This window comes from Staphylococcus sp. GDH8C109P, assembly GCF_017893405.1.
In the GTDB taxonomy this organism is placed as follows: Bacteria; Bacillota; Bacilli; order Staphylococcales; family Staphylococcaceae; genus Staphylococcus; species Staphylococcus cohnii.
Genome location: NZ_JAESMX010000001.1, coordinates 217,684 through 274,356, shown reverse-complemented (window position 1 = coordinate 274,356; position 56,673 = coordinate 217,684). Strand labels below are relative to the sequence as shown.

Annotated in this window: 77 protein-coding genes, 1 other RNA gene and 2 pseudogenes (1 of these 80 only partly in view); 28 read left to right on the top strand and 52 right to left on the bottom strand. The window is 29.3% G+C overall.

Features of this window, described 5'->3' with window-relative positions; translation table 11 throughout:
• On the bottom strand, positions 1-348 hold the 5' portion of the coding sequence (locus tag KA867_RS01445; protein ID WP_210136838.1) for an arsenate reductase family protein. Its footprint begins 6 nt before the window's first position; 348 of the gene's 354 nt are visible here — the first part of the coding sequence; its start codon is at positions 346-348; its stop codon lies beyond the left edge, outside the window.
• A gap of 143 nt (positions 349-491) precedes the next feature.
• Here KA867_RS01445 and KA867_RS01440 point away from each other — a divergent pair, with 143 nt between their 5' ends.
• Both KA867_RS01440 and KA867_RS01435 read left to right on the top strand, forming a co-directional pair.
• On the top strand, positions 492-812 hold the full coding sequence (locus KA867_RS01440; protein ID WP_210136837.1) for a thioredoxin family protein: 321 nt from the start codon (positions 492-494) through the stop codon (positions 810-812).
• Positions 813-1,403: 591 nt separating this feature from the next.
• Positions 1,404-1,880 (top strand): annotated as a pseudogene (locus KA867_RS01435) (transposase); the annotation flags it as partial.
• On the opposite strand, the gene KA867_RS01430 reads toward KA867_RS01435, so the two are convergent.
• Complete coding sequence (locus KA867_RS01430) at positions 1,824-2,369, bottom strand: nitroreductase family protein (RefSeq protein ID WP_210136836.1); 546 nt, start codon at positions 2,367-2,369, stop codon at positions 1,824-1,826. The pseudogene KA867_RS01435 and the gene KA867_RS01430 sit on opposite strands and share 57 nt — an antisense overlap.
• Positions 2,370-2,435: 66 nt before the next feature.
• A complete protein-coding gene (gene aroD / locus KA867_RS01425; RefSeq protein WP_210136835.1) occupies positions 2,436-3,155 on the bottom strand; it encodes a type I 3-dehydroquinate dehydratase in 720 nt (239 codons plus the stop codon).
• A gap of 175 nt (positions 3,156-3,330) precedes the next feature.
• Between aroD and KA867_RS01420 the strand changes: the two genes are divergently transcribed.
• The 5 genes from KA867_RS01420 to KA867_RS01400 all read left to right on the top strand — a co-directional run bounded on the left by KA867_RS01420 (position 3,331) and on the right by KA867_RS01400 (position 7,360).
• Positions 3,331-3,756 (top strand): organic hydroperoxide resistance protein, encoded by a 426-nt coding sequence (locus KA867_RS01420; RefSeq protein ID WP_040030180.1) that lies wholly within the window; start codon positions 3,331-3,333, stop codon positions 3,754-3,756.
• Positions 3,757-4,243: 487 nt separating this feature from the next.
• The gene (locus KA867_RS01415) at positions 4,244-4,780 is read left to right on the top strand and encodes a GNAT family N-acetyltransferase (RefSeq protein WP_019467658.1); all 537 of its coding nucleotides are present in this window, start codon (positions 4,244-4,246) and stop codon (positions 4,778-4,780) included.
• A 204-nt stretch (positions 4,781-4,984) separates the two neighbouring features.
• Complete coding sequence (locus KA867_RS01410; RefSeq protein WP_210136834.1) at positions 4,985-5,251, top strand: hypothetical protein; 267 nt, start codon at positions 4,985-4,987, stop codon at positions 5,249-5,251.
• A 177-nt stretch (positions 5,252-5,428) separates the two neighbouring features.
• Positions 5,429-6,724 (top strand): CitMHS family transporter, encoded by a 1,296-nt coding sequence (locus KA867_RS01405; RefSeq protein ID WP_210136833.1) that lies wholly within the window; start codon positions 5,429-5,431, stop codon positions 6,722-6,724.
• 399 nt (positions 6,725-7,123) lie between these two features.
• Positions 7,124-7,360, top strand: a complete 237-nt coding sequence (locus KA867_RS01400) for a hypothetical protein (protein WP_019467655.1) — start codon at positions 7,124-7,126, stop codon at positions 7,358-7,360.
• Positions 7,361-7,369: 9 nt separating this feature from the next.
• Here the strand turns inward: KA867_RS01400 and KA867_RS01395 are convergent, their stop codons facing one another.
• The 3 genes from KA867_RS01395 to KA867_RS01385 form a co-directional block, all read right to left on the bottom strand.
• A complete protein-coding gene (locus KA867_RS01395) occupies positions 7,370-7,585 on the bottom strand; it encodes a sterile alpha motif-like domain-containing protein (RefSeq protein ID WP_210136832.1) in 216 nt (71 codons plus the stop codon).
• Between the two features lie 583 nt (positions 7,586-8,168).
• Positions 8,169-8,375 carry a TM2 domain-containing protein gene (locus KA867_RS01390; protein ID WP_210136831.1) on the bottom strand — a complete coding sequence of 69 codons (207 nt, stop codon included), beginning with the start codon at positions 8,373-8,375 and terminating at the stop codon, positions 8,169-8,171.
• Between the two features lie 70 nt (positions 8,376-8,445).
• The gene (locus KA867_RS01385; RefSeq protein ID WP_210136830.1) at positions 8,446-8,637 is read right to left on the bottom strand and encodes a hypothetical protein; all 192 of its coding nucleotides are present in this window, start codon (positions 8,635-8,637) and stop codon (positions 8,446-8,448) included.
• Positions 8,638-9,022: 385 nt separating this feature from the next.
• Between KA867_RS01385 and tsaT the strand changes: the two genes are divergently transcribed.
• The 5 genes from tsaT to KA867_RS01370 all read left to right on the top strand — a co-directional run bounded on the left by tsaT (position 9,023) and on the right by KA867_RS01370 (position 11,794).
• Positions 9,023-9,232 (top strand): type II toxin-antitoxin system toxin TsaT, encoded by a 210-nt coding sequence (gene tsaT, locus KA867_RS13555; protein WP_457314068.1) that lies wholly within the window; start codon positions 9,023-9,025, stop codon positions 9,230-9,232.
• 587 nt (positions 9,233-9,819) lie between these two features.
• The gene (locus tag KA867_RS01380) at positions 9,820-10,068 is read left to right on the top strand and encodes a hypothetical protein (RefSeq protein ID WP_210136829.1); all 249 of its coding nucleotides are present in this window, start codon (positions 9,820-9,822) and stop codon (positions 10,066-10,068) included.
• 128 nt (positions 10,069-10,196) lie between these two features.
• Positions 10,197-10,331: a hypothetical protein gene (locus KA867_RS13500; protein ID WP_281060315.1), complete on the top strand. Its 135-nt coding sequence runs from the start codon at positions 10,197-10,199 to the stop codon at positions 10,329-10,331.
• A 149-nt stretch (positions 10,332-10,480) separates the two neighbouring features.
• Positions 10,481-11,443 carry an arsenic resistance protein gene (locus tag KA867_RS01375; RefSeq protein WP_210136828.1) on the top strand — a complete coding sequence of 321 codons (963 nt, stop codon included), beginning with the start codon at positions 10,481-10,483 and terminating at the stop codon, positions 11,441-11,443.
• A 162-nt stretch (positions 11,444-11,605) separates the two neighbouring features.
• The gene (locus tag KA867_RS01370) at positions 11,606-11,794 is read left to right on the top strand and encodes a hypothetical protein (RefSeq protein ID WP_210136827.1); all 189 of its coding nucleotides are present in this window, start codon (positions 11,606-11,608) and stop codon (positions 11,792-11,794) included.
• Positions 11,795-11,874: 80 nt separating this feature from the next.
• Here the strand turns inward: KA867_RS01370 and KA867_RS01365 are convergent, their stop codons facing one another.
• Positions 11,875-12,114 carry a hypothetical protein gene (locus KA867_RS01365; RefSeq protein ID WP_245355887.1) on the bottom strand — a complete coding sequence of 80 codons (240 nt, stop codon included), beginning with the start codon at positions 12,112-12,114 and terminating at the stop codon, positions 11,875-11,877.
• Between the two features lie 411 nt (positions 12,115-12,525).
• Between KA867_RS01365 and vraX the strand changes: the two genes are divergently transcribed.
• Entirely contained in the window at positions 12,526-12,690 is a 165-nt protein-coding gene (gene vraX, locus KA867_RS01360; RefSeq protein WP_210136825.1) for a C1q-binding complement inhibitor VraX, read from the top strand.
• A gap of 369 nt (positions 12,691-13,059) precedes the next feature.
• Here the strand turns inward: vraX and KA867_RS01355 are convergent, their stop codons facing one another.
• A complete protein-coding gene (locus KA867_RS01355) occupies positions 13,060-13,446 on the bottom strand; it encodes a VOC family protein (RefSeq protein WP_210136824.1) in 387 nt (128 codons plus the stop codon).
• Between the two features lie 237 nt (positions 13,447-13,683).
• Between KA867_RS01355 and KA867_RS01350 the strand changes: the two genes are divergently transcribed.
• Positions 13,684-13,884, top strand: coding sequence for a helix-turn-helix domain-containing protein (locus KA867_RS01350; RefSeq protein ID WP_019467907.1), 201 nt, complete (start codon positions 13,684-13,686; stop codon positions 13,882-13,884).
• Positions 13,885-14,025: 141 nt separating this feature from the next.
• Here KA867_RS01350 and KA867_RS01345 read toward each other — a convergent pair whose 3' ends face one another.
• Positions 14,026-14,208 carry a hypothetical protein gene (locus tag KA867_RS01345; protein ID WP_107505408.1) on the bottom strand — a complete coding sequence of 61 codons (183 nt, stop codon included), beginning with the start codon at positions 14,206-14,208 and terminating at the stop codon, positions 14,026-14,028.
• 136 nt (positions 14,209-14,344) lie between these two features.
• The gene (locus KA867_RS01340; RefSeq protein WP_210136823.1) at positions 14,345-15,151 is read right to left on the bottom strand and encodes an alpha/beta hydrolase; all 807 of its coding nucleotides are present in this window, start codon (positions 15,149-15,151) and stop codon (positions 14,345-14,347) included.
• 182 nt (positions 15,152-15,333) lie between these two features.
• Between KA867_RS01340 and KA867_RS01335 the strand changes: the two genes are divergently transcribed.
• From KA867_RS01335 to KA867_RS01325, 3 genes are all read left to right on the top strand, one after another.
• The gene (locus KA867_RS01335; RefSeq protein WP_210136822.1) at positions 15,334-15,606 is read left to right on the top strand and encodes a hypothetical protein; all 273 of its coding nucleotides are present in this window, start codon (positions 15,334-15,336) and stop codon (positions 15,604-15,606) included.
• 197 nt (positions 15,607-15,803) lie between these two features.
• A complete protein-coding gene (locus KA867_RS01330; RefSeq protein WP_171027039.1) occupies positions 15,804-15,965 on the top strand; it encodes a hypothetical protein in 162 nt (53 codons plus the stop codon).
• 285 nt (positions 15,966-16,250) lie between these two features.
• A complete protein-coding gene (locus tag KA867_RS01325; protein ID WP_210136821.1) occupies positions 16,251-17,681 on the top strand; it encodes a YfcC family protein in 1,431 nt (476 codons plus the stop codon).
• Positions 17,682-18,024: 343 nt separating this feature from the next.
• Here the strand turns inward: KA867_RS01325 and KA867_RS01320 are convergent, their stop codons facing one another.
• From KA867_RS01320 to isaB, 4 genes are all read right to left on the bottom strand, one after another.
• Positions 18,025-18,507: a GNAT family N-acetyltransferase gene (locus tag KA867_RS01320; RefSeq protein WP_210136820.1), complete on the bottom strand. Its 483-nt coding sequence runs from the start codon at positions 18,505-18,507 to the stop codon at positions 18,025-18,027.
• 157 nt (positions 18,508-18,664) lie between these two features.
• Positions 18,665-20,731, bottom strand: a complete 2,067-nt coding sequence (locus KA867_RS01315) for a heavy metal translocating P-type ATPase (RefSeq protein ID WP_210136819.1) — start codon at positions 20,729-20,731, stop codon at positions 18,665-18,667.
• Between the two features lie 181 nt (positions 20,732-20,912).
• Complete coding sequence (locus tag KA867_RS01310; protein WP_210136818.1) at positions 20,913-21,284, bottom strand: VOC family protein; 372 nt, start codon at positions 21,282-21,284, stop codon at positions 20,913-20,915.
• Between the two features lie 806 nt (positions 21,285-22,090).
• Positions 22,091-22,570 (bottom strand): immunodominant staphylococcal antigen IsaB family protein, encoded by a 480-nt coding sequence (isaB, locus tag KA867_RS01305; protein WP_210136817.1) that lies wholly within the window; start codon positions 22,568-22,570, stop codon positions 22,091-22,093.
• A 217-nt stretch (positions 22,571-22,787) separates the two neighbouring features.
• Here isaB and qac point away from each other — a divergent pair, with 217 nt between their 5' ends.
• Positions 22,788-23,111, top strand: a complete 324-nt coding sequence (qac, locus tag KA867_RS01300) for a QacCGHJ group quaternary ammonium compound efflux SMR transporter (RefSeq protein WP_210136816.1) — start codon at positions 22,788-22,790, stop codon at positions 23,109-23,111.
• Positions 23,112-23,504: 393 nt separating this feature from the next.
• On the opposite strand, the gene KA867_RS01295 is transcribed toward qac, so the two are convergent.
• Complete coding sequence (locus KA867_RS01295) at positions 23,505-23,888, bottom strand: YxeA family protein (protein WP_019467893.1); 384 nt, start codon at positions 23,886-23,888, stop codon at positions 23,505-23,507.
• 365 nt (positions 23,889-24,253) lie between these two features.
• Here KA867_RS01295 and KA867_RS01290 point away from each other — a divergent pair, with 365 nt between their 5' ends.
• The gene (locus tag KA867_RS01290) at positions 24,254-25,393 is read left to right on the top strand and encodes an MFS transporter (RefSeq protein ID WP_210136815.1); all 1,140 of its coding nucleotides are present in this window, start codon (positions 24,254-24,256) and stop codon (positions 25,391-25,393) included.
• A 102-nt stretch (positions 25,394-25,495) separates the two neighbouring features.
• Here KA867_RS01290 and KA867_RS01285 read toward each other — a convergent pair whose 3' ends face one another.
• Positions 25,496-26,251, bottom strand: coding sequence for an SGNH/GDSL hydrolase family protein (locus KA867_RS01285; RefSeq protein WP_210136814.1), 756 nt, complete (start codon positions 26,249-26,251; stop codon positions 25,496-25,498).
• Positions 26,252-26,470: 219 nt separating this feature from the next.
• Positions 26,471-26,680: a hypothetical protein gene (locus KA867_RS01280; protein WP_210136813.1), complete on the bottom strand. Its 210-nt coding sequence runs from the start codon at positions 26,678-26,680 to the stop codon at positions 26,471-26,473.
• A gap of 477 nt (positions 26,681-27,157) precedes the next feature.
• On the opposite strand from KA867_RS01280, the gene KA867_RS01275 reads away from it, so the two are divergent.
• Positions 27,158-27,742: a hypothetical protein gene (locus KA867_RS01275; protein ID WP_210136812.1), complete on the top strand. Its 585-nt coding sequence runs from the start codon at positions 27,158-27,160 to the stop codon at positions 27,740-27,742.
• 235 nt (positions 27,743-27,977) lie between these two features.
• Here KA867_RS01275 and KA867_RS13360 read toward each other — a convergent pair whose 3' ends face one another.
• On the bottom strand, positions 27,978-28,184 hold the full coding sequence (locus tag KA867_RS13360; protein WP_245355886.1) for a hypothetical protein: 207 nt from the start codon (positions 28,182-28,184) through the stop codon (positions 27,978-27,980).
• Between the two features lie 237 nt (positions 28,185-28,421).
• Entirely contained in the window at positions 28,422-28,715 is a 294-nt protein-coding gene (locus tag KA867_RS01270; RefSeq protein ID WP_210136811.1) for an antibiotic biosynthesis monooxygenase family protein, read from the bottom strand.
• A gap of 714 nt (positions 28,716-29,429) precedes the next feature.
• Here KA867_RS01270 and KA867_RS01265 point away from each other — a divergent pair.
• From KA867_RS01265 to KA867_RS01255, 3 genes are all read left to right on the top strand, one after another.
• Positions 29,430-29,846, top strand: a complete 417-nt coding sequence (locus KA867_RS01265) for a cytidine deaminase (RefSeq protein ID WP_210136810.1) — start codon at positions 29,430-29,432, stop codon at positions 29,844-29,846.
• Positions 29,847-30,129: 283 nt separating this feature from the next.
• Positions 30,130-30,603, top strand: a complete 474-nt coding sequence (locus KA867_RS01260; protein ID WP_210136809.1) for a DUF6978 family protein — start codon at positions 30,130-30,132, stop codon at positions 30,601-30,603.
• Positions 30,604-30,607: 4 nt separating this feature from the next.
• Positions 30,608-31,399, top strand: coding sequence for a DUF1828 domain-containing protein (locus KA867_RS01255; RefSeq protein WP_103161659.1), 792 nt, complete (start codon positions 30,608-30,610; stop codon positions 31,397-31,399).
• A 119-nt stretch (positions 31,400-31,518) separates the two neighbouring features.
• On the opposite strand, the gene KA867_RS01250 is transcribed toward KA867_RS01255, so the two are convergent.
• From KA867_RS01250 to KA867_RS01210, 9 genes are all read right to left on the bottom strand, one after another.
• On the bottom strand, positions 31,519-32,364 hold the full coding sequence (locus KA867_RS01250) for a hypothetical protein (RefSeq protein WP_210136808.1): 846 nt from the start codon (positions 32,362-32,364) through the stop codon (positions 31,519-31,521).
• 39 nt (positions 32,365-32,403) lie between these two features.
• Positions 32,404-32,805, bottom strand: a complete 402-nt coding sequence (locus KA867_RS01245) for a hypothetical protein (RefSeq protein ID WP_103161632.1) — start codon at positions 32,803-32,805, stop codon at positions 32,404-32,406.
• Positions 32,784-33,209, bottom strand: coding sequence for a hypothetical protein (locus KA867_RS01240; protein WP_210136807.1), 426 nt, complete (start codon positions 33,207-33,209; stop codon positions 32,784-32,786). Before KA867_RS01240 ends, KA867_RS01245 begins: the two co-directional genes overlap by 22 nt.
• Before the next feature lie 136 nt (positions 33,210-33,345).
• Positions 33,346-33,684 (bottom strand): sigma-70 family RNA polymerase sigma factor, encoded by a 339-nt coding sequence (locus tag KA867_RS01235; protein ID WP_245355894.1) that lies wholly within the window; start codon positions 33,682-33,684, stop codon positions 33,346-33,348.
• A gap of 589 nt (positions 33,685-34,273) precedes the next feature.
• Positions 34,274-35,023, bottom strand: a complete 750-nt coding sequence (locus tag KA867_RS01230) for a hypothetical protein (RefSeq protein ID WP_210136805.1) — start codon at positions 35,021-35,023, stop codon at positions 34,274-34,276.
• A 62-nt stretch (positions 35,024-35,085) separates the two neighbouring features.
• Positions 35,086-35,856 carry a hypothetical protein gene (locus KA867_RS01225; protein ID WP_210136804.1) on the bottom strand — a complete coding sequence of 257 codons (771 nt, stop codon included), beginning with the start codon at positions 35,854-35,856 and terminating at the stop codon, positions 35,086-35,088.
• 70 nt (positions 35,857-35,926) lie between these two features.
• On the bottom strand, positions 35,927-36,469 hold the full coding sequence (locus KA867_RS01220) for a GNAT family N-acetyltransferase (RefSeq protein WP_210136803.1): 543 nt from the start codon (positions 36,467-36,469) through the stop codon (positions 35,927-35,929).
• Complete coding sequence (gene fosB / locus KA867_RS01215) at positions 36,444-36,899, bottom strand: FosB/FosD family fosfomycin resistance bacillithiol transferase (RefSeq protein WP_210136802.1); 456 nt, start codon at positions 36,897-36,899, stop codon at positions 36,444-36,446. The genes KA867_RS01220 and fosB overlap by 26 nt, the downstream gene beginning before the upstream one ends.
• A 7-nt stretch (positions 36,900-36,906) precedes the next feature.
• Entirely contained in the window at positions 36,907-37,302 is a 396-nt protein-coding gene (locus tag KA867_RS01210) for a VOC family protein (protein WP_210136801.1), read from the bottom strand.
• A gap of 289 nt (positions 37,303-37,591) precedes the next feature.
• Between KA867_RS01210 and KA867_RS01205 the strand changes: the two genes are divergently transcribed.
• Positions 37,592-38,092, top strand: a complete 501-nt coding sequence (locus KA867_RS01205) for a hypothetical protein (RefSeq protein ID WP_210136800.1) — start codon at positions 37,592-37,594, stop codon at positions 38,090-38,092.
• A gap of 90 nt (positions 38,093-38,182) precedes the next feature.
• The gene (locus KA867_RS01200) at positions 38,183-38,380 is read left to right on the top strand and encodes a hypothetical protein (protein ID WP_210136799.1); all 198 of its coding nucleotides are present in this window, start codon (positions 38,183-38,185) and stop codon (positions 38,378-38,380) included.
• Here KA867_RS01200 and KA867_RS01195 read toward each other — a convergent pair whose 3' ends face one another.
• The 18 genes and pseudogenes from KA867_RS01195 to KA867_RS01110 all read right to left on the bottom strand — a co-directional run bounded on the left by KA867_RS01195 (position 38,381) and on the right by KA867_RS01110 (position 48,703).
• Positions 38,381-38,977 carry a hypothetical protein gene (locus KA867_RS01195; protein WP_210136798.1) on the bottom strand — a complete coding sequence of 199 codons (597 nt, stop codon included), beginning with the start codon at positions 38,975-38,977 and terminating at the stop codon, positions 38,381-38,383. It abuts the gene before it with no gap.
• 178 nt (positions 38,978-39,155) lie between these two features.
• A complete protein-coding gene (locus KA867_RS01190; RefSeq protein ID WP_210136797.1) occupies positions 39,156-39,584 on the bottom strand; it encodes a YolD-like family protein in 429 nt (142 codons plus the stop codon).
• Positions 39,585-39,743: 159 nt separating this feature from the next.
• Complete coding sequence (locus KA867_RS01185) at positions 39,744-40,370, bottom strand: hypothetical protein (RefSeq protein ID WP_210136796.1); 627 nt, start codon at positions 40,368-40,370, stop codon at positions 39,744-39,746.
• 136 nt (positions 40,371-40,506) lie between these two features.
• On the bottom strand, positions 40,507-41,115 hold the full coding sequence (locus tag KA867_RS01180; protein ID WP_481906149.1) for a stage II sporulation protein M: 609 nt from the start codon (positions 41,113-41,115) through the stop codon (positions 40,507-40,509).
• Positions 41,116-41,400: 285 nt separating this feature from the next.
• A complete protein-coding gene (locus KA867_RS01175; RefSeq protein WP_210136794.1) occupies positions 41,401-41,736 on the bottom strand; it encodes a sigma-70 family RNA polymerase sigma factor in 336 nt (111 codons plus the stop codon).
• 16 nt (positions 41,737-41,752) lie between these two features.
• A complete protein-coding gene (locus KA867_RS01170; RefSeq protein ID WP_210136793.1) occupies positions 41,753-42,223 on the bottom strand; it encodes a spore coat protein in 471 nt (156 codons plus the stop codon).
• A gap of 59 nt (positions 42,224-42,282) precedes the next feature.
• Entirely contained in the window at positions 42,283-42,891 is a 609-nt protein-coding gene (locus tag KA867_RS01165) for an intermediate filament family protein (RefSeq protein WP_210136792.1), read from the bottom strand.
• A gap of 12 nt (positions 42,892-42,903) precedes the next feature.
• A complete protein-coding gene (locus KA867_RS01160) occupies positions 42,904-43,140 on the bottom strand; it encodes a hypothetical protein (protein ID WP_210136791.1) in 237 nt (78 codons plus the stop codon).
• Positions 43,141-43,238: 98 nt separating this feature from the next.
• Positions 43,239-43,604: a hypothetical protein gene (locus KA867_RS01155; RefSeq protein ID WP_210136790.1), complete on the bottom strand. Its 366-nt coding sequence runs from the start codon at positions 43,602-43,604 to the stop codon at positions 43,239-43,241.
• 276 nt (positions 43,605-43,880) lie between these two features.
• The gene (locus KA867_RS01150; protein ID WP_210136789.1) at positions 43,881-44,249 is read right to left on the bottom strand and encodes a hypothetical protein; all 369 of its coding nucleotides are present in this window, start codon (positions 44,247-44,249) and stop codon (positions 43,881-43,883) included.
• Positions 44,250-44,260: 11 nt separating this feature from the next.
• Complete coding sequence (locus KA867_RS01145) at positions 44,261-44,725, bottom strand: hypothetical protein (protein ID WP_245355885.1); 465 nt, start codon at positions 44,723-44,725, stop codon at positions 44,261-44,263.
• Positions 44,726-44,877: 152 nt separating this feature from the next.
• Positions 44,878-45,150, bottom strand: a complete 273-nt coding sequence (locus tag KA867_RS01140) for a pathogenicity island protein (protein WP_210136788.1) — start codon at positions 45,148-45,150, stop codon at positions 44,878-44,880.
• A complete protein-coding gene (locus KA867_RS01135) occupies positions 45,137-45,940 on the bottom strand; it encodes a bifunctional DNA primase/polymerase (protein ID WP_210136787.1) in 804 nt (267 codons plus the stop codon). The genes KA867_RS01140 and KA867_RS01135 overlap by 14 nt, the downstream gene beginning before the upstream one ends.
• 190 nt (positions 45,941-46,130) lie before the next feature.
• Positions 46,131-47,741, bottom strand: a pseudogene (locus tag KA867_RS01130) (phage resistance protein).
• Positions 47,742-47,762: 21 nt separating this feature from the next.
• The gene (locus tag KA867_RS01125; RefSeq protein ID WP_210136786.1) at positions 47,763-48,113 is read right to left on the bottom strand and encodes a hypothetical protein; all 351 of its coding nucleotides are present in this window, start codon (positions 48,111-48,113) and stop codon (positions 47,763-47,765) included.
• Entirely contained in the window at positions 48,114-48,257 is a 144-nt protein-coding gene (locus KA867_RS01120; RefSeq protein WP_210136785.1) for a hypothetical protein, read from the bottom strand.
• Positions 48,258-48,269: 12 nt separating this feature from the next.
• Positions 48,270-48,488, bottom strand: coding sequence for a helix-turn-helix transcriptional regulator (locus KA867_RS01115; protein WP_210136784.1), 219 nt, complete (start codon positions 48,486-48,488; stop codon positions 48,270-48,272).
• Positions 48,485-48,703, bottom strand: coding sequence for a helix-turn-helix domain-containing protein (locus KA867_RS01110; RefSeq protein ID WP_210136783.1), 219 nt, complete (start codon positions 48,701-48,703; stop codon positions 48,485-48,487). Before KA867_RS01110 ends, KA867_RS01115 begins: the two co-directional genes overlap by 4 nt.
• Positions 48,704-48,850: 147 nt before the next feature.
• Between KA867_RS01110 and KA867_RS01105 the strand changes: the two genes are divergently transcribed.
• Genes KA867_RS01105 through KA867_RS01095 form a run of 3 tightly spaced genes read left to right on the top strand, consistent with a single transcriptional unit; the run spans position 48,851 to position 51,422 of the window.
• Positions 48,851-49,579: a helix-turn-helix domain-containing protein gene (locus KA867_RS01105; RefSeq protein WP_210136782.1), complete on the top strand. Its 729-nt coding sequence runs from the start codon at positions 48,851-48,853 to the stop codon at positions 49,577-49,579.
• Positions 49,580-49,592: 13 nt separating this feature from the next.
• Positions 49,593-50,699, top strand: coding sequence for a site-specific integrase (locus KA867_RS01100; RefSeq protein WP_210136781.1), 1,107 nt, complete (start codon positions 49,593-49,595; stop codon positions 50,697-50,699).
• Positions 50,700-50,708: 9 nt separating this feature from the next.
• Entirely contained in the window at positions 50,709-51,422 is a 714-nt protein-coding gene (locus KA867_RS01095) for a hypothetical protein (RefSeq protein ID WP_210136780.1), read from the top strand.
• A gap of 94 nt (positions 51,423-51,516) precedes the next feature.
• Here KA867_RS01095 and ssrA read toward each other — a convergent pair.
• The 6 genes from ssrA to KA867_RS01065 form a co-directional block, all read right to left on the bottom strand.
• Positions 51,517-51,876: a transfer-messenger RNA gene (gene ssrA, locus KA867_RS01090) on the bottom strand.
• 99 nt (positions 51,877-51,975) lie between these two features.
• Positions 51,976-52,440: an SsrA-binding protein SmpB gene (gene smpB, locus KA867_RS01085; RefSeq protein WP_019469439.1), complete on the bottom strand. Its 465-nt coding sequence runs from the start codon at positions 52,438-52,440 to the stop codon at positions 51,976-51,978.
• A 22-nt stretch (positions 52,441-52,462) separates the two neighbouring features.
• Positions 52,463-54,835, bottom strand: coding sequence for a ribonuclease R (gene rnr / locus KA867_RS01080; protein ID WP_210136779.1), 2,373 nt, complete (start codon positions 54,833-54,835; stop codon positions 52,463-52,465).
• Between the two features lie 35 nt (positions 54,836-54,870).
• Positions 54,871-55,611, bottom strand: coding sequence for an alpha/beta hydrolase (locus KA867_RS01075; protein WP_210136778.1), 741 nt, complete (start codon positions 55,609-55,611; stop codon positions 54,871-54,873).
• 140 nt (positions 55,612-55,751) lie between these two features.
• Positions 55,752-55,985 carry a preprotein translocase subunit SecG gene (secG, locus tag KA867_RS01070; RefSeq protein ID WP_019469442.1) on the bottom strand — a complete coding sequence of 78 codons (234 nt, stop codon included), beginning with the start codon at positions 55,983-55,985 and terminating at the stop codon, positions 55,752-55,754.
• A 68-nt stretch (positions 55,986-56,053) separates the two neighbouring features.
• The gene (locus KA867_RS01065; protein WP_210136777.1) at positions 56,054-56,515 is read right to left on the bottom strand and encodes a hypothetical protein; all 462 of its coding nucleotides are present in this window, start codon (positions 56,513-56,515) and stop codon (positions 56,054-56,056) included.
• Between the last annotated feature and the right edge of the window lie 158 nt (positions 56,516-56,673).

The following is a 56,673-nucleotide window of genomic DNA, read 5'->3' as shown; positions in this document are numbered from 1 at the left end:
CCAAGTTTCCTTGTATTGTTCCTCTTTAAAACCTACTGTTACTTTATCACCTAATACAGCGAGTGGTCGTTTCACTAACATGCCATCCGAGGATAATAAATCTAGTTTTTCTTCGTCGGAAAGGTCTTTTAATTTATCTTTAAGGCCTAATTCACGATATTTTGCGCCATGCGTGTTAAAAAGTTTATTGATATCAATACCTGTAGTATTAATGATTTCTTTAAACTCATTTTTAGTCGGTGTATGTTGCACAATATCGATAGGTTCAAAACTTACCCCGTATTCTTGTAAAAATTTTGCAGCTTTTTTACAAGTTGTACAATTAGGATATTGGTAAAATTTTATCATTTTTCAGGACCTCCTATGCTTAGTTAACACTAATATAACAAACTTATAACAAAAACGCTCTAATTATTAAGCTGATTTTTTTAATAACTGCAAATTGTCGGTTATAATGTTTACAATAATATCTTTTATAAAGGAGTCTAATTATGGAATCAATTAATACTAATAATCAATTTAAAAATACAGTACAAAGTGACGAGCCAGTCATCGTTAAGTTTGAAGCAGGATGGTGCCCAGACTGCAAGGCAATGGACATGTGGATTGACCCAATTGTAGAAAAGTACAACAATTATAACTGGTACACTGTAAACCGCGATGAATTGGAAGACGCTGCAGCTGAAAATGACGTTATGGGTATTCCAAGTTTATTAGTTTTTAAAAACGGAGAAAAATTAGCCCATTTACATTCGGCAAATGCTAAATCTCCTGAACAAGTTGAATCATTCCTAGCTGAAACGTTTGAGTAATTATTGGTTTAATTCTATTAATTTTAATTTTTAAACAATCAAAATTTTGAAGTAAGCATTAAAATGAGAGTGGAACAAAAATCCCCATTCTCAAAATAAGAGGGCCAATCCTTAATATGGATTGGTCCTCTTTATATTTAATATATTACGATTTTGATCGTGCATGCTTGCCTGGGGATATGGTTCGAGCCTGTAGTCTCTCACTCATATCATTTCCCCGGGCGTCAGCACGTTGCAAAATCTCTATAGGTGATGTGTTTTAATACAATAGAAAAAAACTTCGTATTATTTAACTTATACAACTAATATTAAGTCATATTTTTAATTAACCAAAAGATATAACTTAATATAAATACACATGATGGATACGTCCATTTTATATAAAAAACTTACGATTTTGACCGTGCATGCTTGCCTGGGGTATGGTTCGAGCCTGTAGTCTCTCACTCATATCATTTCCCCGGGGGTCAGCACGATGCAAAATCGTTTGGAATATTTATCAAAATACAAAAGCAAAGCCTCATTTGAAACAATTCATTCCCTCTAATATATTGATGAAGTTCTTATTTTATAAAATTAATAACATGACTCAAATGGTACGAATGTGATGATCGTTTCAAATGTCCACTTAAAAATTGATGTATGAAAAGCAATGCAAAAACGAATAAGAAGATAATGAAGCATTTTAATTGGGAGTATTTTAAATCTCAAATTAATCAGCAGCTTTCAGAAACAGAAACTAAAAAATCTACAGTCAAGAAAAATTGATGTAGAACCAGTTTTTGGATTCATGAAAGCTATTTTGGGTTTCACTCGAATGTCAGTTCGAGGGATAGACAAAGTCAAAAAAGAATTAGGATTTGTCCTAATGGCATTGAATGTAAGAAAAATAGTAGCTCAACGAGCTAAATTATTTGATAAAAATAAAGAAAACGACAATTTCTACATATTTCAATAGAAATTATCGTTTTCTGTTTAGTCAGAGACATTTATGTCCCAACCCCATTTTATTTAAAACTTATCAATGACTTGATTTTGTTGACGTTCTCGATGTGGCATTTTTTCTAAATCTTTCAAATCAGTCAAATATAGTAATCCAACTAAACGTTCATCGTCTTTCACACCAAATATTTTGCGTATTTCAGGATTGAAAATATAAGCCGGTGACTTCCAACAAGTACCTATACCTGATTCAAAAAGTAATAGCATAAGATTTTGTGCAAATGCACCAAATGCCATATTATTCTCTAAACTTTCTTTTTGTCTTGGATCTTCTTTAACGATTAATGCAAGCATACCACCTAAATTGGTAGCAACTTTATAGTGATCTTCCTGCTTCTTTCTCAGATTAGGAAAAGCAATTTCAGTTAATTGCTTACTCATATCTCCCAATCTATCTTTTGCGATATGAACCACTCTCCAAGGTGCTCTCAAGCCGTGATTGGGTGCATCTGTAGCACGCTGTATCGCTTCATATAAAGCATCGTCATCTATGTTCATATCTCTTCTAAAGACCTTTATACTTCTTCGTTGAGTTATTGCATCTTGTAGTTCCATCTAATATCGCCCTTTCACTATTGATAACTATTTTCAATTATAAGATAGTACGATTAGATTTTCAAACTACTGATATAGCTTTAATTGCGCACGCAAATTTTCAACTTGTATCTGTCCAGGTGCTTTAGGATTATCCAAACAACCATAGGATACTGCACCACCAAAAATACCTTGAGCAGTTCTTGAAATGATGCCTAATTTTGACATAGCAATGCCAATCACTTGTTGTGGCACTGTATCAACTGTTGTTGATAATGCTGATAATAAATTTAAGACATCTTCTTTACTATAAGGCATGACTGCAACTTTTAAGTAATCTGGATTCATTTGATGCATTTTAAAATACAAATGTTTTAACTGAGCAAGTGGTGGCGTTTTTTGAAAATCATGATAAGACAATATCACTTCAACATCATTTTTATGGGCTTGATCAATCAAGTTCACTATATATTGAGATTGGCGGTTAATTTCAAATTCAACGTCAATCATATCCACGTGGTCTATTTCAATTATCCTTTCAAGTAATTTAATGTACGCATCAAACGACAAATCACCTTTACCGCCTTGTGATTGTGTGCGATAAGTAACTAAAATTTTCTTATTTAAGTTTAGCTCATATAAATTATCAATGACATTAGCTACGTCATCAACCCTTGGTGTTGCCCATTGATCAACTCTTAATTCTATTATATCGATAGATGTTTGATATTTTACTAATTCGTTTAAAAAAGTTTGAGAAATTTCATTTTCTGGTGCTATGGTTACTGCAATTTTTACTTCAGACATTTTTAAAACTTCCTTTTCACTCAACATTAAAATTATTGTATAACATTACTGAGAACTAACACAATCTTAAAAGAACATCATTTAAGTAAATAATAAAAATCTATTCACCTTTTATATGATTTAAATTTAATTTACAGGGTATAGTCGTTATATAAGTAATTTAGGAGGTAATATAATGGCAGTAAATTATGAAACAAAAGCAACGAATACAGGTGGTCGTAACGGTCACGTTCAAACAGATGATAAAGCAATTGATGTAGCAGTCATTCCTCCAGCACAAGCTGATGCTGAAAAAGGCACTAACCCTGAACAATTATTTGCAGCAGGTTATGCATCATGTTTTAATGGTGCATTTGATTTAATTCTTAAACAAAATAAAGTGAGAGGCGCTGAACCTGAAGTCACTTTAACTGTACGTTTAGAAGATGACCCAGAGGCTGAAAGCCCTAAATTAAGCGTTTCAATAGATGCAAAAGTTAAAAACGTTTTATCACAAGAAGATGCTGAAAAATATCTACAAGATGCACATGAATTTTGTCCATATTCAAAAGCAACACGCGGTAATATTGACGTAGATTTAAATGTACAAGTAGTAGAATAACGATAATGCTAAACCCCCAAATTCTTAATCGAATTTGGGGGTTTTTTGTTGTTTTAATACTACTTATGCTTATGTCATGATGTCTTTTGATCGTTTTCTCTTTTTTATTAATTGTCTTCATCTTTATAATTAATCCAGAGGTAAATCATTAATATGGCAAAAGAAATCAAGATAAGCAAAATTAGCGAAACTATAATAGTCATTAAAGATTCCACTTATCGTGCCTCCGCTCATAATATATCATCCACCATATTATACCATAATTATCATATCCATTCGCGTTACTTAAAAATTAAATTAAATGCAATTAAACACTTAAAAACTTCATATTTTTTTGTTTTTTAAATTAAAAATGATTTCATGTTTTTGAATAAAATTAAATATAGTGTTGCTCAATTATCCTTTTTCCCTTAAAATCAAATTTAATACGGCAGTAAAATTTATTAATCTATTATATAAATGGTTTATAAAGTTTAGGAGGCATACAATGACAAATATACGTTATTTATCAATCGATGATTTACCCAACTATAGAAAATTATTAAAACGTGGCATTCATGAAGATCTTGACGTATTTGCTTGGAAATTGCAAAATGATCGATGCTTAGCCGAACTAAATTTAAACGATTTACTTTCTACTCATTCAAATCAATCAATTGTCATTGGCGCTTTTCAAGATAGTGTTTTGATAGGTGCTGTCACACTTATATTTAATCAAAATTACAGCCTGTCACACAAAGCAGTAATCGAAAATATGTGTGTTATGGGTAATAACCATGAACTCAAAGAACAAATTGCCAAACAATTAATGAAATATGTCTTCCAAATCTGCCATGATAAACAAATTGAAATTCTAATGACTTCACTTATATCAAATAATATTAGTGGCAAAGTCTTTTTTAGCAATTTAAATTTTGAGTTACTTGCAATAGAAAAATTTGCCAGAAAATATGATGTAGATTATGTTGATGAACATTGGTTGATTTACTATTTTAATGGTGAGGAAATGTCTTTATTCGAATAAACAAATCTTTGATACTACTCATTCACAATATAGACGCCTCCAAAACTACTATAATTTGGCGCTTTTCGTTAATCGTCTTTTGATAAATGTTATGTCATATATAAAAATGACTTGCAATTAAATTGTTAAGCAAATATTATTTTATTAAGCTATCATTTATAACATTAGATTAATAAAAGTATTTCTTAGAGAGGACTGAACAATTTGAAATATGCAACGACATTATTATCACTGTTCTTGTCATTAGTTACATTAACAACGCCATTATTAGCAGTTAATAAAATTTTAGAAGGAGATATGCAAATATTAGCTGGCCTGTTGTTCATATTAGGTGTACTGCTTATTAATTTATATGCATGTTTACGTGGGGATCGTATTGCTAATATTTTTGCTATGTTGGTATCATTATTTTCTTTAGCATTATTAAGTTACCCTTTTTGGAAGTCATATGTAATAAATTTTTTCTTTTGATTTTATGAATACATATTTATTTTATAATATTTAATAACCACTAAACACTTCATAACTATTTATTTTAGTTATGAAGTGTTTTTTAAATATATACTTTTTAGACAAGTATAATATTTTATTTTCAAAAAATTTATGAAAAGTATATAATAATAAAAACAAAGGGGGAAAATTGAATATATGAACTTAGCAATTCTCGGTTTTATTATGATTATCATCTTTATGGCATTAATTATGACACGTAAAATGTCTGCTTTAACTGCGTTAATTGTTATACCTACCATTTTTGCTTTAATTGGTGGCTTCTATGCAGGTTTAGGTAAGTTTATGTTAGATGGCATAGAAACTGTAGCACCAACTGGAATTATGCTGACTTTTGCCATACTTTATTTTGGCGTTATGATAGATGCTGGCTTATTTGAACCAGTCATTAATCAAATTATAAAAGTCGTTAAAGGGGATCCAGTAAAAATAGCAATAGGCACTGTGATTTTAGCATCTATGGTAGCACTAGATGGTGATGGTACCACTACTTTCATCATCACTGTAACTGCAATGATGCCACTTTATAAAAAGATTGGCATGAGTCTATATACTTTATCTACATTGGCACTTCTATCTATCGGTGTAATGAACATGTTGCCTTGGGGTGGCCCCACTGCACGTGCGATTTCATCTTTGCAAGTAACTACTGAAGAGGTCTTTGTGCCCATCATACCTGCAATGATTGCTGGTATATTATTTGCTTTTGGAGTTGCTTACATACTTGGAAAGCGTTCAAAAAAGTATCTTACATCAAATACAAATATTGATTTAAATGATATAAAACCTACCGATACAAAGGAAGAATCTTTATTAAAAAGACCCAAAATGCTTATTCCTAACGCAATACTAACAATTTCATTAATCGTCTGCCTGGTTATCGGCTTAATGCCAATACCAGTCTTGTTTATGTTATGGTTTGGCTTTGCAATATTACTAAACTATCCTAATTTAAGTATTCAAAATTCTGTTGTAAAAAAACATGCAGGAGATGTACTTTCTGTAATCAGTCTTGTTTTTGCTTCAGGTATATTTACAGGTGTAATGAATGGAACAAAAATGGTTAACGAAATGGCTAATACTTTGGTACAAATCATACCGGATGCTATGGGTAATCATTTTGCGTTAATCACGGCAATTTTGAGTGGGCCATTTACATACTTTATGGCTAATGATCCTTTCTATTACGGTGTATTACCTATTTTAGCTGAATCTGCACAACAATTTGGTATTTCAAAAGTTGATATGGCCAGAGCTTCAGTTCTAGGTCAGCCATTACACGTGTTAAGTCCATTATATGCTGCTGGTTATTTACTGGTAGGTATGCTAGATATAGAATACGGCCAAAACCAACGTATAGTAATAAAATGGGCTGTTGGATCTAGTCTATTTATGATTTTAGTAGCTTGTATTTTAGGAATTATACCGTGGTAAAATGCATATCTCAACATACTACAAGAAAATATGCACAGTAAACAAAAATGTTAGCATTTGAATACAAAAAGCACGCATCCACATTAAAGTAGATGCGTGCTTTATTTGTATACGGGATTAACAATTTGTCTCACCAATTAATTAGTTTATGACATGCTTTTAGTACTGTGCTTATATTTATATATTAATGATTATCAACAAATAGATATTATTTTTTATTAATTTCATTAGTAGACAAACGATTGTAATAATACACTTTAAAACACTTCAAAATAACAAATTTCAAACATTTACTATTTTTTTATCAATTAGTAGACAATTAAAATAAAATTGTCGTTTTATTTTATTCGTACATGGGTAAAACTTAACGTCGGATTTACAATGTTAAGGAGTGTTTTTATGAATCAGATTAATGAGTGTATATATATTAATCCTTCAAAAATTTCTCTTGATTGGGAATGTTTTGTTCTAAGCAAAAGTGACATGGAATTAGATGGCCTACCTACAGAACTTATTAACACATGGATGGCTCAAGATATCATTGAACCTTTTTCAATTAGAAATAACGAAATTAATTTTAGAACGGAAGATATTAAATATGCTCTGAAAATAAGAAACTGGTATTACGAACAATGAATCTTTATGCTAATTAACGCTTAAGTTATTCAGATATAAACTTAATGCCCTTTTTGCAGACGTCATTATTTCATTATAATTATAATTCGTTTTAAAGTATGCATATAATTCATGATATCCTGTTGCATGTTTAGGGAAATTTTTATCTTTATTTACAAAATAGGCAAGTTGACCAAGTGGCGTGTCGTCATTAACAAAGTCATTTATAAAATCATAGAATGTCATAAGCATTACCTCGATTATTTAAATTTTAATCGTTACATGTCTTACTATTTAAAGCCTTTTCATAATCATAACAAATAATATTTATTTGTCTATCACTGTTCATTTTTAAATTTAAAAATGAACAGTTTAATTGTTGTTTTCATAGTATTTAATCAAAATTGTAAATATTGTAAAGTTTATGAATTCTATTGCTAAAGCAATAAAAATTAAATACTTTTTCATTTTAATTTGATTGATGTCATTATATTTTTTAATATAAAAATGAGTTCGGGACATAAATGTCTCTGACTAAACAGAAAACGATAATTTCTATTGAAAAAATTTAGAGGGAATGAATTGTTTCAAATGAGCCTTTGCTTTTGTATTTTGACAAATATTCCAAACGATTTTGCATCGTGCTGACGCCCGGGGAAATGATATGTGCGAGAGACTACAGGCTCGAGCCATATCCCCAGGCAAGCATGCACGGTCAAAATCGTAATATTTTAAATATAAAGAGGACAAATCCATTGTTAAGGATTTGCCCTCTTATTTTGAGAATGGGAATTTATATCCCAGCCTCGTTTTATTTTATATCATAATTTTAAACTAAAACATTGCCATTTTGATCTGCAGGTTTAAATAATGTAATAATCGCACCTATAATAGCTAAAATTTGTGGAATACCTGTCCAACAAAACACGAGGAACAAAAGACCCATACCAGTTTTTCTAGCATAAAACTTATGAATTCCAAAACTTCCTAAAAACACCGCTAAAACAATATAAATTACTTTATTTACTTCATTCATAATTTTCTATCTCCTTACTTATTCGATTCACTACCATTATACACCGTTATAATTAATAAAATCTAAAATTTTAATGTTTATACGGTAATTCTTTTTTAATTGGCAAACGCTTTTTCGAAATATGAATTTCAATTTTCAATATTTCTGTAAATTCAGTGGGCATTATTTCTATACTCAGTTCAATCAATTTTTCTAAAATGTTATTAATTGACTTGGCGTTTTGTGCGCTATCATTAAAATGTATTTTCACTTGTTCTATCATTTGATTTTCTTCAATTAATATTAATGCTCTCCCGTATACTTTATTTTTTTACCACGTTAAAAGGCTGGCCGTAAATAATGACTTATATCCTGAAGTGTATGAAATTTTTCAAAATCCGTTGTGATATGCGTATTTCATTTACTGCTTGTCTTGCCCTATCCAATTTCACTTTAAAATTGCGCAAGCCATTCCCCTTTTCTACGGTTAGACATCATCATGCAAATATTCTATTTTTGCAATTTACTTTTTATAACCAAATTTATGATAATATCTTAGACTATGGCATCTTATGAATAAATGATAAAATATAATACAAACGAGCTTACAAAACTAAAAACAATTAATTTTTAAGTTATTGAATAAAATCATCAAGCATTACAGCTAGATGACATTACAAAGGAGGGACAAGCATTTGAGTTTACATTTCATGATTGTATTTTGGCTTTCACTCATATTTTTAATTTGTGGAATTATTTCCTTAATATTTTATAAGTTGAAAGACAAACAACAAACCAAAGAATCTTTACTCGGACTGACCGTTATGTTAATTATTTTTGGTGTTGTGGGTATACTCTTTACTATTATTTTCAGTTAGATCATATTTAAGCGTTCAAGATCAATATCAGTTCAATGCGTATGCGATCAAACAATCTTAGTTTAAACTAAACGATATCATAAGCTTCTGAGGTGCCACTTTAAATCAATTCAATAAGTGGCGCTTTATTACAAGCTTCACCCATGAAACACTTAAAAATCATCAATTCCTCCTACTTCCATAACATAAGTCATTTAATTTTAAAAACGAATCAAATATGCTCGCACTTATGTTTGTATTTTAAACGTATCAATTCAATTTGTAATGAAATGAAAAACCATTAACAGAATAATAATTAATATAAAAAAATACACAAAACGTTTAATCGCTCTTATTTTTTCATGGCGTATCTCTTCCTTAGAGTGATTAACATTTTCATGCAACCTCGTATTTATAAATAAAAATGGCATTGTTGCTAGAAAAGCAAAAATTAATGCTAATATAATAGATAATAATACAATCATGCTATCACCTCTTATTCTTGTGTATTTGGTGAACTTATTCCCTTTCACATTCAATTAATTCAAAATTTAATATTCTTCTTTAGAAAAATATTAAAAATGCAGCAATATTAAGGAGTGACAATTATGAAATTAACCTATTTACCTAAATGGCAATTAATAAATCAAAGTCAAAAGCAATTTATGATACAAGAAGATACGACTTCTATTTCTCTTGTAAGTCCAATTAATGAATACGCAATGGGTATTTTAAGCCAAATTTTCTTTACGATTGAGCAAGGAAATGTTGTTAATACCACAATTAAAAATAATAGTGATGAATTAAAAGTAACTGTCGATGAAGAAAATTCAACACTTTACGTCGTCGACCTTTAAATAACCCCTATATAAAGGAAAACAAACTCAATAGTATTTTTTATTCAGTCAGTAGTTTTTAGTGTATGATGTATATAAATATGATTATTTTGTAACAAACATTTAAATTCATACAAGTGGGTGAAAATATGAAACTATTAAAAAATCTGTTATTACTTATATCTGGTGTTTTAGTTATTCGTGCATTACTGCTAAGTATTGATGGCACAAATGATGATAAAATTGAAAATAAAGTAAGTGTTCAAGATAAAAACAAAAAATAAAATCGAAACTAGTTCATATAAATAAGTGGGACTTGAAATCAAAATGGCATACATGATTTCGCTCCACTTTTTTTATTTCAGATTACTTTGTATTACTGACTGGGTATAAAATAAATCTACGAACAAAAATTGATATACGAGAGGTTATTATGCAATATATAAAATCCATGATTGAAAAGTACCAAATTTACATTTATTTTATAGCACTTTTAAGCGGTGTTCTAGTTGGTTTAATATCAAATACTTTTGCCAGCATATTAGAATCTATAATTTCTGTTAGTTTGTGTCTACTTATGTTTAGTATGTTTTCACAAATTCCATTTTTTAACATCAAACATAGTTTACTTAATATAAAATCTATTTTGGCATTATTAATATCAAATTTTATTGTTATTCCTTTATTTGTTTATGGTTTGATTCAATTGTTTAATATTTCAGATACACCTGTCATAATCGGATTGTATCTTGTTCTACTAACACCTTGTATTGACTACGTTCTTGTTTTTAATGCATTAGGAAAAGGAAACGAACAACTCATGTTATTTGCGACACCACTACTGTTCATATGCCAAATTTTATTATTACCTTTATATTTTACGCTATTTCTTAACACTGATATTTTTTCACAAATAGATATTTCACCATTCTTAAAGTCGTTTTTGATGTTTATAATTTTCCCTTTATTATTAGCGCTTCTATTGCAATATTCTAGTAAAAAGTCCAAAAACATAAATCAGATATTAAAGTTCACATCTTGGCTTCCCGAAATTTTTATGGCTATCGTTTTATTTTCAATTGTAGGATCACAAATAAACAAAATTATTCATAATTTAAATATTGTCATTACCGTTATACCTATTTATATTTGTTTTTTAATCATTGCTCCTTTAATAGGTACCTTATGTGGTAAATTATTTAAAGTTACACAAGAAACCAAAAGGACCATTGCATTTAGTTCTAGTACAAGAAATGCACTAGTCGTCTTGCCTTTAGCATTAGGCTTACCAAACTATTGGGTAACCATTACAACTACTGTCATTATTACACAAACATTCTGTGAATTATTAGGCGAACTTATCTATATCAAAATGATACCTAAATACATTAAATAATTACATCACTATATCGGAAGCTAATTATTATTCATTTCATCTCAAATATATTAAACTTATATCAAATTAACATTTTACACTATGTTGATTGAATTATATTATTTGTACTGTTTAGTTATTCGTCAAACGATAATTCTGTAATTTGAAAACGGGGTGATTAAGATGCAAATATTAAGAAGCGTATCTGAAAATGACCGTACGACTTTCCATATTAAAACGGATTTAGGCTTAATTATAAAAGTTACTGCTGATAATGAATTAACTTCAAAAGATATAAAACAATTATTACTAAAAATAGCTAATGACATGGATCAAAAACTTCAAGGAAATATTGAATCATTTAAAGCTTAGTTATTTTTAATAAAATGACTCATATAAAAAGGAGTGAAAATAGGAAATCATTGATTCCTTTTCACTCCTTTTATTATTTATTAATTAACAATTACAATTATAAATCCAATAAATAGCACCAACATTGACAATCTTGGTTTACTTTTTCCAAACAAACCACTCAATAGTACAAATGCTAGACCTACTATTAATAATTGATTATTAAATGTTGTTAACCCCATTAAATCACCAGCCATCATGATAACGCCATATATAATAGCAATTGTTATCGCCAGGCTACATAAAAATGACAATATACTCAATAATCTCACAATATACATCCCTTTTTTAAATAGTCATACTATATGCAGTATAAAACAAAAACGCCGCTTCGAAAAGCGACGTCAATCTCGAAAATATATTCCACACTAAAGTTTGGAGGACTTTTTGTGCTTGGTTAGTTATACCCTTATTTATAATATAAAAACACAAAAAACTAATTTTCTCAAAAAAACATCATAAATTATAATTAACTGTTGAAAATGTATTATTTTAAATAAGATTCAACAAAATAATTAAATTAATTAAATCATACCAGTGGAAATGAATTTAATAAAAAGTTATCCTATAGTTAAAGTATTAATCATTTCAGTTATAAAATAAGAACTTATTCGTCTTATGAAAGTAATGTTTCTATTTAGACATTATTTTATATTATCGTGAATTGTTTTATAGAAAAAAAGGGTGATGAGATGAAAGTATTACGAAAAGTTTATAAAGACGAAGAACCGATTTACCATGTTAAAACGGATAAGGGTTCTGTCATTAGAATTAAAGGTTCTGATGAGTTAACCGACGCAGAAACTAAAGAATTATTAACAATTGTGGCGGAAGATATTGATAAAATGAAAAAATAAATAATTATGTTTTTGAACGATGATTAATACGTCGGATAAAGGGGTTATATCGTATTGATCATCGTTACTTTACTACTTAGGCTTACCATCGTTATTGGATTGTAATTCGTATAGGAATGCATTTGCAAATTTATAACTTTCAGTAAAGTTCCCTCCAATAAAATATACTTTATAAATATAGTCAAAAATTGGTTAATCAGTGTTTAATTCAGGGGGCTACAAAAAATGATTACTCATTTTCATTAGTGATGAATACAGAAATCATATTTTATAAAGTACTTTAATATAATAAGTAACAAGCACCAAATTTAACTTATATCATAAAAAATGACGATAAATTAAATCTAGTGCTTAGAAAAAAATATACACTTATTGCTCAATTAATTGAATTAAATTACCACAAGTGTCTTCAATGATTGCTAATTTAATTCCTTCAACTTCTTTTGGTTCTGTATGAAATTTCACATCTAAATCTGACAGTGATTGGTGTGTTTGTTCAAAATTAGAAACGCCAAACATCGTTACGGGAATACCTGCATTAAACAAATCATCTTGATATCTCTTTGCTATAGGATTTTCATTAGGTTCAAGAACGATTTCTACCGGATTGTTAGAATTGTTTTCTTTTACAGTTAACCATTTAAACCCGCCACCAATCTCCATGTCGTGTACAAGTTCAAAACCAAGCTTTTCTGTATAAAATTGTTTTGCCTTTTCTTGGTCATCTACAAAAATACTCATAGCAATTATTTTCAATTTATTTTTCCTCCTTATTATAAATATTTTTAATATTTTCTTTTAATACCTTATACTTACTTTCTGACACTTTATACAATCAACAAATGACTTATATTTTATTCAAAATATTAAAATTGTTGCTAATAACATTCCAATTAATTCTAAATAAATTATTAGTAATTTGAACATACCTTTTATCTGTACTAAAATAATTAATGTAAGTTTTATGTATTTAATTATGGGAGGTTTTAAATTTTGGAAATTTTAACAGAGTTACGCGAAAAAAAACATTTAAGTTTGTCTAAATTAGCAATTAATTTAAACAAAAACTACGAGAAGAGCTATAGAATATGTCAAATATGGGATTGGGAACATGGATATAGAAAACCATCAGAAAATGACACTAAAATTTTAGCTGATTATTTCAACGTCCCTCAAAAAACATTTAGTCACTAATTATATGAATTTAGTACACATATTAAATTTATATAATTAGTGATTAGATTGATATTATGATGATTAGCCATTTCCTAACCAATTACTGTCTATAATATGTTTAAGCCTGAAAACTTTTTCAGGCTTTTTTCGTGTTATTCATTACTTTTTATAAATAATTGTAATAAAATAATCTACGCCTTCCACAGTGTTTGTAACTGAAGGTGTCACTGATACAAGTTCCCAATGCTGTTTATCATCCACTTCATGTAAAAATTGGTTCACTCGTGTATCAAATTCTTCGAAACTCTCTTCGTATTCCATGTGCAAGGTTTTAATAAACATATATGTCTCCTTCAATTATTTTGTCTTAATTATTTTTTTATTATAAATCCTTCAAATTTCTGAAACAAACATTTTAAAATATTTGAAGACTTAATCAACAATAAATTTGTAAATCTACTTTAAAAATTTATGCAAATTATATTTCATTATCTAACCAATCAACAATTTCTTTAAAAATATTCTTGTTAAAAGAAGATTCATTAAATATTTCGTGCTGTAAACCATCATAAATATGAATTGATTTATGTTCAGAACCTATTTCATCAAATAATTGTAATGAATCTTGGTAACTCACCAACCCATCTTCTTTACCATGTAATATTAGTGTATGTTCAATAAATTTGGATGCATTCTCTTTTAAATACGCTATACCATCCATTAGGGTAACTATTAATCCCATTGAAATTTGCTTTGCATTCAAATCATCTAATGCATATTTTTCAACAACATCTTGATCTGAACATAGTCCCTCACTAAGCTCGTTATCAAAATAACTATACTTATCTACATGATTGTCTACGTCGCCAAACGTTTTCTTATTATATCTCGTTAAAGCGCCAGATGTTATTATGCCGTCTACTTCATTAGGATATTGTGTACCGAATAATGTTACTGTGTATCCGCCCATACTATGACCAATTAAATATATTTTCCCTTTATAATCAGCTTTAACTTTATCAACCACAGCAGTCAAATCTTCGACAATCTCATCTTTATTACTATAAAATGTCTGCTTGCCTTCTGATCGACCATGCCCCCGCTGATCATACCTAATGACATTGAATTCATTTTCATTTAAGTAATTAGCTAATTCATCATAACGATCGAGATGTTCAGCTAATCCATGGACAATAATAATATTAGCTTTAGCCTGTTCAATTTCATTTATTTTTGCATAAAGCTTCGTGTTATCTTTTGACGTTATATACTTTATATAATTCATTTTTATTTCACCTCATAGTATTAAAAATAAAGTTACTTATACTATTAAAATCCCCTTCTAAAATAAAAACAAACTTAATCAGTCTATAATATTCAATAAATTAGTCAATGGTGTTTAAACTCAACCTTCTTTCAACCTTTAAATCTTAGTTAATGATATGCTTATATCGGAGGGCGATATAAATGGCGAAATATATATTATCCTATAATTTAAATTCTATTTCTTATGGGTATGAAAAATTACCTTCAAAGTTAAATCTTGTTGGTAAACCATTGTACATCTACAAAGGTTTGTGGTTGTTAAAAAGTGACTTAGATCAAAATACGATTTGTGAAACTATAAAGAGTGTATTCAATTCAAATGATGATTTTTTAATATTTGAAATAAATCAAAGTCCTTTAGGTACCTTGAGTGAACAAAAGTACAGTGAAATAATAAATTTACTTAATGATTAAACATATTCTTAAATTTGAATGTGTTTTTTATTTGTATTATTTAAGTTAATTTCATAAATATGTTATACTTTTTATTACTTAAAAGATTTATGTATAGTACAATTATATAAATGGTCAACTTTGTACTTCAACCTATTTCACAGTTTCATTTGCAATTTCATAATTTTAAAACAATGACCATTGTTAAGGGGATATTTATGAAAATAATTGATTTCAAAATTAGTAACTATGACATAATCTACACTGTTAAAACGACAAAAGGTAATACGTTTTCTCATGCACTGCCTAAAGATACGACTTCTCATAATGTTCATCGCTATTTGAATATATTGTGTAGTAATGTTGATCGAACAATGTAATAAACATCTATAATTAAGATAGTAGCTTGTTACTGTCTTTAATTATCAAATAGATATAATGTTTCTAGTAAAATCTAGTAAGTGAGCTGCACAGTTCAATTACTAGATTTTTTATTTTATATTAATTCATGCTAAATCATTTAACTAAAATCATATTTATTTAATAATTTTATAAAATTTTTGTTATAATTAAGTTCAAATTAAAATTTTCAGAATATTAAGATTTTAATTTTTATGTAGTCCTGATATCTTTTCATTATTTATGTTAATAAAAGAGGTGTAGCAATGAAGTTTTCAAAAAACAAAGGTAAACCAACAAAAAAAGACAGGAAAAAGTTCGAAATGCCACACATTTATGTCATATTATTTATATTTGGTGTCTTAGCCACCATTTCAACTTACCTCATTCCTTCTGGAGAATTTGATCGAATTAAAGGACCAGAAGGTAGAGAAATGGTTGATGCAGACTCATTTCATTACATAAAAGCTGCACCAGTGAATATCATAGACTTTATATCCATTATTCCGAGAGGTCTCATTGAAGCAGGTGAAATTGTATTCTTCACCCTGATTATTGGTGGTATGTTCATGGTATTAAGACGTACGGGCATTATTGAAATTGGCGTTGATAAACTCGCGCGTATGTTTTTAAATCATAGTATCTTTATCATTCCAGTACTGACATCAGTATTTGCAATTATTGCTACACTCATAGGTACTGCTGAACTTTCACTTGTATACATACCCGTTATCATTCCATTAATTATTGCTTTAGGTTATGACTCTATAACCGCTACTGCAATTGCGCTATGTGGTACTGTTGTAGGTTTTACAGTCGGTGTATTAAACCCAATCAATACTGGTTTAGCACAAAAATTATCTGGTATCCCTGTCTTTTCTGGTATCGGCTTACGACTCATGATTTTTATCGTTGTGCTATTTATAACAGTCTTATTTATAATGAGATACGCACGAAAAGTAAAACAAAGCCCACATCTTAGCTTAGTTTACCAAGAAGATACTGAAAAAAGACGAACTTATAAAGATATTACGAAACACGAACCGATCATTGCAACACAACGTCAAAAAATAGGCATTGCTGTTGTATTGGCCTTTTTTATTGTACTTGTATATGGTGTTACTACGCAGGGTTGGTTTATGGTGGAAATGTCCGGCTTATTTATCATTTTAGGAATTGTTGTTGGATTAATTACTGGATTGAATACGCGTGAAATTTGCGAGTCATTTAATGACGGATTTAAAGACGTATTGATGGGAGCTATCATTGTAGGTCTAGCGCGTTCTATCGCAGTAGTTCTTGAAGACGGTAAGATTATGGACAGCATCGTGCATGGCTTAGGTTCTGTTATTGACGGTGCAACACCGATTGTCGCAGTCATCGGTATGTATCTCGTTCAAGTATTCATTAACTTCATCATATCATCAGGAAGTGGTCAAGCACTTGTCACAATGCCTATCATGGCACCATTAGCCGATATGCTAGGCATTACTCGTCAAACAGCTGTTCTAGCTTTCCAATTAGGCGATGGTTTCACACATGTACTCTATCCTACAAGTGGTTATTTCATGGCTGCATTAGCCATCGGTGGTGTTTCTTATACGAAGTGGATCAAGTTTTTCTTCCCGTTATTTATTATGTGGGGAGTTATTTCAATTATTTCATTAATAATTGCACAATTAATTGGCTGGTCATAAATATACTGATACTGATAAATAGACAAGTCTAGTGACTTTTATAAGGCTTTAGTTCAATACAAAAAACCTCCCTTTCTATATCAGTCCAATAGAAAGGGAGGTCTTCACTGTTTTTATAAAAAGTTATAAGTCGTTGGACACTTATTTCTTTTATGGTAAAACCATTAGAATCAACTTAAGTTCAGGTTAAACCTTATTTATCTAGTCAACTAACCATTCATTAAAACATCCAAAAATAAATATTTAATTCTAAAATACTTTGTCATCAAATTGCTTTGATTACCGATTTTTAAATTCTCCTACTTAAAATTTTTGATAGATTTTTTAAAATTAGCGTTTTATTTTAATGTGTATCATTCCCAATCACTTTTTCCATTCTATAATTAGTAGTTTGAAACCCTAATTTATTGTATAAGGATATTGCCCTCTCGTTGTGACCAAAAACATGTAAACCAATACGATGTATATTTCTTTTTTGGCAATAATCTTCGATACAAAACATCGTTTTTTCACCTAAACCCTGACCTCTATAACTGTCAAAAATATGTACATCATAAATAAAACATTTGGTTTCCTTTTTAATTCCTTCAAAATGTAACCAACAATATCCAATTGTTTCATTCAAATAAATAACAGAAAATAAATCCTGATTTTCAGTAGCTAATCCATAAGGCAATAGTTTTTCAAAATCTGAACGCGCCCTCTCAATGGCACCTTCTGTTTCCCAATCACCACTTTTTATATGTTCATGCGCATATTCATGAATGCTGTTTTCATAAATTTCATCAAAAGTTTTTTGCGTCATAGGCTCCAGTGTTAATGACATGTCATACCCCCTCGTTAAATTAGCACCAGTTTAGCATAATTCATTTCTTGTTTACTAATTAAAAAAGTGGAACAAACACTTTACCTTTAAAAAGTTGTGTCGTTCCACTTTATTCAAGTCATTCTATTCGTACGCATTCAGTCAAAATTTTGTAATTCTATTTCAATTTTAATGTCATTGCATTAATTGCCACAATGACCGTACTTAAAGACATCAAAATTGCTCCGACAGCAGGAGATAAGATTAACCCTAAAAATGCTAAAACGCCAGCTGCGAGTGGTACAGCAACAATGTTATATCCAGCTCCCCACCATAAATTTTGAACCATTTTTCTCATAGTTTTTTTAGAAAGTGAAAGGAAATGAATAATATCTGATGGTGCACTTTTAACAAGAATCACGTCTCCTGATTCAACAGCAACGTCCGTACCAGCACCAATAGCCATACCTATATCCGCTCTAATTAAACTAGGTGCATCATTGATACCGTCACCAACCATCATTACTTTATGTCCATTACTTTGATAATCTTGAATAATCTTTTCTTTATCCTCAGGTAATAATTGTGCATGCACATCATTAATACCTAATTCTTTAGCTACTGTAGTTGCAACTTCATTATTATCTCCTGTTAACATTACTGGCGTAATATTTCTTGATAATAAATCTGAAATCATTTTTCTTGAACTTTCTTTAATTTTGTCCCCTTGTGCAATCACTCCTATGACTGCTTCATTATGAATTAAGAAACTTACTGAATTACCTTGTTTAGCAAGATTTTCAAATTCTTCTATATTATATTTCAAGTTGTTTTTTTCTAAATAGCTTACATTTGTAATTTTATATTTTTGATTTTCTATTATACCTTCTAATCCAACACCTGGTATAGTTGTAACTTCTTGAGGATTTTTAATTTTGATATCTTTACTTTTAGCAAATGTCACGATGCCTAAAGCAAGTGGATGATTTGAATTACTTTCCAATGAAGCAAATAAAGATAAGATTGCCTCATTATCACTTTGATCTGTATAACTTTCATAATGATTAACTGAAAAATCACCTTCTGTTAAAGTGCCTGTTTTATCCATCATTATATAGTCAATATGTTGAGCTAATTCAACAGAAGATCTATTTTTTATGATTAATCCATTATGTGCGCCAATTGAAGTAGAACGTGCAGTAACTAGCGGTATAGCTAATCCCAGTGCATGAGGACAAGCAATAACCAATACCGTCACTAATCTTTCCAAAGCAAAATCTATATTATTATGGATAAGCATCCACACGATAAATGCTATTAAACCAACACTTACTGCAAAATAAAATAGATAACCCGCTACTTTATCTGATAATAATTCCGCATCTGACTTATCATTTTGTGCTTGATTTACTAACCCCATCACTTGTGATAAATAGCCATTTTCTCCTGTAGCAGTTACTTTGACATGTACTGTGCCTGAACCATTAATAGAACCACCGATAACTTCGTCTTGTTCATTTTTAACTACTTGCTTAGATTCTCCTGTTACTAATGATTCATCTACTGAGGTACTGCCTTGAGTTATCAGTCCGTCTGCCGGTATGCTTTCCCCAGCTTTTACTTCCACAATATCATTCGCTGCAATTTCAGATATAGAAACCTCTTCTTTTTCTTCAGAATCTATCACTCTTATCGCTTTATTAGGTAAAAGTTCAGCCATTTTTTTCAAAGCATTGCCCGCATTACCAACTGCATTCATTTCAATCCAATGTCCTAACAACATAATCAATATTAATGTAGCTAATTCCCAGAAGAAATCCATAACATGTCCAGATGCATGGCTAAAATGATTCATATAAAATGCATATAAACTATAAATATATGCTACAGAAATACCTAACGCAACAAGCGTCATCATACCAGGCTTTTTAGATAAAAGCTCATCTTTTGCGCCAGTTAAAAAAGGTTTACCACCATAGAAAAATAATACTGTGGCAAGCACTAATACGATCCAATCGGAACCATTAAATGAGAATTGAAATGGTAATTTTATTCCCATCATTGGTGATAAAATGACGATTGGTATTGCAAATAACAATGATATAAAAAATTTACGCTTAAAATTACCATGATGATGTGCATGGTGATCATGCATATCATGCCCTTCATGATCTTGTGTATGATGTTCTTCATGCATTCCATGTTCATGATGGTCATGTGATTCATGGTTATTTGAATTTGTCATGTCATACCCTCCTTACAAAATGTAACGTTATTCTCTTAACATTAATGATTATAACATATACCCCCATAAGGTATAATAAATATGCTTACGATTATTAAAAAGGACTGAAATCAAACGAATTTCATCGATTTGATTTCAGTCCTATTGACTGCAGTTATTTATTTCAAGAACATAATAAATATTATTCACTAACGGCGAAATAGTTGCCTTGCCCATCTTGAAAATTAAATACCCGAGTTCCTGACATTTCAATAATATCATGTCCAGTTAAGCCTTTAGCTTTTAACTTTTCATAAAGTTCATCGAAATTTGATGCTTTAAACATAAGTGATGGTGTGCCCAAATTAACTTCTGGGCTATATTTTTTTATAAATGCTTTTTCCATAATAGAGATCGATGTTTCGACTTCATTATTGGGTGCTATTTCTACTGCTTTATACCCCTCTGCTAATGCTTCTTCTGATATAACAACAAATTCCATTATATTTTTCCAAAAATCCACAGCTTTTGACTGATCATCTACATATAGCATGACCTGATTTAATTTCTCCATTTTACAATACACCTTTCCAATTTCAGTCTTTCTTAAATATAACCAAAACAATATATATATAAACGATTTATGCTAAAATAATTTTCTTTTCATTGTGAATAACCACCTTTAAAGGTGGCATCAAAATAGGTAGAACTCTAAAATACTTCTATATAATATTATATAGAAGTAGATATTAAAACGCTTTTATAATAAAATTCAATAACACTATGACATATATACAGATTTTATTATATAATTATAGCAATAATACATATGTCATACGTGTATCAAAATTACGATACGCTATATCAAAGAGAGGTGCTTCATGAGATTTAAAAAAAGTCTAAAATATTCTACTATTTTTTTCTTGATAATAACATTTATCACAATTTTAATCAGACCATCAGAAACAAAAATTAATGAAATTATGAATGCTTCTAATCTCGAAACATTGATTTTAATCAGTAACGAATTTATAAAAACAATATCTATTAGTTTACCACCTTCAATCATCATATTTTTGGTTTTTTATTTTTATATTTTAAGACCTCAGAAGGATTAATATGCCAAATATTTTTTAAAACAAACGTACTTACCTCTTATTACAACGCATAAAAATTGTTGAAATTAAAAATTTATACTCTCTCAAAGAACATGATTAAATCTTTACTTTCAAAATTATGTATAAAATTATATGCATGATTTTAGCCTTAACCTATTAAAGTCATACTAAAAATAATTTTTATTACAAAAACGCCCACCAATTGGTGAGCGTTTATTTATTAAATTTGATTGATTGTTTAGTATTCCACTTATATTTCACTTTAAGTATTAATTTGTACCTTGGTTACATAGCCATCATTTACATAAAATTTGATTGACGTATCGTTATAATTACGTTCATACATATGTCCTGCTGGTGTGTCGGTTACATCTGAAGGACCATATACTGTTAATAAATCATTTTTTGAAACAGATTTACCATCTAAATCAAAAGTAACAGCATCTGCTTTATTTTCGCCAGTTTTACGAAATGATTGATCATATATATCTACCATCTCAGCTGTTTCTGCGTCACTATTTGTAATTTTATAACCATTAATTGTTAAATTACCGTATTTAATTGCATTAATAAAATCTTGATCCAAAATAAATTCACTATTTGCTGATGTATAACCTGTATAGTTATAATATGGCGTTTCTGCTGCTTGGGTTTGTGATTGATGTGAATCGATTGCTGCTGCACCTACTGCTGTACTAAATACGAGGCCGCAAGATAACATTATCTTTGACACTTTATTCATATTAAACACTCCCTGTAAAATTTTTGAATCTTTAGCCGATTCAATTGTAATATTACAACTATATTACAAAAAGTCAATTATTTACCTATTATAATAATTCTTAAAACTTTTGAATTCACTAAAATCAATACCTCGCAAATCGTTAGAAAATTACAAGACTACTATTCATTGATTAAACTAGTAAAATGAAATTATCAATTACAAAGGAGATAATATCATGCCTTATTTATTATTAATTTTAGCTATAGTTGGAGAAGTAATAGGCAGCGCATTTCTTAAATCATCAGAAGGATTTTCAAAACTTTATCCAACTTTGGCAACAATTATTTCATTTCTTGCAAGTTTTTATTTTTTAAGCAAAACATTACAACATTTACCATTAAATATTACATATGCAAGTTGGGCTGGACTTGGTTTGGTTCTTACAACAATTGTGTCAGTTGCGATATTCAAAGAACAAATTAATTTAATGAGTATCTTTTCAATTATTATCATTATTGTGGGTGTTGTACTACTTAATACTTATGGATCAACACATTAGTCACTTAATTTTTAAATTATTAACCAACTTATATAGGTGGCTACAGACTGTCGACAAAATCTTCGACTTTGTTGGCAGTTTTTTTATGCACGCTTTCCGCGGGCACTGCCTTAGCCTGTCGTCTTCAGCTAATGCTATTCCCGCAGGAGACGTCATAAATTACTCATCTTTATTTATTGATTCAACACTTATTAAATCAAATGCAAATAAGAATAAGTATACAACTGAATTAGCTAAAAACGACACTCTTCATTTTCAAGAAGAATTAAACAATGAATTTAGCAAGTAAAGAATAGTTAGAGGAAAAAAATCCTATTTGAAAAAATGATATAAATAAAAAATAAAGGAACTGTTTGAAAGTCCCTTTAAAGTGAGTTATCTACTTATAATTTTTTACTTTTCAATTTTTTTAATTGCTTTTTTAGGTATATCCTGTTTGTTAACTTCTTCATATGTAGCTACATGAGCTCCCTTATGGGTTATTTTCAAATATCTATCTAGCTTTAAACTTTGAGCAGCTGTGAAAGTAAGATTTCTACTTTCACCTTGCTTATCATATGCTTTTTGTGTATAACTAGCTCTATCATATTCCAAAAATTTATCTGGTTTTTTTGTTTTTATATAACTACTTTCCTCTTTAACTAAAGGGTTAATTTGATCAATTAAACCAGCTATTTCTCCTTCTTGTTTTTTTCCATTTGACACTACGTACATTCCTATTAATATTATTGCTAAACCTAGTATTACGACTGGCATTAAAACCAATATCTTCTTCATTTATAATCATTCCTTTCGTTATATAAAATTATTTTATCAATCAAAATGAATTAAGTGTACTTACAATATTGTTATCTTTTTTCACTTAAAATCCAGTTGGATATATAAACTAATATAGTTTTAACCATACTTTTTAAATAAATAGAAATATTCCAAGTTATTATTTTCGTAAAAAATAAAACATTGTATAATATAATCATCAAAAGGAGGAGTTTTTATGTTAGTCAGAAAAAATACGTTAATAATTCAAATTAAAACTAAAACAACAGGAGGAATAAATGATTAAATCAATCAATTATATAAATATGCAAACAATATATGATTGAAATCTTACTTTTAATCATTTATTCCATTAAGGAGTTTCAATGATTAAAAGAAGTTTAATTATTCCACTTTATATCAATATTTTTTTGGCATTTACTGGCATAGGACTAGTCGTCCCAAGTTTACCTTTAATAATTAAAGATTTATCTATAACTGGAAATGCTTTTGGAATACTTATTGCAGTTTTTTCTTTTTTCCAAATGATTTGTTCACTTATAATTGGATACTTTTCTGACAAGTACCCCAAAAAACACTTTCTATCGTTTGGATTGTTATTCTATATAATTTCAGAATGCTTATTCGGGATAGGTATGGATTTTTATACACTCTTTGTTTCCAGAGTATTGGGAGGCATAAGTGCTGCCTTAATGACTGCATCTATTATTGGCATTATCGGAGATATCTCTGATGAAAAAAATCGTGATAAAAATTTCGGCACATTTTCAGCTATAACATCATTGGGCTTTATCATTGGACCAGGTATAGGAGCGCTGTTTTCATCAATCCACATAAGATTACCTTATTTTATAGCTATGGTAATAGGCATGATCATGTTAGTTTTAAATTTAAAGTTAAGTATTCCAAATATTAAAAATGAACATGTACCAAAAAATAAAAATTTCAAAATAAAATTTAAGGACTTAAAGCTATATTTATTACCTTCTATAATTATATTTTTATTGGCATTTGGACTAGCTGCTATAGAAGAACTTTATCCATTATACTTAGTCGATAAAGCTGCGTTTACATCAATTAATATAGCTGCCGCTATTATAGGTGGATCTTTGCTAGGCGCTTTTATTCAATATTTTCTATATCCTAAAATTTCAAAGTATTTAAGTGAACTTTCGATTATTACTATTAGTTCAATGTATTCGATCGTCATACTATTTAGCTTATTATTCTTAAATTCTGTGATATCCCTCATATTAATAAGTTGGATTATATTTATTGGATTTGATATCATACGCCCTACTATAACAGTGTATCTATCAAAATTAGTTCAAAACAAACAAGGCTTAGCAGGTTCAATAAACTCTACTTTTACCTCTCTAGGTACTTTAATAGCACCAATTATTGCTGGTTATTTTTACACTCAAAATATAAATGCACCAGTTTATCTAGCTATAATTTCTATTGTCTTAAGTATTTTTACTTTGTTCATTTTTCCTAAAAAATAAATACTGGATAATTAAAAAGGATAGGCATTCATTTGCCTATCCTTCTGCATTAAATCCAAAATGAACTGCTAGCTTTTCTGATTCGTAAAAAGTAGTTCATTTTTATATTTCTTTAGTCAATATATTTTTTATCTTTTCTTTAAAAAGTGGTGTATAAATATAGCGGTAGCCTTTTAAAGTCGGGTGTGCATCATCAGCAAAAAGTGTATTATCATATTTCATTTGTTCATTTGCCCATTGATTGCCCCAAACATCTAAAATTTCAATATCCCATTTTTCTTTTAGTTTATATAAATTATCTACCAAGAATTCATAATAAGGATCTGTTTTTCTAATACATGTATAAAATAATACGGGGATGTCCCAAGTTAATTTAGCGTAACTAATAATATATTCCATTGCGCCGATTGTTGTTTTTACATCAAAGGCGTCAATGTCGTACTCTTTTTTTATTTCACCTATAGACTTATTTAACCTACCGTCATTTGTCGATAACTGACAAACCAACAAATCATATTTGGCTTTACTCAACTCCTCTTTTTTAATCCTTTGGACATATGAATTTTTTTCTGTTCCTGCCAAACTTGTACCCGAAATTGCTTCTTTCGTTGTGTTCATATTAGATTCTATATTTAAAAATTCAACAAATGAAATCCCATGAGAAGCCGCACCATATGTAATTGAAGAACCTAAAAAAAGAATGTTTTTATCAGTTAAGCCATCTTCCTTTTTTAAAAACTGTGGATTCGGTGTAAAACTTTTTTTATTTCCGCATCTTATATTATTTAAAAATTTTGTCGCAGATGAAGCAAATTTCACAACAATATACAAGCTCATTAACATTATTATCTTTTTCAATTTTCTAGCTCCTTTTGAGCAATATCCATATTGGATTATAAAATATTTCTTATTAATTAAGCACACTAAGTTACCAATTTTCATAATACTACGTATTGATTTTATATTGATTCTATAGTTTAACTCTACGTATAAATCTTAAAAAACAATTCATGATATCAATATACTTATATTTCACACCGATAATTTAAATACTCTGCTATATATAATGTTATTGTTTTATTTCAATAGTTCTACGTCTATTGAAATAATATTACTCACATTGATATATCTACCACTGTCTTTTAAGTAAAAGTATTCATGTTTGTTAATTGCTTTTTCAAACCTTTTTAACGCCACTGCTTCACTAATTTGCCAAATATTTTCTACATACTCACGAAACATATTTCCATCGTTCGTTTTTATTTTAAAAACAAAAATTTCGTCCATCTATATTCACCCTGTGTAAGTATTATAAATTAATTATCCAACTAATTACTTAGCATTGCAAATTAGATACTTTATATAATGTTCTCCGTGAATAAAATTCTAAATTTTTCCGGCCATTAATGCTCCTTATGTGTTATTTAAAAAATCGATTTTTTCTGTCGTATTTTAGTATGTATATGTTTTTAACTTCTAAATTTTTCCGTTACATTCATCCAATAATTCCAAATGATATAACGCTTAGAGTAAGCATAAGCCTTTGCCATTGAGTAATTTTGTTCCTAACATTCGTCTATGTTGCATCAAAAAATGTATAAACATATAAGTTATTCGTTTGATGTACAATAATCGCATTTGATTTACATATAACTATAAGTATTTTCACAAAAAATAATAATCATCATAACTTTTTATTATCACTTTCATTTTTTATGTATAGTACAATTAAGTAAATATATTATTTTTAAAGGAGAGCATTAAATGAAGAAAGTTTTATTTTTGTTATTAGCAAGTTTTTTAATATTAGCAGCATGTGGAAATAATGAAGAAAGTAAATCAGAAGAAAAGAAAGAAACGAAGTCATCAAGTAATAAGAATTCAAATGATGAAAAGAAAGCTAAAAAAGATAATAGCAAATACAAATCAAATAGTGATAAACAAATTGCTAATAATGACAAGCAATTTCAAAATAACGATCACCAACAAACTAACTCAGATAATCAAGGTCAATATAATAACAATTCACAACAGGTTAACACTGAAGAGCAAACTAGCGCTAATACACAACAAACTCAACAAGCAGAACAGAATACTCAACAAGAGAAAAGATATGATTATGAAAATAATGGAGTTTATCGGACTCCCGAAGAACAATCATCTCATGAAAAATGGGTTAATGATCAAAATGAGTGGGTTAAACAACAAGAAGAAAAAGAAGAAAAATTACAAAAAGAATATTTTGATCTTTCTGACAAGATGTACGAAGATGGTGTTAGTGAAAGTGAGTATGAGGCAATGGAAAAAAGACAAGATGAAATTTTAGATGAAGTAGAACCAATTAATTAGTCTGATTTGTAGCAGTCATCTCTGCCTTATATATTTTTATAAAACACCCCCACCTATTAAGGTGGGGTTATATTATCTCTACAATACCCTTTAAACTAATTCTGGTTAATCCATTTCCATCATGTCAATATAACAAAACGCCTGTCGCTTATATAAATGAAAAATTAACCGTCCATAAACATGTGTGTTTGACTTAATAAAAAGACAAAAATATTCAATTCACTATACAAAACATTTATAAACTGCGATTATTTCTAATTTTCATTGCTTTAATAACTAAGTATATTGAATTTACACCCATTACAAGAACATAAGGTATTAATACAAACAAATTTTCTAATTGTGTAATAAAAATAAGACCAAATAAAAATAAAATATTTAACCAAATAGATATAAAAAAATTTGTGTCCAATTCAGGATTAATCTTCAAAAAATCACCCATTCTTTAAATTTCAATATAATTGTTTTATTGACGTTGAGCACGAAACAATTTTATTTTAACACAAAAAATAAAGCAAGCACATAAGTGCTTACCATCGATAATCAATCCAATACCCTATCAAAAACTTGTTTTACTTTCTCATCTGATACTTCAAATATACGGTCCCACCATTACAATTTAATAATCTGTTGTAATTTATATATCACAATTGTGGTACAAATAACCTAATTAAATCACTTAAACTTCTATTTTGTAAAAATGTTCAACTACTGGAAAAGGTTCATAATAACAATGCAATAAAGACTTCCAATTTGTATATTCTTCAGACTCACGAAAACCTATTGTATGATCTTCTAATGTTTCCCACTCAACCAATAACAAATACTTACCTTCTTCTTCAAAACACTTATTTAACGAATGATTTATATAACCTTTCATCGAACTAATAATACTAGAGGCTTCTCTAAAAGATTCCTCAAATTCATTTTCCATATTCTTTTTAACTTGTAACATCGCTCCTTCAAGTACCAATGCAAAATCCCCCTTTAGATATATTATGAAAAAAAGTAATTCAATTTTTTAATATTAATCACTTTTATATCACTAATTTATTTTGCTTTATTGACGTTGAGCATCGGAATAATTTATTTAAATGATAACATAAAAAATAGAGCAAACACATAAGTGCTTACCCTTCCACTATTTTATCCAACACCCTATCAAATACTTGTTTCACTTTCTTATCTGATACTTCAAATAAACGTCCCACCGTGACAATTTAATAATCTTTTGTACTATTACTTGGCTATTGTTATATACCTCTGTAATGCCCTTTACAATCGATTCTAGGTTCATATATTGAAGTTCATCCATATCACTAGGTTGATTCTTATAAGAATCAACCATGCTGTGATAATTACGCAGTTATCTTTCTAAAATAACTCTCAAATAATTTCAAAATTTTTACACATGAAAAAAGTCCTCAACCATTGTGTTAGACACTTTTGTTTAACTAAAACACATACTCATTTTTGAGTAATAGCTCTTATTACATAACTAAACATACATTATATGTCCATAATATAGTTCTGATATTCGCTCTGTGCTGCATCGAGAAATGAATATGCATATAGTTTTTTTCGTTTAGTGTCCAATAATCATCAATACATATTTTAAAAAGCATCCCCTATTTGTTTTTAACTATAGTAGTATTGATTTATACAAATATTTATTGGAGGTATGTTTATGAATATTGAACAAAAACTTTTCGAAGATGCTAAATCCTTAATCAAAGAACGTTATCCAAACGGATGGGGTGGCGCAGCTGCAATGTATTCGAAAAATGGAAACACATATACATCAGTTGCACCAGAAATTATAAACGCTTCTAGTGCATTGTGTATTGAAACAGGGGCAATACTAGAAGCACATAAGTATCAAGATATAATAACTCATTCAATTTGTGTTGTAAGAGATGATGAATATAGTGATTTTAAAACACTTACCCCATGTGGTACATGCCAAGAAAGATTACTATATTGGGGAAATAAAATTAAAGTTGGTATAACAACTGATAATGAACAACTCCAATACAAAAATCTATATGATTTACAGCCACATCATTGGACTAATGCTTACGATGATATTGAATTTTCAGAATAAATTTAATATAAACTGAGCCAATAAACTTTTATAAATCTCATATTTTATAACATAGCAATACATAAAAACAACCACTTCGAAAAATGACCATTAATTTAAATCAAACTAAATCATAACCTTTTCATATCAACATATGATATAAGTAAATTCACAAATTTTAGGTTTAATCATAACTTTTTGTTATCAATATTAATTTTTAAGTATAGTACAATTAAGTTAATAATTAATAGAATTGCCTAATAATTGATTATCAACTAATTGCATGAAGATTGGAGTTTGAGGGATGGATATAAAATTAACTGATAAAGAAGCTGGGATATTATTAAATTTAACCAAAGAAATTTTAGTAAAACACAATATTAAATTAGAAGAAAATTGCAAAGGTTATATAAATATCACTTCTTCTAAAACAGAAACTTCTTTTATTTTAAATTATTTTGTTAAACCTGGGAAAATAACATTAAATTTTAGAGAGTCACAATACAACTTAAATTTACTACGTATTAACTTAAATGATGGATTTCATAAAAATTCAAATAATAAAATAATTAGAGGCAATAGAATAAACGTTTTTTCCGAATCAGAATATAAGAAAAAGAATGATGGTTCTACTTATATGATAGCTTACCCTTTACCTTATAAAGTATTTGAAAATAATTCAGATTTCGTAACCCAGTTATTTACCTTACTAAAATATACAAAAACTATCCACCATGATAATATTAATATTGAATCTAATTTATTTTTAGGGTGGTGATACTATGTATGACAAAGAAATTAAATCTATTAGCAAGGAATACTTTGATTACTTGAAAAAAGAATCTAAATTCATACCTTTAAAAAATGAAAGTATTGAATTTTATTCACCAGTAATCGATTATTTTGGAGATTCAATTTCAGTAAATATTTCTAATTATAATAATGAATATCTACTAACAGATTATGGAGAAACTTTATGGAACATGGAACAATTTGGCATAGATTTAACTAGTCATAAAAAACAAAAAAAGTATCAGTTCCTTAAAAATATAATCGAGAGTAATGGTTTAGTATTAGAAAACAACAAAATTCAACAATTTACCACTAGAAAAAAATTACCTCAAGCGATACATGATTACGTTTTAGCGATATCAGAAATCAGCAATTTAGCTATTTTGAAAAAAGATAATATAAAATCTCTCTTTAGAGATGAAGTCATACAATACTTTTTAAGAAATAGAGATATCTATCCCAACGTTTTTCCTGAATTTAAAGTAGAAGGAAAATCAAAACTTACTCATAACTTTGAAGCTGTGTTTCCAGGTAAAACAACAGAGTATGTTAAAACTATTAAACAAATTAACAAGAATAGTGCCAAAAATGCTCTTTTTGATTGGGATGATGTTGAAGATTATAGAAGTAAAATGTACGATTCTAATGCTAGGTTAAATATTATTACAGAAAACGAAGATGAAATAAGTGATTCCGTAGCAACCATGTTATCCCAATATAATGTTGATGTATTACCATTTGACAATAAAGAAAAATTAGAAAAAAAATTTAGCAAGTCTTAATTTCAGGGCACTCCACTGTGCCTTATATATTTTTCTTTTTTAGGAGGAGTGTAGCCTTTTGAAAACTTTTATATGTGCCGTATATACAATTGTCATTGAAAAATAACCCACCTATTCGTTTAGGTGGGTTTATTTTTATTATTTTTATTTTCTAAATCAAAGTTAACTAAATAATCAAAGTTATAATAAGAAGATAAGTAATTCATTCTTATTATATATCTAATGGAATTTATGCATAAATTAAAGATTTTCACAAAATCAATATCTTCATTTTTAGGCGTTTGAGTTAGCAAACCATGTCTAGAAACCAATCCAACACTTAAATAATTGTTTGTTATTCTTTTAAAAGCTTTTAATTCTTTTAATATCTTTTTTAGGTCATCATAAGTATTTTTTATATTTTTTATTACTTCATTATCACTTTTATAGATACTCGAAATTTCTAATATCTCACCTTGATATTTTTCTACTAATTTTACATACGAATCTACAAAATCAAATATTTTATAATAATTGATAAGAGTATTTTCATCAAAGTGACTAACTTTATTCAATAATATTAACAAATCTCTAACAGTTTTATTTCTCATTGCCATTCTAAGAGCTATTTTGAAATTTGATTCATCGGGAGAAAAATTTAAATTTTTTAGAGTTATATTATTTATAACTTTATAAGCGAAAATATGATTTTGAATATTTAAAATGTTATCTCTATTATGAATTGGTTCAAAAGGTTTTAAACCACATGCAATTCGTGTTCCATTATATATATCCAATAATAAATAATTAAGGGCCCAATTTTGTTCTTCTTTGAAGTCAGTGTTCACAAAATCGGAATCAAAATAAAATGACTTGATGTCAGTATCGTGCATCTCTTCAACAACATTTAAATTAAGCCCAAAGTGACTTTCTATTTTAAAATAACCATTTTTATAATGTAAATCTATTTCATATTTTTGATTCACTTGTTGTACCCCTTAATTTTTTTATAAAGTACTTTTTTATTACAATGACAAAGTCAATAAACCATCAGGCAATTTAATATTGTTGAGGTAATTATCTTTTAAGTTTACTAAAGAAGAATCGTTTCTAATAAACTTTTTAATGCTCTGGCGTTCGTTACTATCTGTATTGAATTTAGTTATACGACTAATCAAGTCATTTTCTTTATCAGTTAAATTATCATTAAATAAATTAAATATTTTCAAATACACATCAAAATCATATATATCATCAAAACTTTTAGCACTAATAAATAATGTGTAATCATTGTAGTTAAACTCTGTTTCACTTCTGAAGTTAGGTAAAAAAAATATCATTTCAATATCTGGATATTTTTTTAAAAGCAAATTTGTAATATTTTTAAACTCATTAGAATGTTTCCTTACCAGTGTTTCTTGATCCATTTGTAAACACCTCCGTTTTCATTGTTTAAAGCATTCATATATCTACTGGCATGTTGTTTAGTTATTTCTGTGTTATATCTTAACTCTGATGTCCAATTTGAAATAGACGACCAACTCGCTTTAAACTTTGGATTGCCTCTTTGCTCGTTCTTAAATTCATTAGTTAAATTGGCTTTTTTTAATAATACATCTAATTTATGAGTTTTATACCCTTTTAAATGGTCAGGATAAACTCCAAAATGATATTTACATACAACTGCTTTCAAAGCGTATTCAGGTACATATCCAGCATCTCTTGCAACCGTTTTAAAGAATCTACCATGCTTATGTAACTCTATTAGCTCTTTATTTTTATCTTCTGCTAAGAATTTCAATTTATTAAAATCTAGTTTTAAATTTTCCATACATACCTTATAACCCTTTTATATACCATTATAAGATAAAAGAAATTAATAAAAAGACAGAACATGTACCGAACAAAAATAGCCCTAGCTTATTTAGGTGAATAAATATAAAAAAATAGGGCGAGCACATAAGTGCTTACCCTTCCACTACCTTATCTAATACCCTATCAAATACTTGTTGTACTCTCTTATCTGATACTTCAAATATACGTCCCACTTCTTTATAAGTCTTGCCTTCTGCTAAAAGCCAAAACATGTAAAACTCCTTGTCTGTGGCCACTTGCTCAATTAATGTTTCTATTTCATTATAAAATATACTTTCTTCAATATTACTATTATCTATCTCATGCGATTCAGCTTGATCATCCACACTAAAAAAGTCACCCACAGTTACATCTTCGTCACACTCATTACTATTATTCATTGTCTTGTGGTAATTTAATATAAACTTTTTAACTGTTTTTTTGTCATACATCACACAAAGTCAACTGCTTTCGCAACACGTTTTAATATCACTTCTTTTGCTTGTCTTAACGTTAATTCACTTATGCCCATTACATCAGCTATAACGTTCTCTGTATGGTTGTTATCATCCCACCATCACAATTTAATACTCTGTTGTACTTTAGTTATATACTGTTGTAATGCCCTTTACAATCGATTCTAAGTTCATATATTGAAGTTCATCCATATTATGTGATTAATTCTTATAAATATCTACTATGCTATGATAATTACGCACGTATCTTTCTAGAATAACTCTCAATAAATTTCAAAATTTTTATACATGAAAAAAACCCTCAACCGTTGTGGTTGAGAGCTCGGATATGGAGACGGCGGGAGTTGATTAAAGCGATTATGTACACATTTGAAAATCGCTATAAGTGTTGTCAATTCAACGTTTACATTGTCTTACTAGGTTGGTGTAAAATGTTAAAATTGCAAAAACAACATATTTTTGGGGCAACATTTACGTATTCATTCCCGTATGCGTGAGATTCCTTTAATTAGTAATACTATCTTTTTATTACTATTTTTGTATATACGACTATTTTAAGGAGCAATTATAAATCTATAGTAAATTTACGTTTTGCACCATTTTTTATATCTAAATTATTTACAAGTACGTTCTCTTTTGTAATTGAATGCAGTATATTATCTAGTTTTTCATCAAGTGCTTCTTTTACAAATACATATTCAGCAAATTTCACAGATTTATATGTATGTGCTAGGCTAATCCTTCTATCATTTTCTTCTTTGGTTAAAAACATAAAATTATCATCTGTATGTAATCCAGGTTGCTCTATATCAACCTTCAAAATATAATTAATTAATCTATTACATTCATTATACATTTCCAATAATTTTTCCTTCATTTTATTTGAACCATTATGCACTTCTCTATCTTCTAATAATTCTATTATTGGTTCAGCATATCCAGTAATCGCATCGTTAATATCTATTAATGTATCATTATTTTTATCATATTCATAATTTTCTTCTATAGATTTTTGGAACTTTGCTGCATGATCATATACTTTTATCAACTTTACGTTAACAATTAAGTCAATCTTTTTATATGTATTATCATCCTGTTCCTTCTTTTGTTTTTCGTAAAGCTTTCTAGCATTATCCCCTGCTATTTTAGCCCCTACATATGCACCACCAAATGTAGCGAATATGCCAAAAAAGTTAATAGCCACTGAATATCCTTCTAATTTGTTTTCGTGACCGATATTACTTAATATGTATCCGATTATAAGTATGCAAAGAACTAAAACAATAAATCCTTTTTTAAAATATGGTCTATTCAAATAATCCCCACCTTTCAAAGGTAAACATAAAATTAAAACAGATGAATAATTTGTTAAATACATTAATCACTTATAAAAGAGGAAATATCTAAAAATTGTTTTGAGTTCTTAATACATGTTACCAAAGTATTATTACCACTTCTTTTCCAATCACCTAATACCATAACGTTAACATCTTTTAAATTACGGCCTTTTAAATTTAACTTTTTATAGCATTTATTAAAAACGGAACTATTAATGAAATTTATCTTGAAATAAAATTTATTGTTATATTTAATTGTAAACATTTCATCTTTAGGATTAAATGGTAATATGCTATCTCCAATAACCACTTTAGTTCCTTCGTATATAAATTTTGTGTACATGTTTTTAGTTCTACTATCTAAAAACATATATTTAATTTTAGTATTACCAAAATTATTTTCTTTATTATGACTTTTACAATAATAAAAAATATCTTTTAATGTGGACATTCTACGATGTGTAACATTATTTTCCATATAATATTTTTCACTTTTGCTTTCTTCACTTTTTCTGGCTTCTGACTTACTTAAACTATTTAAGAAATCATTTATATTTTTATCCTTTGGGGGTAAAATCACTTGATTAGCATATTTACTCTCTGCCCAACAGTTTTTTATGTGGTCAAAACCATCATAATTTGCACTAAAATAATTTTCACCATTTGATTTTATATTCAAAGCTAATTTTGTTTCACAATTTTCATTAGGACAAAAATAGTCTTTACTATTTCTATCTCTATCAGTTAATTCACGACCTTTCACAATTTCTTTTTGATTTTCATCATTGATTATATGTGCAAAGTTAACCAAAAAATCACTCCTTTAAGTATTCTCTCTGACATTCGCTCTCTGCTGCATCGAGAAATGAATAATCGTATAACTATACGTTTGATTGCTCATATTCACTTTTTAAAATACCCATGTGAATATCAGTTTCATATTTTCCGTTAATATAAGCGCCTTCTCTCTCTTCACCTTCAATTTTGAACCCTACATTTTCATACGATTTAATAGCTCTTTTATTATAAGCAAGTACCTTCAAATAAATTCTGTGAAGTTTCAATTCAGAAAAACCAAAGTTCAATATTGCATTTGAAACCTTTGTTCCAATTCCTTTATTCCAATACTGAGGGTTAAATATACCTATTGCAAATTTCGCTTTGTTATTTTCATCGTCAAAGGTTAATCTAACTTGTCCGATAAACTTACCATTATATTCAATAACCCATTCATATGGATTAGTCTTTATCTCATTAACTAATAATCGTGCTTTATCTAATGATTTTTCTCTGTTTGGATTCATATTAGAGCCATACATTTCCAATAATTCTTTATTGAATGGAATTTTAAAATATTCTTTTGCATCATTATCAAACGCATCTCTTAACTTTATACTTTCATCTACTATCATTGTATCCTTCATCTTCATCATCCTGTCCATAAAATTTCATATGTGCCTTTTCGTCTTTATAATAATCTAACCTATCTTGTAATGTACCGGTATGTAGTTCTAACTTGTGGCCGTCTGGATCAGTGAAGTATATTGATTTTTTATCTCTTATATCTCTAGTACGCCCCTCTAATATATTCACATCGTTACCATTTAACCACTGATACCATTCGTAAAATTCACTTTCCTCTATTGCAAAAGCCATATGCGTATATGAGTATTGGATTTCATTTCTAGGTATATCCTTTTCTTCATTAAGCGCTAGCCACAAACCACCTAAAGTGAAATACGCTGTTTTGCCACTCTCTAACAGAATATTAGCTTTCAGAATATCTTTATAGAAATCAATAGGCTTATTAATATCTGATACAGAATAAGTAACGTGGTTTATAGATTGAATCATGATATAGTCACTCCTCACTAACAATTTCTAGCTTAATTCTATCTGGGTCTTCAAAGTAAACAGTGTAATGATGTTCTCCACCAGCATATGGATGTTTATTTTCATATAAAATATTGATACCCTTATCTAATAAAATATTACTTATGTAGTCTACTCTATTTCTATTTGAAACACTGAAAGCTATGTGATTTAATCCAATTCTTTTTCTATGGTAGCCATACTTTTTATACTCCTCTTCGACTTCTACAAATACAATATAAGTTTTTCCTAATTTGAAACTAAACCCATTTTCCCAATCTTGGTAAAGTCTATAACCTAGTTTAGGTAATAACCATTCATAAAAATTTCTAGTTTTATTTATATCTTCTACATATATTTCTAAATGATGTATAGATCCATTCATTACAGTCCTCCACTATTTTCATTCAATTTATCATTTTATATTTTACAGAATATTCTAACATAAATCATTAAAACTAATCGCTCTTAATATAGAATATAACAAATAAAGTTATCAATAACCCCTTAGAGTATAACTTTTTGTTATCACTTTTGTTTTTTAGGTATAGTACAATTAAATTATTATCTTTTTTACGATATCCATTAATAAGTTGCACGAATTTCAATAATTACAGTTTGAACCATTACGTGTGTTTGAATATAAAAAAATTAAATAAAGGGGGAAATGAAAAATGAAAAAGATACTAGGATTATTATTAGCAAGCGCGTTAGTTTTAGGAGCATGTGGAAATAGTGAAGAAAGCAAATTAGATGATAAAAAAGAAACTAAATCATCTGATAAGAAAAGTAAGAAAAAAGATGATAAAAAATCTAAAGATGAAAAAGATAAAAAAACTAAAGAAGCTAATAAACAAGTAACAAAAGACGAAAATACGCAAGAACAACCCACTGCACAAGAAAATGTTCAGTCGCAAGAACAACAAAATGTTGAAGAACAACCTAGTCAGGAACAATCACAGCAAAATACCCAGGTTGAGGAGCAACAGACATCATCTAATCAACAACCTGTTCAAGAACAACAAAATCCAAACGCTTTAAGTGAAGCTGAGATTCAAAATGAAATCAATGAAAAATCAAATAGTGAAGATGGCGCCGAAGTCATAAGAAGACTAGGTGAACAAGGAATAAAAGTCGAAGACCCATCTAAAGCAGCAAGTTATGAAGTGAATTAATACCCATAATTTCAAGGGCACCCTACTGTGCCCTATATATTTTTATCAAAAAACGCCTAACTGAGTTAGACATTGAGAGGTGGTGATATTATGAGTGATGAGAATAAAAAGCAACAACATAATCCTAAAGACCCTGGGCACCGTGGTGGAGGTGGTCTAGGTCATGAAAAAAGAAGTAATGAACCTGTAAAAAAAAGATATAGAAACCATACACACGACCACGAAACATTAAGTGAGTCAAAATTAGAAGAAAAATTTGGAAAAGATTTCAGAAAAGATAGGAAATGATTAATTTTTAAATCCGTAAATTTTATAATAACTTGTCGTATTAGTCTTATGATACACATAATATGAGTCGGCTTTAGATAATTTTTGATTTGTGAGTTTGCTAGTTGTAGAAATTATGAAACTTACATCTAAATTATTGTCAATTTCATGTTTTGCTATTAAACCGTACATAGCTGGTTTCTCAATAGATTCATCATTATAACATTCAATATAATAACTCATTTGTCTATTAGAAAGAACGAAATCAATCGCATGTTCATGTATTAGTGCATTCTTTTGAAAGTCAATTCTAGTTTTATTCATGTTTGATCTAAATTTATTTATTAAAAACACATAAATATATTTATTAAGAACGAATATTATCAACATTGCAGATATCAATAAAGCTATTGATATGCTTAACAACTCATTTTTTATAATAATGCCTATAAAATTATTAACTAATATAAAAATTCCGACACTTATTAGTGAAAATAATATAGAAAACATCTTTTTAATCTCTGATTTTTCTGTATCAAAAATAGATAGATAATCTAAATAAATATATGTGAATAACCCTGCGACACCTGAGCTACACAATAATAAGATTAGTTCCAACATCTCACCCACTTTTTATTTAATTATAACATATTATTATGTATTTTACATATCCCATAGTTTTTATCTATAGGTATATATTTTTATCTTTTTTAGGAGGAATTCTTTATAGGTTAATTCAAACTTTCTATTGCTCTTTATCTTTAAGTTTATTAAAATGTCAGGTAAAATAACCCACCTATTCATTTAGGTGGGCTTTTTTTATTTCCACAATATCTTTCAAATCTAACTTACACATTCCACTTTCTTCATATAAATGTAGTGTTTGTGTGTGAACATCTACATTGTGAATGCAACCATCTTTAGTTTTAATATATCTATCCACAAAATAACGTAATTCAATTTTAGGATCATTGTACATTTTGAATATTAACTTATCGTTTAAATCATTCAATTGGTGGTCGCTTAATGATGGTCTATCAACTTTATTTTGGTCTTGTATGTACTGTTCTAATCTCTCGTATTGTTCGGGTAAGGTCTTGAAAGCTTGCCACTTAACCATGCCACGCCCTTGTGGTATACGTGAGTTAAGATACTCTCTAGGTATTTTACGGTAATCAGTTTCATATTTATATTCATCTGGTGCGTCTGGATTTATTACTTTCATATTATCACCTCATGAATATAACGAAACACTTGTTCGTATATGTAAAGATGTATATTATTACTCGTAAGTTACTAGAAAGCTACTAGAAAACAAAAATAACCACCCAGTGACATGTGTGGGTGGTTTGATATGTATCGAAACAAAATTGTTTAAAAATACTTATCCTTTAGCATTTCTTTTTTCTAATCCTTTATAACTTAATTCAATAAAACTTCTGTAGTTATAAATAAGCTTATCGTCTAATAAATAACCTCCATTTTCTTTTATACTCATAGCAGTAAGATATACATCTTTTATGATTTTAGTAGGATTATCATCTTCTGTATCCTTTCCTTCAGTAAGAAAAGTATAAGCTTTATATAATTTTTCAATAGCATCAAAAGGACCGTTTAGAGCTAATTCTTTATGTAATTCTTCAGATAAATGAATTAAATTAAAACTTTCATTAAACTCAGGGTTTTGTTCATATTTTTCTTCTGGTGGTCCACCAAGTGAGCCTTTTTCTCTAACATCTTCACCATATTGCCTAATCTGAGAAACGGTCGAATTCTCCATATCGGTTTTCAAATCATTCATTTCCGATAATAAAAAACTGATTTGGCCACTATTATTTTCAACATTTATTTGACGAACTCTTTTTAATAAATTAGAAATTTCTTTTCGAAAAACGATGATTATAACTAAAAATAACAAAGGAAAACTAAATTTTTCATATAATAAAACAAATAAATTTATTTGTTCTTTTATAAGCCAAATTAAAAAAATGAGAATATAATAAGAATTCATTAAATTTTACCTCTTTCACATTATTGTATTTTTCAATTGCTTTATTCATGTCGAGTTTCTGAATAATTCACTTAAATGATACCACAAAAAATAGGGCAAGCACATAAGTGCCTACCCTTTATAAATCAATATCATTTTAATTCATTAATTTTAATAACATATCTGCAACATATGTTTCAGTAAATGCAGCTAGGACAATTAAAGGTAAAGACATTAGAAAATACAATTTAAATAACATTATTAGGCTAATTCTTAAAGAGTCGTCTCTTTTTTTATTTTTTCTAAAAATATTACTTATCTTTCGTATTATAGTTTTGTTTAACATATAAAGACCACTAACCATTACACAGAAACTAAATACTTCGAACATATAGTGTGGAATATACGATATAAAACCTGTGAAACCTTTATAAGGATCAAAATTAATCAAAAAACCAAACATTATACCTGGTATTATTATTGAGACTATGAGGTTAAGTGTATATAAAAAAGGTATAGGTATTAATGCTAATATTAACATTTGTATAGGTACGTGAAATCCATTAGTTTGTATAAATCCCCATACTTTTGTTAAACCATGTGTTTCACTTACTCTTTCAGGTGATTTATTTCCTAATTGCTTTAATAATTCTTCTCCAGGAGTAAAAATGTAAGCTATAATAATAGTTATTAATAATAAAATTGTTGCCATTATAAAAATTTTGATTGCTCTTTTTATGTAATTAAAGTCTATTAAATTATGTATATTCAACATCCTTCCCCTTTCCATATAAGGATTTTTTAAGTAAATCCTTTTTTCTTTTGAAACTTTCTATATATATGTACATATAAAATCTATAAATAAAAAGAACATCGCGAAGATGTTGAGTATTACTTGAAAATTGGAACGTTCACGATACTACTCATCGAATTACTTCGCAAGATGTTCTAAGGTAAGACCCCTAAGGAGTTCCTATTTAGTTAGTATAATATAACGATGGAATTAACAAAAGACTACATTTCCTTTTACTCTTAATAATAATAATAACTCTTAAGATAGTTTTTTCAATAACGCATCTAATATCTGACCAATTCTACCTGCACTCACTGAAAATACATTCCCGATTTCTTTGTATGAATATCCCTCACTTAACAACCAAAATATATAATGCTCTTTATCTGTACCAACTACTTCTACAATTTCTTCTAGTTCATTATAAAGTATTACATCTTCTATATTATTATTTTCACGAAAGTCTGTTACCACTTGATTATTGAGTTCAAAGAAATCATCAATGTCATCATTAGATTCGGTTATATCATTGCTTTTCTGTACACTATGATAGTTAATTATAAATTTCTTTAATGTAGCTTTATCATATTTCATATAGTTATCACAGTCCTTACACTACAGTTGTACTTCTATGAACTCTAGCACAATTGATTTGGTTACAATGTTTTATTTTATATAAATCTCTTTGCAACTTATCAATCGTCTCAAATGCTTTTATACGACCATTAGAACGTATATAATCCATTACTTCCTTTTGTTCTTGTTTTGTATATTCACTAACGATTTGCTTTAATACATTCATTCTTTTAACACTATTCTTTTTAAAACGATCTAAATCTTCTTGCTTTTGTATAATCCATATAACTAATTTTTCTATGGGATATGATACTGATATAACACCACTGACTTCATCACACACTGTATGAGATATATTTAAATGATAGCTCTCATTTATTTGTTCTTGAAGATAGTATATCTTTTTATTGATAATAGTCGGATTATATTTTATAAGTATTTCATACTCACTTACTTTAGGTTCATCAAAATATAATAAAACTGATTTAGCACGCTTTAAAATCATGGCATCCTCCCCATTTAAATAGAAGTCAGACGCTGGCACACATGCCAGCGCCCACTGTTTTATTTTGCTCTATTATTAAAATCTGGATACTTCACAACCGACTTACCTTTACCTTTTGCAGACAATAAACCAATTGTTTTATGCCACATGAAAGCACTGTAAAAGCGTTCTGAATCGTAGTATGTTTTATCTCCATTGATGATGGGTTTAACTAGTTCATTAATTGATTCATAATTGTTTATTTCACCAATATACGTATTATTTAATTCAATTTTTGATTGTAATTCATCGATTTGAAGTTTCAGTTTATGATTTTCATCTTCAACACTTTTAACCACTTCATTAGCCTTTTTATCTTCTTTTTCTGTTATTTTTTTCAGCTCTTCAATTGAATTAATGTGATTAGGTAAATTTAAAACAACTCGGCCATTCACATTAGGATTAGTTGCTTTTTCTCGTCTTAAATCGTCTATTTCGTTCACTACATCATCATATTCATTTACAGAAAGATTACCATTCTCTAATTGCTCAAAAAGAACATTTATTCTATCTTGATACGAATCTTGACTTTGTATGCCTTTATTTTGTTCAAGCATATTTTGAATCACTTCAATGTATACTGGGAATATTTCATTCACGTTAGGTTTTTCGTCATTTTTTATAGACATATTTATCTCTCCTTATTTATATCTGTTATATAGTCTTTTTATTTTATTAACTGGATTACTATCTTTTGTTTGATCCATTAAATCATTTACCATATTTTCAAGAACACTTAATTCACGTAAGACATTAGTTAGATACCTACTTTTATTTCTATCAATTGTATCTAATTGTTTAGTATCATCAATTTCTTGTCTAATATCTCTAATCTTACTCTTCACTTTGTTCCATTCAAAAATATTTATATTGCTCATTACAACAGCTCCTTTGTTTTTTAAAATTTATCTTGTTGACCGTATTTATTAGTCAGCGCAAGATTTTAATGATTTTCTAACCGTAATATTTAAGTTGATTATAGATAATCCGTAGATGGTTCATTTGATTCAGTTTGTGTATGTTCTTTAGGTAATAAGTCTGTTAGTTGTTTAATTGCTCGTTGATATGATTGATCACGTGTATTATATAAGCGTGCAATAGGTCTCTCACGCTCATAAGCAGGTACATTTTGAGATTGTTGAAACAAATCGTATTCGCCATTCTCTTGTATGTCCTCCCACATGTAGTTCAACATTACTCTGTTACGTGCTGCTTGCTTAATAAGACCTTGTGCTACCTTTAACTTTTCATTTGGTAAGTCTTTGTATATCTCTAGCAAACGTTTTTCTTCTTTAGCAACTAACTTCTCACGAGCTTTACGTTGTTCTTCATTTAATTTCATTAATCTACTCCTCTTCTAATATAGGGGGTAGGGGTATATGGGTTATATGCGTAAATTATTCAAATTATTGCAAAGTCGAGACCACCCGCCGTTCTCCTAGTATTCAAATAAACTTGATTTGATTTGACCCGGGGGTGCGGTTAACCACCCTACATTTACTTATTTTTCATATCTAAATAACTTTTATAATTTATACCTTTTAATACCTTTTTAGATGATTCGCAATATAATAAGTAACGTGCCAACAATTTGCTATAAGTCATAACACAACATCTCCTAATGTAGTAATGCTTTCAAAGTATCGCCTAGTTTTAATTCAACAGGTAACCAACGTATGTCTGAATAATCAAATGGATTTGACATTAAAGGTAAATCTAAATACATACCATGCCTTGCATATGTTGTTACATCTGTTCGTTCTAGTTCAAGTTGTTCTGATGTTAATAGATCACCAACTATACTAATCACTTCATTACTCCAACCATGCCACAACACTATATTGTTATTGTCTACATGTACGAATGTAAGCTCACCTTGATATTCAATATGCAATGATTCAAACAGTTCTTCTAAATCAATAAACGTTACATTGGTATAGTATTTAACATAGTTGATAATATATACTTTCAATTCATCTTTAGACATGTCATACTCCCTTATGCTTTGACCTTGTTTACATTGTTCTTCACATGTTTAATAGGTGATACATAACCTACCTCTCTTTCGATGCACCGCATACTGTTACCTATTCGATACTGATACCAATATGCATTACTACTGCACATCACATTCAATTCGTTTATAAGGAACTCTATTGTCTTTATGTCTGCTCGTAAGTAGATAGTCATATGCCCCACACTTGTTTGGTTGAGCTTAAGGTTGTATCCCTTTAACCATGTGGTTAATAGTTCCATGTTCAGTTTAGATTGTAGATATGCCTGACCTTTACTTGATAAACACCAATCACATGTAATGAAATCAATTTCTAAATAGTGATACTTACCATAAGTTTTATAGATATGACAGATAGGTTTATTGTTAGACTTTAATTGATTAATATCTAGATGATTCAGTCTTTGTTTATTTAAAGTGAATGTTTGTGTTGGTCTCTTGTGTATCATATTCATCATCCTTTATTCTTTTTAATATGCTAGATAGTTCTTCACTCTTACCATTACTAATTCAAAATTTCCTTTTGTTATATATAGACATAATAAATCGTTAATATCTTTAAAATGGTTCACATGCGAATCATTATTGATTAAATTTAACGTTATTTATTCTTTTTAATATATCCTAAATAATTTTTAATACGTGCCATTACCAATTCAAAACCACCATGCGAAATTACTTTATAACTTGTGCGTCTATTACTATTGGGTATATAGCTTTCACGCCATGCAACCCACTGATTCTCAATATATTCAACATAAACTACTGATACTCTACTGATTGAACAAAAATACATTTCTTCTGGTATTCCAACAATTAATCCTATCATTTCAGCTTGTTTATCATAATTTGTTTCAAAATTAATAGCCTGCACTTCTAACAGTCGCCTCCCAACTTCTCTCATCAAAAACATCACCGTTTTTATTATCCCCAATTAATATTCGCAATGGTTCAATGTCGATGTTACATTGCTTTGCATAACTCACTGCTTTATATAAATCATCGTTTCTGTATTCACTTTCACCATTTACAATACGTTGATATGCTTGTTTGCCTAATCCACCTTTACCAGTACCTAAGTGGTCAAAGTTATGATCTGATAACACTTGTTTCATAGAATAAGGTTCTAATACTTGCTGTGTATAATTGCCACGTTTAGAAAATATACGTTTTTCAAATTCTCCGTTATATTCCGTCACTTCTTTTTTATTGTGTTTATAAACACCTTTTCGTGTCTGACTGTTTGCTAACACAAAATAGTTATTATTATGTGCCTTTATATCTATTGATGGTAAATAATCTATTTTTTGACCGTATTCAACATCATCACGTTTCTTGAATATTATGTGTTTACCACCACTAGGCGTTGTTTGTACTAATGTATTTTGTGCATTAGTTACGATTTCATCATAGAAAGGAACCACCTTTAAACTCTCAAATCCGTTTTTACCTTCAACATGGTTTACATCAATATCGATACACCACACACCACGTGTAAGTACACCCAGTACATGCGTTTGATGATAAAAACTTGAATGATATTCAATGAAATCATCACTAACATCTATATCTGCAAAAGTAACACTAGGTGTCTTATATTGATTTAAAGGTATAACTTGAATATTCTTTTTTAATAAATATTTTGCTACATGATAACCTGTCATTGAATACCTCCTTATTAAGAGTGTCGGTCACCCTTGTCACCCTTATTTTCTCTATAGTCATAAAACATATTTACATTTATAAAAAATGCTATAGAAATTAGAGTGACAAGAGTGACTGACTGCTATATCAACAATATAAGAGTGTCTGTAAGAGTAACCGTCACCCTTATAAGAGTGACTTTTTGAAAAATCACTCAATAAGTGAATGTGCCATATCAAATAATTCTTGATTACCTATTTTATGGACTTTGTAGCTTTTGCCTTCAATTTTTTTATCATTACTAATTGATACACCTATTTTTTTCATGTCATCTTTAGCTTGTTTGTAGCGTAAACTTTTATAATCTTGTTCAACTAATCGTTGAAGTGTTTCGTCACCTGCAAGAACAAATCCTTGTGTACTCAAAACTTTCAACATATTAACTTGTGTTTCCGTTAGTTCATCTTCACTAAAGTAATGTTTAAGTGTTACATCATTAAACTTAAACTCTCGACCGATTTCTTTAAGATAGTCTAAACTTACAATTAAGAATGAAACTGCAGCTGCTACTGATTTTTTACCATTTGGTTGTACAAAATCCCAATAAGGCTTAAATATTTGATAACGTTCTTCATCCGATTCGTTAAGTGGTCTATCTTTCAATGAAATTTTAATTGTACGTGTAGTATTTGCTGTAATCTCACCTGTATCCACACTTTCATTTGTATCAAGAATTAAAACTGCGTTATTTTTAAATGTGAATGCATTTCTGCCAATTCCACGCCCAGAAATCACTTCACCAGTAGCAATTTTTCTTAATATCCGCATCATTACTTTTGTTATTTCACCAGTTTCATTGGCATGTGCGATATCTGCACCGTAAAAATTCATCCATTCATTAGATGCTTCAAAACCACCTGAAATTAAACTGTCAAAATTTACTTTATTCACTTGTAACAATGCATCAAATGTAGTCATCAGTAACCCTTTGCCTGAACGGCCAAAATCCTTCATAAGGAACCATTTCTCAGCCTGTATCAGGTTCATCTTGCGATACATTGTGTAAGCGTGCATTAACATTAAATTATTTTTACTTTTATCACTTTCAGTAACTAGATCATAGAATTCTTTAGGTGTATCTGTATCAACCGCTGACGTATTAACATCATATTTTTTAGCATATAATTCATTTGTATTAAGTGATTTTTCTCTGAACTACAACTGCCTACAGTCGTATATCCAGTCATTACCTGCAATGGTATATGGAAGGATATTGTAACCATGTTCAACATTTAAGTGTTCTCGATACATTTCAAGCATAACTTCTAAAAAGTCGTTTATTTGATGCTTGTTATCAACTGAATAATTTAATGCAAAATTAGTTTCATCTATAACTTCATACGTGTTACTTTTAACTATTAAAAATGCATCTAATTCATCTGAATAAATGACTTTATCTGATATGAGATCTGCAATAAATCTTGCGTAATTGTTGAATGTGTCTGCTTTAAAACTAGCTTTCTTTTCTTCTTCACCATTATCATTTTCTGTAATTTTAGTATTTACAATTCCGTAAATTACTCCAATTTCTTTAGGAATTATGATATAATCTAATGTAAGGTTACTAATGTAATCACCAATATCATTCTTTTCACGATGATATAAATTACCTTTATTATTAAAAACTTGTTTATCACTTGAGATAGAAGCGAAATTAATCCGCTTACTAATCTCCTTGATTCTGGATAAACTTGTTGTATTGATATAATCTAAATTTGAATGAAATTCAAAATGTTTTTTATATAGAGTTGTTTCGTCCATACAACCAACCTTTCATTTATGTTATATTCTTGATAGGTATTTAACTAAATATCTGTGTTTAAGCGTTATCTGTTGAGTTTGGCGACTGTACAGATGCGCTTTTTTTCTTGCTTTTTTGACTATCATTTTCACTTCATCATTCATACGTTCATTATCTTCTCTAATACTTTTTAAAATTGATAATGCAACATATTGCGATTTCCATGCATTGTTGATTTCTTGTTGGAGTCTAAATTCGTTATTCTTGATCGCCCATTCTCTCGTTTGTTCTAATTGTTCAATCTCTGTACCTAAATAGTCCATACATGATTGTATTTTATTTTCTAAATCGACATAATCTATCGTTTCAAGTACATCGTTAAGCATCTTCATTTAATTAACCTCCAAATTTTTAAATGTAAATCCTGATAACGCCATAATTCCGTAAAATGTAAATGCAAAGAATATATCCGTTAATACTCCAATAAATAATGTGGCTATAATTGATAGCAACATGTAAACCAAATAGTTTTTCAATTTTATAACCTCCTACGAACCTACTTTGATTGAATTGCTAAATAATTCATCAATACTCATTCCATACAATTCAGATAAAATTTTAGCTTCTGGTAATGTAAAGTTTGCCTTACCACTCTCCTTTAACTGGTATCGTTGTGGTGAAATACTAAGTTTCTTTGCTATTGCTTTTTGAGTATCACCTTTTTCACGTCTCGCGATATACAACATTGGATATTCTAAATTTGTCATTTCATTTCCTCCTTTTTAAATTTAAATAAGTATTCAATTTCGACACCTAAAGCATTTGAAATTCTTTTTGCCATTTTAGGACTTGGACTTACCTTGCCATTAACTATTTCACTTAAATAAGAAATTGAAATACCACTATTTTTCGAAAAACTTCGCAAACTATGACCTCTTTTAGCAATTAAGCCTCTTAGTTCAAGTATGTCTACTTTCACCATATTTCCCCCTCCTTTTGTTACTAAATAAAGTAACATTTATTTAATACACCTTTATAATATACTAAATAAAGTAACATTACAAGAACAAATTTGAAAATGTTATCTTTTTTTGTTACATTTTGTTATCATCAATTCGAGGTGATAAATATGTATAGCGAAGGAACACTTGGTAATGCTATTAGAAAAGCAAGAAAAGAAAATGAATTCACGCTTGAAGAATTAGGAAAAAAAATAAATATTACTCATGCCTACCTATCAAGAATAGAAAATAATAAAGTGGTACCTAATGATGAATTATTAAAAAAAATAGCGAAAGAACTTACCTATTTTGACACTGATGAGATTTTAAATGATTTTAGAATTTTAGCCGGGTATTATGATACATTAGATGAGAATAGTGATATATATAATGAACTAAAAGCTAGTGGCCGCTTAGAAATTGATTACTTTGATCCTGAACATGTAGACGAAAATGTAAAACAAATAAAAGGTATCGATAAATATTTAAAGAAAAGAGATCACAAAAGGTTAGTTGAAAATCCTTATTACAAGTTAAACTATTTATTAGATACAAATTATAAGGTTTTTTATGACTTAAAATTAAATGATTACGATGAGAAAACTGTAACGGTTGAATTACCGCCCGACTTTAAAGAAGAATTGTATAAAACTATCAATATGAAAGTTATAGAATTAATTAAAAATTATCCCGAATTATTATTAAGTATTTCAGATAAAGATGCTATAGAAAAATATCGCAAAGAAAAAGATAAGAAAGATAAACAAATAATACAAAACCTATTAAAAAATGATGTTGATTATGAAAAAGTCATGGAATTTATGAGAACTACATATGACGAAGGTAAATTATATTAAGTAGGTGAATCCCATGCAACACGACCTTAAACTATCCCACAACATCTATAAAGATGCTAAACGTGGTACATATTACTTCCGTATCAGATACTATGAGAAAACGGGAGAACGTAAAGAAGTTAAGCGTACTGGATATAAACAACGTAAGGCAGCTGTGAAGGCTTGTAACGCTTATATGGACGAATTAGAGGGTATTGGCAAGATTAATCAATTGCCATTTGATAAGTTAGTAGAAGAATATATTGATTGGTACACAGCACGCCGTAAATCATCAAGTGTGAAAGCATTAAAGACACATACTAATAATCATTTAGTACCTTATTTTAAATCAATGGACGTTTTCAACATGACTACACAAGATGTGATGAAGTTTCAGAATAAGAAAATGAAGGAAGGACGTTCTGCAGAATATTTGAAGAAAATGCACGTATTTCTAGTATCTATACTAAACCATGCTATGAAGTATCATGATCTAAAGCAGAATGTTGCATCATTAGTAGGTAACTTTGAAATTGAATCACAAAAACGATTAAATTATTGGACATTAGACCAATTTAATCAATTTTACGACGCTTTGCCTAACATACAACAAAAATTATTCTTCAAATTGCTTTTCACGAGTGGCGCACGTAAGGGAGAAATTAGAGCGCTCACCTGGGAAGATATCAACTTTGACAATGATTATATCCATATAAACAAAACGGACTATCACGGTGAAGTGACAGCCCCTAAAACGAAAGCAGCTATACGTGATATATACTTACCCACTCATATGATGGACGACTTACAAGAATATTTAAAATGGTATAAAGATAATCACATATATAAAGATAACTATGTATTGTTTGGAACGTTTTTTAAAGCATTCAGTGAATCAACTATAGATCGTTGGTTTACTAGCACATTAAAAATATTAGACGATGAATTACCAGACGGTGAAACGTTCCCACGTATCGTTATTCATGAGCTAAGACATAGCCATGCGTCTATGTTAGTCAATCATGGTGCTAGTTTAATGGTAATTGCTCAAAGATTAGGACATTCTTCTATTGAAGAAGTAAGCTCACGCTATGGGCATTTGTACCCTAGTACACAGAAAGAAATAATAAAATATTTATGAGGTGAATGAATGAAAGAATTTTTACAGAAAAATTTCAATAAAATTATATTATTATTTATTTTCATTTTACTTTTCATCTTATTCTTAATATTTTGTGATAAATTCAAAACATACATTATTAGCAACCATATTAATTTGTTAAAGATTTTATCACCTACATTAATCGCTTTTTTAGTATATAAATACACTACAGATAATCACAAGAAAACCCTGCTAAATGAATTGGATTCTAAATCAGAATGGAGAAAGACATTATTTGAAATTGCAGGACTATCAGAAATTAAAACAGATAATTTATATCAGCTTAGAGCAGCATTAAGATTTACTTATAAAGATGAGAATGATTATTATAAGCTTAAATATTTTGACTGTATGAACATTATTATTATAAAATATTGTGAAAATTTAATAAGCCAAAAACGAATAGAAGTTAACCAAAATGAAAATGAGGAAAAATCAAATTTAGAAAATTATGAAATGGATACAATTAGATTATTTTGTATATACATGTTAGCTGATCATTGGGAAAAAAATCAAAATAAAAATTTCACATTTAACAATCCAAAAAAAGAGATAGAATTATGTATAGACACCTTACAAAAATTTCTAAACGTTAATGATAAAAACCATTGTTATAACTCCTATAAAACAGTAAAAACTGAAGATAATTTTTACTGTTTGTACCATCAAAGTATAGAATTTATAAATACTATGACACCCTAAAATAAGGGTGTTTTTTATTTACTTGGGGCAAAACTGGGGCAATATTGGGGCAACAAAAATAAAAAGCCCACAACCACATGGGTTGCAGGCTCTATAGTGGAGACGGCGGGATTCGAACCCGCGTCCAGAGGTCCTGATACTAATCTTTCTACGTGTGTAGTCTATCAAGGTATTTCGCATAATGTTAGGTGATAGACAGCCGACATTATGCTAGTTCGATTAATCTCTTCTAGACAGACTTCAAACGGCAGTGCCTAGCGTATCCTATTAAGGTTGAATCGCGTTAACTGCACATAGGAAATGCAGTTAGGCGATGCAGAGTGCTATTAGGCAGCTACTGCGAAATTATTGTTTGATTTGTCAGTTAATTTTTAACTGTGTGTGTTGGTGCGGAGACAACCCTCCGACACGCTTAACTAGCTCGGGGACCCCTGTCGAATCCAAAAACGCCCCCGTAATAATATAATGTACTTTCTGCAGATTTAATCATCTATCTTTTTCAGAAAGCACATATTATATTACCAAAGATCAATGTCTTTGGCAATATTTTCGCTTAATAACGCGCTTTAAGTGCTCTATCTACGTCACGTTTCATTGCTTTTTCTTTCAATGCTTGACGTTTATCATGTTTTTTCTTACCTCTTGCAACACCAAGTAAAACTTTGCATTGACCGTGTTTCAAATAGAGTTTTAAAGGAATAATGGAATAACCAATTTCTCTTGTGCGTTCCCCTAATTTTTCTATTTCACGTTTGTGTAATAGTAATTTACGTGAACGACGTGGATCATGGTTAAATCGATTTCCTTCTTCATATGGGGCAATGTGCATATTATTTAAAAACATTTCGCCACGATTTACTTGCGCATAGCTATCTTTAAGGTTTGCACTGCCACGACGAATGGACTTAATTTCTGTCCCTTTCAACACAATGCCCGCTTCAATCGTATCTTCTATATTAAAATCATGTCTGGCCTTACGATTTTCAGCTAATGTTCCTGGTGATTTTTTCTTTGGCATTGAGTTTCACCTCTTTGTTGAATTATTTTTTCTTCTTACGAGCTTTATTTTTCACTTTTTTATCTTTGTAAAATGGTTTGTGTTTGGTATTACCACTTGCTGACTTATTTTTATTGCGTTGGTTTTTACCTTTACGTTGGTTTTTCTTGCCCTTTTTATCATTATTTGAATTATCTAATGACTGACCGCGTGGTTTCGCTTGAATGGTCTTACCACGTGAAGGTCTTGGGCTGCGCTCTTTTTTCGGTAATGGCATACCAACAATTTGGAAATCGATCATACGCTCATCAACATCTACGTTAACAACTTTGATTGTAACTGGATCACCGATGCGAAAGACTTTAGCTTGGCGTTCTCCAATCATTGCCATTTGACGTTCATCGAAGTGATAGTAATCGTCTGTCATCTCTGATACATGTACCATACCTTCAATTGTATTTGGCAATTCGATAAACATACCAAAATTAGCCACGGAACTAATGATACCCTCATATTCTTCTCCAATATGTTGAACCATATATTCTGCTTTTTTCAATTCATCAGTGTCACGTTCTGCTTCGATCGCTCTACGTTCTCTTTGTGATGTATGATCAGCAATTTCTGGTAATGCTTCTTCCCATTTATTAAGTGTTTTATCATCCATTGCTTTATCAATAAGATATTTACGAATGAGTCTATGCACGATTAAATCTGGATATCTACGAATCGGTGACGTGAAGTGCGTATAGTGCTCTGCTGACAGACCGAAGTGACCTAGATTCACATCATCATAACGTGCTTGTTGCATTGAACGTAACATCATTGTAGAAATGACCATTTGCTCTGGTTGGCCTTCTACTTCTTGTTGAATTTTTTGTAAAGTTGATGGATGCACTTCTTCACCAGTACCTTTAATCATTAAACCAAAGTTAGTAATAAAATCAAAGAATTGACGTAAACGTTCTGATTTTGGTTGCTCATGCACACGATATATAAATGGCACATTTAAACGATCGAAATGTTCTGCTATCGTTTCATTGGCTGCTAACATAAACGATTCGATGAGACGTTCACCTTCACCGCGTTTTCTTAATTCTACGTCGGTTGGAATACCTTCATCATTGACAAGTACTTTTGCTTCACTGATATCGAAGTCAATTTCACCGCGGCGTTTGCGCATATTGATTAAACGTTCTGATAAGTCTTTAGCTAAATCTAGCATTGGTGTAACTTCGTTATATTGTTTGCGCGTGTCTTCATTCTGATCTGTAATAATTTCATTCACTTCATCATATGTCATACGATAATTTGAATGAATCACACTATCAAAGATTTCATGATTAACCACATGACCACGTTCATCTAATTCCATCTGACAACTTAAAGTTAATCTATCTACTTGTGGATTTAATGAACAAATACCATTACTAAGTCGATGAGGTATCATTGGAATTACACGGTCAACTAAATAAACACTTGTTGCACGATCGTACGCTTCTTCATTTAATGCTGATCCTTCCGTTACATAATAACTGACATCGGCGATACTTACCGTTAATTGCGTATGTCCATTATCTAACTTTTTGACACTAATTGCGTCATCTAAGTCTTTAGCGTCTGCGCCATCAATTGTAATAGTTAGCTCATTTCTTAAATCACGACGCCCTTCGATTTCAGATGGTTTAATTTCATCTGGAACAGCTTCAGCTTCCTCTAACACTTTATCTGGAAATTCAATTTCAATACCATGTTGATAGATAATCGACAAGATATCGACACCTGGATCATTTTTATGGCCTAAAATTGCAGAAACTTGGCCTTCTGGGTTATCGGTACCATCCGCATATTTTGTAATTTGTACTAAGACTTTATGCCCATCTATCGCACCTAAATTATGGCCTTTCGGAATAAAGACATCTTGCATAATGCGTTTATCATCAGGTAATACGAAACCAAAGTGTCGAGCCTCACTATACGTACCCACTACTTGAGTAACAGAGTGCTTTTCAATTGATTTCACTTCACCTTCTAGCTTACCTTTATGTTCACCTTTAGAATGTTGTAATTCGACAAGTACGGTATCTCCATCCATTGCACGATTGATTTTCGTAGGTGGGATAAAGACATCATCCATATCTTTGTCTTCAGGACGTAAGAATGCAAAACCTTTTTTATTTTGGCTAAGTGTACCTTGTATTAATTTTGATTGCTTTGATTTTTTAGATTCCTTACGTTGGTATCTGTCCGTCTTTGTACGTTGAATTAATCCTGTTTGTTCTAATTCAACAAGTACCTTGATTAAGTCTCTAAATGAGTCGGCACTATTTAAACCTAATGCATCTTGAAAATCTGATACAGACATGGGTTCATAATCTGGTTGTTTAATAATTTCTTCAATGGATTGCTTTAAATTCATTATGCCCCTCCTTTCTTTTATTAAATACTGTAAATTTATTTGGACCAATCTAATGATTCTAAGAATTGGTATATATCTTCAAAAACTTGTTCTTTTTCTTTATCAATTGTAATGACATGTCCTGAATTCGCATACCATTTAATCTCTTTATCATCTGAGTCGCTTTCATTGTATATAATGTTAGCAGAATCTGTATTAATCATTTGATCTTGCTCACCTTGAATAACCAGTAGCGGATCCATAACCTCATCTACTTGATTACGTATACTTTGAATTTGACCTTGTAAATCTTTTAAAGTATCTGTTGGATGAAACACATCCATTTCTTTTTCTATGGTTGTTTCATCTTTGCCTTCGTATTTTTTAAAATTACGTGCATACGTTAAGACACCATCAAACATTGCGCCTTCAGTCTTAATATACATAGGTGAACACATTGTTATAATACCCTTTACATCTCTATCTAAGCTTATTTTCAATGCATAACAACCACCGAGTGATAAGCCAGCAACCACAATTTCATCATATCCTTTATCCACAAGGAATTCATATCCATCTATCGCATCTTTATACCATGCAAATGGACTAGATTGAAGTATCTCTTCTGGTGGTGCTGCATGCCCATCATATTGTGGCGCATAAGAAGTGTAACCCTTTTTTTGTAAGAATCGCCCTAATTGTCTTACATCTGAAGAATTTCCAGTAAAACCATGTAAAAGTAATACAGCGCGATTACCTTCTTCAAAAAAGAATGGTTCTGGTAATCTAATTTGCATCGTGATTCAATCCTTTCGTCCAAGCTATTAAAATAAATATGATATCAGTTGTACTCAAAATATATTCCCTACTTTGAAGCATTTAAAAGCCGAATACTTCTATTATAAATAAAAAAGCCCGACTTTTACATTGTCGGACCTTATAAACCAAAATAACTTATGCCTAACATTAACAAGAAGAAAATGACAGACAATACAATTGTTAATCTATGCAAGAATAAATCAACGCCACGTTGTTTTTGTTTACCAAATAACTGTTCAGCGCCACCGCTTATCGCACCTGATAGTCCATTACTTTTACCTTCTTGGAGTAATACAACAGTCACTAATGCAATACAATCTAAAATTAAAATGATCATGAAAAATGTATGCATAAAAATTGTCCTCCATTCATTATATACGAACCGCATTATATCACACGTTTGACTTATTTAGCAAACTTCTATCTATTAAATGTACTTTTACGTTTGATTGAAACAACCAACATATAAATCGCTAAAATAAGTGACATGATTAATACAATTGTTAACGGTAAGATATTTATCATTGATTTTGTATCTAATATCGCCTCATAAACCGCACTGATATTCACTAAATTATATAAAATTTGTGAAGCGAATACTGCAAACATAAACCACCACAAATACGTGTGCCTATTCCAAATCGCAATAATCCCTGTTAAGTTAGCAATCACATACATGATACCTGTAAATTGGAAACTGTTTTTTATCACACCAATTGCGTTTTCAGAAGGCTTTTGTCTACTATTTATTAACATTTGTTTTATTACACTATCATCTAAAATAACAAATAAATGGATGGCATATAATATTGCTATGATAAGTGAAGTATAAGCAAGAAAATGACCTGTTCTAATTTCTTTTGTTTTAGGTTGTGCCTTCATAATCAGTCAATACTCCTTCTATAATTTACACTTTTAATTATATCAGTTTCACTAACAAAGATGAACAAATTAAATAATCTTGACGATGTATTTCATTGAATCTTATCTTTGTCTGACACAATTTCGAATCATAAATGATATTAACGCGTCTTGCAATA

Bases quoted from the DNA above. Each gene is read 5' to 3' on its own strand.
- KA867_RS01440 (WP_210136837.1), top strand. From the start codon at position 492: ATGGAATCAATTAATACTAATAATCAATTTAAAAATACAGTACAAAGT.
- KA867_RS01430 (WP_210136836.1), bottom strand. From the start codon at position 2,369: ATGGAACTACAAGATGCAATAACTCAACGAAGAAGTATAAAGGTCTTT.
- aroD (WP_210136835.1), bottom strand. From the start codon at position 3,155: ATGTCTGAAGTAAAAATTGCAGTAACCATAGCACCAGAAAATGAAATT.
- KA867_RS01420 (WP_040030180.1), top strand. From the start codon at position 3,331: ATGGCAGTAAATTATGAAACAAAAGCAACGAATACAGGTGGTCGTAAC.
- KA867_RS01415 (WP_019467658.1), top strand. From the start codon at position 4,244: ATGACAAATATACGTTATTTATCAATCGATGATTTACCCAACTATAGA.
- KA867_RS01405 (WP_210136833.1), top strand. From the start codon at position 5,429: ATGAACTTAGCAATTCTCGGTTTTATTATGATTATCATCTTTATGGCA.
- KA867_RS01400 (WP_019467655.1), top strand. From the start codon at position 7,124: ATGAATCAGATTAATGAGTGTATATATATTAATCCTTCAAAAATTTCT.
- KA867_RS01395 (WP_210136832.1), bottom strand. From the start codon at position 7,585: ATGACATTCTATGATTTTATAAATGACTTTGTTAATGACGACACGCCA.
- KA867_RS01390 (WP_210136831.1), bottom strand. From the start codon at position 8,375: ATGAATGAAGTAAATAAAGTAATTTATATTGTTTTAGCGGTGTTTTTA.
- KA867_RS01385 (WP_210136830.1), bottom strand. From the start codon at position 8,637: ATGATAGAACAAGTGAAAATACATTTTAATGATAGCGCACAAAACGCC.
- tsaT (WP_457314068.1), top strand. From the start codon at position 9,023: ATGACATTACAAAGGAGGGACAAGCATTTGAGTTTACATTTCATGATT.
- KA867_RS01380 (WP_210136829.1), top strand. From the start codon at position 9,820: ATGAAATTAACCTATTTACCTAAATGGCAATTAATAAATCAAAGTCAA.
- KA867_RS13500 (WP_281060315.1), top strand. From the start codon at position 10,197: ATGAAACTATTAAAAAATCTGTTATTACTTATATCTGGTGTTTTAGTT.
- KA867_RS01375 (WP_210136828.1), top strand. From the start codon at position 10,481: ATGCAATATATAAAATCCATGATTGAAAAGTACCAAATTTACATTTAT.
- KA867_RS01370 (WP_210136827.1), top strand. From the start codon at position 11,606: ATGCAAATATTAAGAAGCGTATCTGAAAATGACCGTACGACTTTCCAT.
- KA867_RS01365 (WP_245355887.1), bottom strand. From the start codon at position 12,114: ATGTATATTGTGAGATTATTGAGTATATTGTCATTTTTATGTAGCCTG.
- vraX (WP_210136825.1), top strand. From the start codon at position 12,526: ATGAAAGTATTACGAAAAGTTTATAAAGACGAAGAACCGATTTACCAT.
- KA867_RS01345 (WP_107505408.1), bottom strand. From the start codon at position 14,208: ATGTTTATTAAAACCTTGCACATGGAATACGAAGAGAGTTTCGAAGAA.
- KA867_RS01340 (WP_210136823.1), bottom strand. From the start codon at position 15,151: ATGAATTATATAAAGTATATAACGTCAAAAGATAACACGAAGCTTTAT.
- KA867_RS01335 (WP_210136822.1), top strand. From the start codon at position 15,334: ATGGCGAAATATATATTATCCTATAATTTAAATTCTATTTCTTATGGG.
- KA867_RS01330 (WP_171027039.1), top strand. From the start codon at position 15,804: ATGAAAATAATTGATTTCAAAATTAGTAACTATGACATAATCTACACT.
- KA867_RS01325 (WP_210136821.1), top strand. From the start codon at position 16,251: ATGAAGTTTTCAAAAAACAAAGGTAAACCAACAAAAAAAGACAGGAAA.
- KA867_RS01320 (WP_210136820.1), bottom strand. From the start codon at position 18,507: ATGTCATTAACACTGGAGCCTATGACGCAAAAAACTTTTGATGAAATT.
- KA867_RS01315 (WP_210136819.1), bottom strand. From the start codon at position 20,731: ATGACAAATTCAAATAACCATGAATCACATGACCATCATGAACATGGA.
- KA867_RS01310 (WP_210136818.1), bottom strand. From the start codon at position 21,284: ATGGAGAAATTAAATCAGGTCATGCTATATGTAGATGATCAGTCAAAA.
- isaB (WP_210136817.1), bottom strand. From the start codon at position 22,570: ATGAATAAAGTGTCAAAGATAATGTTATCTTGCGGCCTCGTATTTAGT.
- qac (WP_210136816.1), top strand. From the start codon at position 22,788: ATGCCTTATTTATTATTAATTTTAGCTATAGTTGGAGAAGTAATAGGC.
- KA867_RS01295 (WP_019467893.1), bottom strand. From the start codon at position 23,888: ATGAAGAAGATATTGGTTTTAATGCCAGTCGTAATACTAGGTTTAGCA.
- KA867_RS01290 (WP_210136815.1), top strand. From the start codon at position 24,254: ATGATTAAAAGAAGTTTAATTATTCCACTTTATATCAATATTTTTTTG.
- KA867_RS01280 (WP_210136813.1), bottom strand. From the start codon at position 26,680: ATGGACGAAATTTTTGTTTTTAAAATAAAAACGAACGATGGAAATATG.
- KA867_RS01275 (WP_210136812.1), top strand. From the start codon at position 27,158: ATGAAGAAAGTTTTATTTTTGTTATTAGCAAGTTTTTTAATATTAGCA.
- KA867_RS13360 (WP_245355886.1), bottom strand. From the start codon at position 28,184: ATGGGTGATTTTTTGAAGATTAATCCTGAATTGGACACAAATTTTTTT.
- KA867_RS01265 (WP_210136810.1), top strand. From the start codon at position 29,430: ATGAATATTGAACAAAAACTTTTCGAAGATGCTAAATCCTTAATCAAA.
- KA867_RS01260 (WP_210136809.1), top strand. From the start codon at position 30,130: ATGGATATAAAATTAACTGATAAAGAAGCTGGGATATTATTAAATTTA.
- KA867_RS01255 (WP_103161659.1), top strand. From the start codon at position 30,608: ATGTATGACAAAGAAATTAAATCTATTAGCAAGGAATACTTTGATTAC.
- KA867_RS01245 (WP_103161632.1), bottom strand. From the start codon at position 32,805: ATGGATCAAGAAACACTGGTAAGGAAACATTCTAATGAGTTTAAAAAT.
- KA867_RS01240 (WP_210136807.1), bottom strand. From the start codon at position 33,209: ATGGAAAATTTAAAACTAGATTTTAATAAATTGAAATTCTTAGCAGAA.
- KA867_RS01235 (WP_245355894.1), bottom strand. From the start codon at position 33,684: ATGTATGACAAAAAAACAGTTAAAAAGTTTATATTAAATTACCACAAG.
- KA867_RS01220 (WP_210136803.1), bottom strand. From the start codon at position 36,469: ATGAAGGATACAATGATAGTAGATGAAAGTATAAAGTTAAGAGATGCG.
- fosB (WP_210136802.1), bottom strand. From the start codon at position 36,899: ATGATTCAATCTATAAACCACGTTACTTATTCTGTATCAGATATTAAT.
- KA867_RS01210 (WP_210136801.1), bottom strand. From the start codon at position 37,302: ATGAATGGATCTATACATCATTTAGAAATATATGTAGAAGATATAAAT.
- KA867_RS01205 (WP_210136800.1), top strand. From the start codon at position 37,592: ATGAAAAAGATACTAGGATTATTATTAGCAAGCGCGTTAGTTTTAGGA.
- KA867_RS01200 (WP_210136799.1), top strand. From the start codon at position 38,183: ATGAGTGATGAGAATAAAAAGCAACAACATAATCCTAAAGACCCTGGG.
- KA867_RS01190 (WP_210136797.1), bottom strand. From the start codon at position 39,584: ATGAAAGTAATAAATCCAGACGCACCAGATGAATATAAATATGAAACT.
- KA867_RS01185 (WP_210136796.1), bottom strand. From the start codon at position 40,370: ATGAATTCTTATTATATTCTCATTTTTTTAATTTGGCTTATAAAAGAA.
- KA867_RS01175 (WP_210136794.1), bottom strand. From the start codon at position 41,736: ATGAAATATGATAAAGCTACATTAAAGAAATTTATAATTAACTATCAT.
- KA867_RS01170 (WP_210136793.1), bottom strand. From the start codon at position 42,223: ATGATTTTAAAGCGTGCTAAATCAGTTTTATTATATTTTGATGAACCT.
- KA867_RS01165 (WP_210136792.1), bottom strand. From the start codon at position 42,891: ATGTCTATAAAAAATGACGAAAAACCTAACGTGAATGAAATATTCCCA.
- KA867_RS01160 (WP_210136791.1), bottom strand. From the start codon at position 43,140: ATGAGCAATATAAATATTTTTGAATGGAACAAAGTGAAGAGTAAGATT.
- KA867_RS01155 (WP_210136790.1), bottom strand. From the start codon at position 43,604: ATGAAATTAAATGAAGAACAACGTAAAGCTCGTGAGAAGTTAGTTGCT.
- KA867_RS01150 (WP_210136789.1), bottom strand. From the start codon at position 44,249: ATGTCTAAAGATGAATTGAAAGTATATATTATCAACTATGTTAAATAC.
- KA867_RS01145 (WP_245355885.1), bottom strand. From the start codon at position 44,725: ATGATACACAAGAGACCAACACAAACATTCACTTTAAATAAACAAAGA.
- KA867_RS01135 (WP_210136787.1), bottom strand. From the start codon at position 45,940: ATGACAGGTTATCATGTAGCAAAATATTTATTAAAAAAGAATATTCAA.
- KA867_RS01125 (WP_210136786.1), bottom strand. From the start codon at position 48,113: ATGAAGATGCTTAACGATGTACTTGAAACGATAGATTATGTCGATTTA.
- KA867_RS01115 (WP_210136784.1), bottom strand. From the start codon at position 48,488: ATGACAAATTTAGAATATCCAATGTTGTATATCGCGAGACGTGAAAAA.
- KA867_RS01110 (WP_210136783.1), bottom strand. From the start codon at position 48,703: ATGGTGAAAGTAGACATACTTGAACTAAGAGGCTTAATTGCTAAAAGA.
- KA867_RS01105 (WP_210136782.1), top strand. From the start codon at position 48,851: ATGTATAGCGAAGGAACACTTGGTAATGCTATTAGAAAAGCAAGAAAA.
- KA867_RS01100 (WP_210136781.1), top strand. From the start codon at position 49,593: ATGCAACACGACCTTAAACTATCCCACAACATCTATAAAGATGCTAAA.
- KA867_RS01095 (WP_210136780.1), top strand. From the start codon at position 50,709: ATGAAAGAATTTTTACAGAAAAATTTCAATAAAATTATATTATTATTT.
- smpB (WP_019469439.1), bottom strand. From the start codon at position 52,440: ATGCCAAAGAAAAAATCACCAGGAACATTAGCTGAAAATCGTAAGGCC.
- rnr (WP_210136779.1), bottom strand. From the start codon at position 54,835: ATGAATTTAAAGCAATCCATTGAAGAAATTATTAAACAACCAGATTAT.
- KA867_RS01075 (WP_210136778.1), bottom strand. From the start codon at position 55,611: ATGCAAATTAGATTACCAGAACCATTCTTTTTTGAAGAAGGTAATCGC.
- secG (WP_019469442.1), bottom strand. From the start codon at position 55,985: ATGCATACATTTTTCATGATCATTTTAATTTTAGATTGTATTGCATTA.
- KA867_RS01065 (WP_210136777.1), bottom strand. From the start codon at position 56,515: ATGAAGGCACAACCTAAAACAAAAGAAATTAGAACAGGTCATTTTCTT.